The organism is Aminobacterium sp. UBA4908 (assembly GCF_002398115.1).
Taxonomy (GTDB): Bacteria; Synergistota; Synergistia; order Synergistales; family Aminobacteriaceae; genus Aminobacterium; species Aminobacterium mobile.
Window position 1 is genome coordinate 1 of the sequence record NZ_DHCG01000005.1, and the last position, 57,671, is coordinate 57,671.

The 57,671-nt window shown below is 44.3% G+C and carries 50 protein-coding genes (1 of these 50 running past the window's edge); 33 read left to right on the plus strand and 17 right to left on the minus strand.

Annotation, left to right across the window (positions count from 1 at the left end):
* The first annotated feature begins 88 nt into the window (after positions 1–88).
* The 9 genes from B4J50_RS06015 (at position 89) to B4J50_RS06055 (ending at position 11,460) form a co-directional block, all read left to right on the plus strand.
* Entirely contained in the window at positions 89–1,558 is a 1,470-nt protein-coding gene (locus tag B4J50_RS06015; protein ID WP_286953997.1) for a pyridoxal-phosphate dependent enzyme, read from the plus strand.
* A gap of 199 nt (positions 1,559–1,757) precedes the next feature.
* Entirely contained in the window at positions 1,758–2,846 is a 1,089-nt protein-coding gene (locus B4J50_RS06020; RefSeq protein WP_034327069.1) for a TRAP transporter substrate-binding protein, read from the plus strand.
* Between the two features lie 118 nt (positions 2,847–2,964).
* Positions 2,965–3,489 carry a TRAP transporter small permease gene (locus B4J50_RS06025; protein ID WP_024822865.1) on the plus strand — a complete coding sequence of 175 codons (525 nt, stop codon included), beginning with the start codon at positions 2,965–2,967 and terminating at the stop codon, positions 3,487–3,489.
* Entirely contained in the window at positions 3,490–4,824 is a 1,335-nt protein-coding gene (locus tag B4J50_RS06030; protein ID WP_286846211.1) for a TRAP transporter large permease, read from the plus strand.
* A gap of 55 nt (positions 4,825–4,879) precedes the next feature.
* A complete protein-coding gene (locus B4J50_RS06035) occupies positions 4,880–6,466 on the plus strand; it encodes an N-acyl-D-amino-acid deacylase family protein (protein WP_286846209.1) in 1,587 nt (528 codons plus the stop codon).
* A 79-nt stretch (positions 6,467–6,545) separates the two neighbouring features.
* Positions 6,546–7,727, plus strand: coding sequence for a YgeY family selenium metabolism-linked hydrolase (locus B4J50_RS06040; RefSeq protein WP_286846208.1), 1,182 nt, complete (start codon positions 6,546–6,548; stop codon positions 7,725–7,727).
* A gap of 8 nt (positions 7,728–7,735) precedes the next feature.
* Positions 7,736–8,989 (plus strand): threonine synthase, encoded by a 1,254-nt coding sequence (locus B4J50_RS06045; protein WP_286846207.1) that lies wholly within the window; start codon positions 7,736–7,738, stop codon positions 8,987–8,989.
* 141 nt (positions 8,990–9,130) lie between these two features.
* On the plus strand, positions 9,131–10,087 hold the full coding sequence (gene arcC, locus B4J50_RS06050) for a carbamate kinase (RefSeq protein ID WP_286846206.1): 957 nt from the start codon (positions 9,131–9,133) through the stop codon (positions 10,085–10,087).
* Between the two features lie 89 nt (positions 10,088–10,176).
* Positions 10,177–11,460: an MFS transporter gene (locus B4J50_RS06055; RefSeq protein ID WP_286846204.1), complete on the plus strand. Its 1,284-nt coding sequence runs from the start codon at positions 10,177–10,179 to the stop codon at positions 11,458–11,460.
* On the opposite strand, the gene B4J50_RS06060 is transcribed toward B4J50_RS06055, so the two are convergent.
* The 4 genes from B4J50_RS06060 to B4J50_RS06075 form a co-directional block, all read right to left on the minus strand.
* Entirely contained in the window at positions 11,431–13,176 is a 1,746-nt protein-coding gene (locus B4J50_RS06060) for a ferrous iron transporter B (protein WP_286846202.1), read from the minus strand. The two genes, B4J50_RS06055 and B4J50_RS06060, sit on opposite strands and share 30 nt — an antisense overlap.
* Positions 13,173–13,478, minus strand: coding sequence for a FeoA family protein (locus B4J50_RS06065; RefSeq protein ID WP_286953999.1), 306 nt, complete (start codon positions 13,476–13,478; stop codon positions 13,173–13,175). Before B4J50_RS06065 ends, B4J50_RS06060 begins: the two co-directional genes overlap by 4 nt.
* Positions 13,435–14,478, minus strand: coding sequence for a 23S rRNA (adenine(2503)-C(2))-methyltransferase RlmN (gene rlmN / locus B4J50_RS06070; protein ID WP_286846200.1), 1,044 nt, complete (start codon positions 14,476–14,478; stop codon positions 13,435–13,437). The genes B4J50_RS06065 and rlmN overlap by 44 nt, the downstream gene beginning before the upstream one ends.
* 255 nt (positions 14,479–14,733) lie before the next feature.
* On the minus strand, positions 14,734–15,060 hold the full coding sequence (locus B4J50_RS06075; RefSeq protein ID WP_286846199.1) for a (2Fe-2S) ferredoxin domain-containing protein: 327 nt from the start codon (positions 15,058–15,060) through the stop codon (positions 14,734–14,736).
* 123 nt (positions 15,061–15,183) lie between these two features.
* On the opposite strand from B4J50_RS06075, the gene B4J50_RS06080 reads away from it, so the two are divergent.
* The 7 genes from B4J50_RS06080 (at position 15,184) to B4J50_RS06110 (ending at position 21,109) form a co-directional block, all read left to right on the plus strand.
* Positions 15,184–15,996, plus strand: coding sequence for a ZIP family metal transporter (locus B4J50_RS06080; protein ID WP_286846198.1), 813 nt, complete (start codon positions 15,184–15,186; stop codon positions 15,994–15,996).
* Between the two features lie 61 nt (positions 15,997–16,057).
* Positions 16,058–16,612, plus strand: coding sequence for a manganese efflux pump MntP family protein (locus tag B4J50_RS06085; RefSeq protein WP_286846197.1), 555 nt, complete (start codon positions 16,058–16,060; stop codon positions 16,610–16,612).
* 39 nt (positions 16,613–16,651) lie between these two features.
* The gene (locus B4J50_RS06090) at positions 16,652–17,680 is read left to right on the plus strand and encodes a Mur ligase family protein (RefSeq protein ID WP_286846196.1); all 1,029 of its coding nucleotides are present in this window, start codon (positions 16,652–16,654) and stop codon (positions 17,678–17,680) included.
* On the plus strand, positions 17,673–18,116 hold the full coding sequence (locus B4J50_RS06095; protein WP_286846216.1) for a poly-gamma-glutamate biosynthesis protein PgsC/CapC: 444 nt from the start codon (positions 17,673–17,675) through the stop codon (positions 18,114–18,116). The genes B4J50_RS06090 and B4J50_RS06095 overlap by 8 nt, the downstream gene beginning before the upstream one ends.
* A 1-nt stretch (position 18,117) precedes the next feature.
* Positions 18,118–19,206, plus strand: a complete 1,089-nt coding sequence (pgsW, locus tag B4J50_RS06100) for a poly-gamma-glutamate system protein (RefSeq protein ID WP_286846195.1) — start codon at positions 18,118–18,120, stop codon at positions 19,204–19,206.
* Positions 19,203–19,832, plus strand: a complete 630-nt coding sequence (locus B4J50_RS06105) for a response regulator (RefSeq protein ID WP_024822881.1) — start codon at positions 19,203–19,205, stop codon at positions 19,830–19,832. Before pgsW ends, B4J50_RS06105 begins: the two co-directional genes overlap by 4 nt.
* A 5-nt stretch (positions 19,833–19,837) precedes the next feature.
* Positions 19,838–21,109 (plus strand): lactate racemase domain-containing protein, encoded by a 1,272-nt coding sequence (locus tag B4J50_RS06110; protein WP_286846193.1) that lies wholly within the window; start codon positions 19,838–19,840, stop codon positions 21,107–21,109.
* 49 nt (positions 21,110–21,158) lie between these two features.
* Here the strand turns inward: B4J50_RS06110 and B4J50_RS06115 are convergent, their stop codons facing one another.
* Positions 21,159–21,914 (minus strand): transporter substrate-binding domain-containing protein, encoded by a 756-nt coding sequence (locus B4J50_RS06115; protein ID WP_286846192.1) that lies wholly within the window; start codon positions 21,912–21,914, stop codon positions 21,159–21,161.
* Positions 21,915–22,043: 129 nt separating this feature from the next.
* Between B4J50_RS06115 and B4J50_RS06120 the strand changes: the two genes are divergently transcribed.
* The 8 genes from B4J50_RS06120 (at position 22,044) to B4J50_RS06155 (ending at position 33,194) form a co-directional block, all read left to right on the plus strand.
* Positions 22,044–23,240 (plus strand): PLP-dependent aminotransferase family protein, encoded by a 1,197-nt coding sequence (locus tag B4J50_RS06120; protein WP_286846191.1) that lies wholly within the window; start codon positions 22,044–22,046, stop codon positions 23,238–23,240.
* Between the two features lie 34 nt (positions 23,241–23,274).
* Positions 23,275–23,508, plus strand: coding sequence for a hypothetical protein (locus B4J50_RS06125; protein ID WP_286846190.1), 234 nt, complete (start codon positions 23,275–23,277; stop codon positions 23,506–23,508).
* Between the two features lie 84 nt (positions 23,509–23,592).
* Entirely contained in the window at positions 23,593–24,891 is a 1,299-nt protein-coding gene (gene lysA / locus B4J50_RS06130; protein ID WP_286846189.1) for a diaminopimelate decarboxylase, read from the plus strand.
* 41 nt (positions 24,892–24,932) lie between these two features.
* A complete protein-coding gene (locus B4J50_RS06135) occupies positions 24,933–26,372 on the plus strand; it encodes a YfcC family protein (RefSeq protein ID WP_286954001.1) in 1,440 nt (479 codons plus the stop codon).
* 49 nt (positions 26,373–26,421) lie between these two features.
* Positions 26,422–28,077 carry a Na+/H+ antiporter NhaC family protein gene (locus B4J50_RS06140; protein WP_286846187.1) on the plus strand — a complete coding sequence of 552 codons (1,656 nt, stop codon included), beginning with the start codon at positions 26,422–26,424 and terminating at the stop codon, positions 28,075–28,077.
* An 84-nt stretch (positions 28,078–28,161) separates the two neighbouring features.
* Positions 28,162–29,001, plus strand: coding sequence for a diaminopimelate epimerase (gene dapF / locus B4J50_RS06145; protein ID WP_286846186.1), 840 nt, complete (start codon positions 28,162–28,164; stop codon positions 28,999–29,001).
* A gap of 41 nt (positions 29,002–29,042) precedes the next feature.
* Positions 29,043–32,426, plus strand: a complete 3,384-nt coding sequence (locus B4J50_RS06150) for a hypothetical protein (RefSeq protein ID WP_286846185.1) — start codon at positions 29,043–29,045, stop codon at positions 32,424–32,426.
* Between the two features lie 27 nt (positions 32,427–32,453).
* Positions 32,454–33,194: a flavodoxin family protein gene (locus tag B4J50_RS06155; protein WP_286846183.1), complete on the plus strand. Its 741-nt coding sequence runs from the start codon at positions 32,454–32,456 to the stop codon at positions 33,192–33,194.
* Between the two features lie 5 nt (positions 33,195–33,199).
* On the opposite strand, the gene B4J50_RS06160 is transcribed toward B4J50_RS06155, so the two are convergent.
* The 3 genes from B4J50_RS06160 to malQ are packed head-to-tail and all read right to left on the minus strand — an operon-like array spanning position 33,200 to position 37,930.
* Positions 33,200–34,657, minus strand: a complete 1,458-nt coding sequence (locus tag B4J50_RS06160; protein ID WP_024822892.1) for a glycogen synthase — start codon at positions 34,655–34,657, stop codon at positions 33,200–33,202.
* 22 nt (positions 34,658–34,679) lie between these two features.
* Positions 34,680–36,413 carry an alpha-glucan family phosphorylase gene (gene glgP / locus B4J50_RS06165; RefSeq protein ID WP_286846181.1) on the minus strand — a complete coding sequence of 578 codons (1,734 nt, stop codon included), beginning with the start codon at positions 36,411–36,413 and terminating at the stop codon, positions 34,680–34,682.
* A gap of 20 nt (positions 36,414–36,433) precedes the next feature.
* Entirely contained in the window at positions 36,434–37,930 is a 1,497-nt protein-coding gene (malQ, locus tag B4J50_RS06170; protein ID WP_286846180.1) for a 4-alpha-glucanotransferase, read from the minus strand.
* Between the two features lie 111 nt (positions 37,931–38,041).
* Here malQ and glgB point away from each other — a divergent pair, with 111 nt between their 5' ends.
* The 7 genes from glgB to B4J50_RS06205 all read left to right on the plus strand — a co-directional run bounded on the left by glgB (position 38,042) and on the right by B4J50_RS06205 (position 47,839).
* The gene (glgB, locus tag B4J50_RS06175; protein ID WP_286846178.1) at positions 38,042–39,946 is read left to right on the plus strand and encodes a 1,4-alpha-glucan branching protein GlgB; all 1,905 of its coding nucleotides are present in this window, start codon (positions 38,042–38,044) and stop codon (positions 39,944–39,946) included.
* Position 39,947: 1 nt separating this feature from the next.
* A complete protein-coding gene (locus B4J50_RS06180; protein WP_286846177.1) occupies positions 39,948–42,326 on the plus strand; it encodes a DUF3536 domain-containing protein in 2,379 nt (792 codons plus the stop codon).
* A gap of 223 nt (positions 42,327–42,549) precedes the next feature.
* Positions 42,550–43,674 carry a glutamate 5-kinase gene (proB, locus tag B4J50_RS06185; protein WP_286846175.1) on the plus strand — a complete coding sequence of 375 codons (1,125 nt, stop codon included), beginning with the start codon at positions 42,550–42,552 and terminating at the stop codon, positions 43,672–43,674.
* 12 nt (positions 43,675–43,686) lie between these two features.
* Positions 43,687–44,943: a glutamate-5-semialdehyde dehydrogenase gene (locus B4J50_RS06190; protein ID WP_286846174.1), complete on the plus strand. Its 1,257-nt coding sequence runs from the start codon at positions 43,687–43,689 to the stop codon at positions 44,941–44,943.
* Between the two features lie 50 nt (positions 44,944–44,993).
* The gene (gene dctP, locus B4J50_RS06195; RefSeq protein ID WP_286846173.1) at positions 44,994–46,028 is read left to right on the plus strand and encodes a TRAP transporter substrate-binding protein DctP; all 1,035 of its coding nucleotides are present in this window, start codon (positions 44,994–44,996) and stop codon (positions 46,026–46,028) included.
* A gap of 21 nt (positions 46,029–46,049) precedes the next feature.
* Positions 46,050–46,547, plus strand: a complete 498-nt coding sequence (locus B4J50_RS06200; protein WP_286846172.1) for a TRAP transporter small permease — start codon at positions 46,050–46,052, stop codon at positions 46,545–46,547.
* Positions 46,548–46,558: 11 nt separating this feature from the next.
* On the plus strand, positions 46,559–47,839 hold the full coding sequence (locus B4J50_RS06205; protein ID WP_286954003.1) for a TRAP transporter large permease: 1,281 nt from the start codon (positions 46,559–46,561) through the stop codon (positions 47,837–47,839).
* 122 nt (positions 47,840–47,961) lie between these two features.
* Here B4J50_RS06205 and B4J50_RS06210 read toward each other — a convergent pair whose 3' ends face one another.
* The 5 genes from B4J50_RS06210 to B4J50_RS06230 form a co-directional block, all read right to left on the minus strand.
* Complete coding sequence (locus B4J50_RS06210; RefSeq protein ID WP_286846169.1) at positions 47,962–48,669, minus strand: DUF554 domain-containing protein; 708 nt, start codon at positions 48,667–48,669, stop codon at positions 47,962–47,964.
* A gap of 6 nt (positions 48,670–48,675) precedes the next feature.
* Entirely contained in the window at positions 48,676–49,605 is a 930-nt protein-coding gene (locus tag B4J50_RS06215; RefSeq protein ID WP_286846168.1) for an ABC transporter permease, read from the minus strand.
* Position 49,606: 1 nt separating this feature from the next.
* Complete coding sequence (locus tag B4J50_RS06220) at positions 49,607–50,677, minus strand: ABC transporter permease (protein WP_024822904.1); 1,071 nt, start codon at positions 50,675–50,677, stop codon at positions 49,607–49,609.
* A 4-nt stretch (positions 50,678–50,681) separates the two neighbouring features.
* Positions 50,682–52,229, minus strand: a complete 1,548-nt coding sequence (locus tag B4J50_RS06225; RefSeq protein WP_286954006.1) for an ABC transporter ATP-binding protein — start codon at positions 52,227–52,229, stop codon at positions 50,682–50,684.
* A gap of 68 nt (positions 52,230–52,297) precedes the next feature.
* Positions 52,298–53,380 carry a BMP family ABC transporter substrate-binding protein gene (locus tag B4J50_RS06230; protein WP_286846164.1) on the minus strand — a complete coding sequence of 361 codons (1,083 nt, stop codon included), beginning with the start codon at positions 53,378–53,380 and terminating at the stop codon, positions 52,298–52,300.
* A gap of 191 nt (positions 53,381–53,571) precedes the next feature.
* Between B4J50_RS06230 and gpt the strand changes: the two genes are divergently transcribed.
* Complete coding sequence (gpt, locus tag B4J50_RS06235) at positions 53,572–54,066, plus strand: xanthine phosphoribosyltransferase (protein ID WP_024822907.1); 495 nt, start codon at positions 53,572–53,574, stop codon at positions 54,064–54,066.
* A 61-nt stretch (positions 54,067–54,127) separates the two neighbouring features.
* On the opposite strand, the gene B4J50_RS06240 is transcribed toward gpt, so the two are convergent.
* Positions 54,128–54,298: a hypothetical protein gene (locus B4J50_RS06240; protein WP_286846162.1), complete on the minus strand. Its 171-nt coding sequence runs from the start codon at positions 54,296–54,298 to the stop codon at positions 54,128–54,130.
* Between the two features lie 104 nt (positions 54,299–54,402).
* On the opposite strand from B4J50_RS06240, the gene B4J50_RS06245 reads away from it, so the two are divergent.
* Positions 54,403–54,873: a hypothetical protein gene (locus tag B4J50_RS06245; RefSeq protein WP_286846161.1), complete on the plus strand. Its 471-nt coding sequence runs from the start codon at positions 54,403–54,405 to the stop codon at positions 54,871–54,873.
* Between the two features lie 161 nt (positions 54,874–55,034).
* Here B4J50_RS06245 and B4J50_RS06250 read toward each other — a convergent pair whose 3' ends face one another.
* The 3 genes in view from B4J50_RS06250 to B4J50_RS06260 are tightly spaced (at most 48 nt apart) and all read right to left on the minus strand, a layout consistent with a single transcriptional unit that may run on beyond the window.
* Complete coding sequence (locus B4J50_RS06250; RefSeq protein ID WP_286846160.1) at positions 55,035–55,862, minus strand: serine hydrolase; 828 nt, start codon at positions 55,860–55,862, stop codon at positions 55,035–55,037.
* A gap of 1 nt (position 55,863) precedes the next feature.
* The gene (locus B4J50_RS06255; protein WP_286846159.1) at positions 55,864–57,168 is read right to left on the minus strand and encodes a Na+/H+ antiporter NhaC family protein; all 1,305 of its coding nucleotides are present in this window, start codon (positions 57,166–57,168) and stop codon (positions 55,864–55,866) included.
* A 48-nt stretch (positions 57,169–57,216) separates the two neighbouring features.
* Positions 57,217–57,671, minus strand: partial view of a mandelate racemase/muconate lactonizing enzyme family protein gene (locus B4J50_RS06260; RefSeq protein WP_286846158.1) — the final stretch only. Its footprint extends 634 nt past the window's final position; only the last 455 of its 1,089 coding nucleotides appear in the window; the start codon falls outside the window, past its right edge — the gene reads right to left on this strand; its stop codon occupies positions 57,217–57,219.

Below are 57,671 nucleotides of genomic sequence, written 5' to 3' on the forward strand. Positions count from 1 at the left end.
TATCCTCTTTACGCAGGGTTTTAAGAGCGAAAATATTGGCTAGAAGAGAACAGACAGTGAGAATATATAAGAACGGGAGTGAGCAAGAATGATCGATTTGACCATTCACAAAGAGGGGCTCAAAAAAGCGGTGGAGCAGGCAAAAAAACGAAATATTGTTATCCCCACCTTTAAGCAGATGAAAGATCCGGATCGTTATACCCCGGAAAAAATTAAAGAGCGCCTAAAGAAGACGGGTCTTTGGGATGTAGATTCAGTCAATTTGTTCCGCATAACCTGGAAAAATGAGCCGAAAAAGCAGGGTGGATTGTTCGGCAACGTGAATTATGTAGAGATTCCTAGAGAAATTACAGGCGTAAAGGCAAAAATAGTGGCTCTTGTGGGGAAATGGTTTCCTACAGGGGCTCACAAGGTGGGAGCGAGCTTCGGATGTTTGGCACCCCGTCTTGTCACTGGCCAGTTTGATCCTACATCACAAAAAGCAGTGTGGCCTTCAACGGGAAACTATTGTCGTGGAGGAGCCTATAACGCTCAGCTGCTGGGATGTGATTCTATTGCCATTCTCCCAGAAGGAATGAGTTCTGAGCGCTTCGAGTGGCTGAAAACTGTAGCAGGGGAAGTTATTGGTACACCTGGAACGGAAAGCAACGTAAAGGAAATTTACGATAAGGTTTGGGAACTGCGTAAAACTCGAGACAACATAATGGTATTCAATCAGTTTGAAGAGTTTGGAAACCATCTGTGGCATTACGAGGTAACTGGTCACGCTATGGAAGAAGTCCTTCAGCAGGTATGTGGTGAGGATGGACGATATTTTGGAGTGGTGTTGACTTCCGGATCAGGTGGAACACTTGCAAGCGGAGATTATCTGAAGGGAAAGTATCCTGGGAGCAAGATTGGAGTGGGAGAAGCTCTTCAGTGTCCCACACTTCTGTGGAACGGCTTTGGTGCTCACCGCCTTGAGGGGATAGGAGATAAACACGTTCCATGGATTCACAATGTGAAGAACACCGACATGATTATTGACATAGATGATGCTGACAGTATGGCTATGATACGCCTTTTCAACGAACCAGCAGGCCAGGAATTCCTGCGCAAGAGTGGCATATCAGAGACATTCATGGAAAGCCTGCCACTTATAGGAATTTCGGGAGCGGCTAATATCCTTATGGCCATAAAGATGGCGAAGTACTACGAGCTGAGTGAACAGGATGTCATAATGACTGTTCTGACTGATTCCATGGAAATGTACGGCTCAAGGGTCAAAGAAATGGAAGAGGAAATGGGCCCCTATACGGAGATGGATGCTGCCATCGATCTTCACCAGCATGTTTTTGGAGTCGGAGTCGATTATATGCAGGAACTTTCATATTACGATCGGAAGCGAATCCACAATCTCAAATATTATACATGGGTTGAGCAACAGGGGAAGACTTCAGAGGAACTGAATGATCAGTGGTACGACTACGATGCGTATTGGGGTTCTATTCATAAAATGGCCGATGCTATTGACGAAAGAATTGATGAATTTAATAGGCTTACAGGACTTCTTGTTTAATATGATGTAGCGGGCTAAAGATGTGAGGTTGCGTTGTCGCAACCTCTTCTTCGTCAGTAAGGCCGAGGGGAGGGCGAACGGCGGAGAAACGTTATCCTGTTCTTGGGGAGTATTAATTCGCGAGGGGAAAGTCGTTGCGTTTTTAGGGCTCTTGAACTGCACTTCCGGAAGGATCTGCGCATGAAAAAGGAGGCGTTACATGATGTCTAAAGTTGGGTTCTGGAGAAAGAGTTTAGTCGTCGTATTGGTTGTTCTGTCTTTAGGTTTTGCCATTGTTGCGGGAGCAGCTGAACCGGAGTATAAGTGGCGTTTTGGGCAGACCTCAGTTCGAGCATCTCAAGGGGAGTCCTACAAGCTTTTCTGTGAGTTGATCTCGAAATATAGTGATGGTCGAATCCAAGTCGAGTTTTTCCCTGATAACCAGCTGGGCACTCTTGATGAAATTTTCCATGCCGTTCAGGATGGCGAAGTGGAAATATGTGGAGTGGCACCTTATGTAAACCTCGTCCCAGGTGGAATGTTTAACTGGATGCCTTGGACTGTTGAGACATGGGAAGAGTGTAAGATGGCTTTTAAGCGTCCAGATGGATGCTTGTATGCACCAATGGAAAAGGCTATGAACGAAGTCGGAATGCATATCCTTTTCACCGTGTCTCAAGGATCTTATGGTGTTGGAAACAATACACGGCCCATTAAGACCCCTGAAGATTTCAAGAACCTGAAAATGCGAGTTTCTTCTTCTCTTGGCTGTGTAAGAGGACTTCAGAATATGGCTGAAGGAACAGGCATGACTGTGGAAACCGTACCTTGGGGCGAGCTCTATAATGCTCTGTCTCGTGGAGTTGTCGATGGTTGTTGGTCAATGTGGCCTTCTCTTGTGGAGGAGCGCCATTACGAGGTTATAAAGTATTACACCTCCCTTGATTGGTGCTGGGATGCAAACCAGGTTGTCATCAACAAAGATCTTTGGGAAGAGCTTCCTGATGATCTCAAAGCTGCTATAGAGAAAGCTGCCCTAGAGGCAGAGGCTCATCAGTATGCAATTCAGGAGCGTATGGCAGAAGAATTCCAGGCGTTCTTGAAAGATCAGAAGAATTTCGAGATTTATTATCCTACCGACGAAGAGCGAGCCGCATTCCGTGAAAAAGCAAATGTCTTGAGCATTTGGAACGAACTGTGCAAGCCTTGGCTCGATAAGCATTATCCTGGTCAGAATATGACCGAAAAGATTCTTGCTGAGCTTGAGGCGAATCGGAAACTGGTTTTATCCGAAAAAGCGGCGAAGTAGATGAAATCTAAGGAGGCAGTCCTTTGGCTGCCTCCTTATTTCTTCCCTTACTGTAGATTAACCTATTCCCTATTTTGAGATAGAGGGGATTGCACTTCAGAGAGAAGGAAGTGTTACAATGAAAAAATTTTTCTTGTATTTGGAAAAAGTGGAATTTTTCCTAGCCTCCGTAGGGCTTTTATCAGCAATTATTCTCACGTTCTGCCAGGTTGTTAATCGGTATTGGTTGCATTTTGAGATTATGTGGATCAGTGATTTTATGTTGTACATATTTATTTTCACAATCTATATTGCTATTTCGTATGGGGCATCCCAGAAAACTCATATTGCTGTAGATATTCTTCCAGATTGTTTGTGTGGGAATGACAAGGCAAAGAGAGCAATGTTCGATATTGTTAAAAGTGTTGTTACCATTTTCATGATAATTTCTATGAGTGGGTCTACATGGAAAGTATTAAAAAGGGCTTTTAAATACCCTGAATACGCGACCCTTGTTCGCTGGTTCAATATGAGCTGGCTCACATATGCGATGGGAGCTATGGTTGTTTTTGCTATTCTTCACTATGGATGGCATGTGGCTTGCGATATTTACGAGCTGAAGCAACTTCGTTGGATTTCAGCAAATGAAGGGGAGGCAGAATAGATGATAGACATCGGAACAGTAACCACACTAATTAGTTTTCTTGTGGGGATCGTTCTGGGTTTCCCCATAGGGTGGCTCTTTATAGGTTCAACGGCTTTGGGCCTTTTGGTTATGGGTGGCTCTACAGCCTTTATGGCGAATACATTTTTCCACGCATTAGATTCGTCGACGGTTATGGCTATAGCTTTTTTTGTCTTCTCTGGAGCTTTGATTTCAGAGGCAGGATTAGCCGATCGCATTGTCAATTTTTCATACTCTCTCGTAGGGCGGCTCAAGGGAGGGCTTACGGCTGTAGGAATAGTAGCTACCCTTTTTTTAGGGGCTTTAACGGGATCGTCTGTCCCTTGTATCGCCGCTCTGATCCCCTTACTGGTGCCGCGTCTGGAGAAATTTGGCTATAAGAGAGTTTATACAACAGCTCTGCTTTGTTCTTCAAGCTATCTGGGATATTTGATTCCTCCCAGTGTGCCGGCGATGATCTATTGTCTCCTTTCGGGACAGTCAGTGGCGGCTCTCTTTCTTGCCACAGTTTTCCCGGGATTTGTGCTTGCGATTGGTTACGGGCTTTTAAATTACTTTATGGTAGATCGTTATACATTTGAAAGCAGCGAGAAGCCTGAGCTTCCAACAACTTTCAAAGAGTCTTTTAGAGACGTACTTCACACTGGCCGGGTTGCTATTCCGGCGTTGGGATGTCCAGTATTGATTCTGGTCGGCATTTATGGTGGTATTTTTACCCCTAACGAAGCCGGCGGAATCGCCTCAGTATACTGCCTCCTCGTAGGATGGTTTGCCTATCGTGAGCTAACGAATGCAAAGTTGAAGAAAGCTTTGTCGGGCACAATTGGCACCTTTGGAATGACTACTCTGCTTCTTGCCGGAGGAACGATATTGACTCGTTTCCTTACGCGCCAAGGAGTTGCGCAGGAAGTAGCAACGTTCATGTTGACATTATTTGAAAACAAGTACCTTATCCTTCTTATGTTGAATATTTTCCTCCTGTTTTTGGGAATGTTTTTGGATGGTATTCCCATTTTGATCCTCGTTGTTCCTCTCGTGCTTCCTCTTATGCAGGAACTTGACGTAAATTTGGTTCACCTGGGAGCCATGATGGTTGTCAACGTAGGAATTGGTGTTATGACACCTCCTTTTGCCATGTCAATATTCGTTGGTTCTCGATTAGCGCAGGTACCAGCCGCTGAATTAACGAAAACGATGATGCCATTTTTGTTTCTGGTCTCTTTGCCAGTGTTGCTCCTGACTACTTATGTGCCAGCATTGTCATGTTGGCTCCCGGAGGTTCTTTTGGGAGCGTCTGTAGTAGGACCGTGGTGATTTTTGAAAAATATTGGGGACATAGGAGAAGAAGATTGAGGGGAGGGATTTTATTTTGTTCGATATCTTAATAAAGAATGGAACCTGTTACGCTGGAGATGGGAAAGCTGGTTTTGTTTCTGATATCGCTGTTGAAGGTGGCGTTATAGCGGCTATAGGAAATTTAGAGAATGCTGAAGCCAAACGAGTGATTGATGCCAGAAATTTAGCAGTGACTCCGGGGTTTATCGATACTCATAGCCATTCTGATCTTGTAGCTCTTGTGGAGCCAGAGATTGCGAATAAAACGACACAAGGTGTGACGACGGATATTATAGGGCAAGACGGCATGTCTCTTGCTCCAGTTCGAACTGAGTATATTGATGTTTGGAAGAAAGTTATGGCAGGATTGGAGGGGCAATATGAGGTGGAATGGGATTGGCACAGTTCCGCTGAATATCTTGCCCGGTTGGAAGCTCAACCCTTAGGTCCGAACTTAGCGTACCTTGCTCCCTACGGAAATATTCGAATGTGTGTTGTGGGGCTTGAAAATCGTCCTGCCACAAAAGATGAAGTAAAAAAAATGCAAGACCTTTTGGAAGAAGCTATATTACATGGAGCTGTGGGGTTGTCTACTGGTTTAATATATCCCCCTTGTAATTACGCTTCAGAAGACGAGATAGCTGAGCTTACGAAGGTCCTTACAAAGTATGGCCTCCCCTTAGTGATTCACCAGAGAAGCGAGGCTGATGATATTTTAAACTCGATGGACGAGGTTGTTCGTATTAGCCGGAAGTCTGGTTGCCCCATTCACTTCTCCCATTTTAAAGTTTGTGGCAAGAAAAATGCCCATCTCTTTGATGCTGTAATGGAAAAGCTGGAATCTGCATCAAAAGAAATTGCAGTTTCCTTTGATCAATACCCCTATACGGCTGGAAGCACGACATTCAGTGTTATTCTTCCTCCATGGGTTCATGACGGCGGAGCTGATAAGGCTTTAGCTCGTTTAGCCGATCCTGTAGCGCGAGAACGGATGAAACGGGATATTCGAGATGGTATCCATGGGTGGGATAACTTTATCGACTTTGCCGGAATGGAGAATATCTCTGTTACATTCGTTAAAACAGCAAAAAATGCTGATGTAGTGGGGAAAAACATGATCGAGATAGGCAAGCTGAGAGGGAAAGATCCTCTCGATGCGGCTTTCGATGTTCTTCTTGAGGAAGAGATGGTGGTAGGCCTCGTAGATTTTTATGGGTACGAAGAGCATGTTGAGAAAATTTTAGCTCACCCTCTTCAGAACCCTTGCACAGATGGAATTCTAGGGGCTCATCCTCATCCCAGAGTATATGGTTCGTTCCCTCGCATATTGGGGCACTATGTGAGAGAACGTAAAATCTTAGATCTTCCTACGGCTATCCATAAAATGACAGGACGCCCGGCTTCTATCTTCAAGATGAGAAATAGAGGGCTTCTCAAAAAAGGATACGTGGCAGACATTTCTATTTTCGACCCTGAGACGGTAATCGATACTGCTACTTACGAAAATCCGAAACAGTTTGCTAATGGCATTCCTTACGTCATAGTCTGTGGACGGCTTGTAGTTGATGATGGGGCTGTTATGAAAGAGAAAGCTGGTCAAGTCGTACGGTTCGAGAAATAGAGGCCAGGGTTCTTTGCCTTATATCGCTGTTATTTTTATATCCGTCGCTGTTTTATCTTAGTGAGGAGGTAATGTTTTTATGAGTATGGATTGGCGAGAGCCTCTCGTCTCCTTGTGTAGAGAAATGATCCGCCGCCCCAGCCTCTCAGGGCAGGAGAAAGAGATGGCTGATTTTGTAGAACGCAGCATGCAGGAACTTGGCTTTGACTCCGTAGAACGTGACCATTACGGAAACGTGTCTGGGCGGATTGTTCTCGGTAGTGGCGGCCGTCGTATTCTCTTTGAAGGACATATGGACCATGTGGAAATAGTAGATCCCTCGAAATGGACCCATGACCCCTTCGGCGCAGAAATTGTTGATGGACGTATATATGGGCGGGCAACATCAGATATGAAGGGGAACTTGGCAGCTTCCATTATGGCAGCATCTTTGATAAAAAAAGAAAGAGCCGACCTTAATGGAGAAATTATTGTTGCAGGATCCGTTCATGAAGAATGTTTTGAAGGAGTTGCATCTGAGGCGATAGGGAAACGCTGGAATCCCGATTGCGTCGTTATTGGAGAGGCTTCCTCTTTAAACCTTAAGCGGGGACAGAGAGGCCGAGCAGAAGTTGTTTTAGAAACGTACGGCAAATCAGCTCACTCATCAAATCCTGATGTAGGTTTGAACGCCGTTAAAACAATGGTACCTCTCCTTGCTGCCATAGAGCGCGAGTTTCAGCCTAAAGAGCAACCCGTTCTCGGCAAGGGAATCTTGGAATTAACCGACATTATTTCCTCTCCCTATCCTGGAGCGAGTGTGGTTCCAGAACGTTGCCGCGTAACATATGACCGAAGACTTCTTGTAGGAGAAACTGATGCCGAAGTTTTAGATCAGATCCAAAAGATTATTGATGAAGAGAAGAAGCGCAATTCTAAACTCGATGCGAAGGTAGCTCTCGCTGTGGGAAGCGAAATGTGTTATACCGGTGCCCCTATAGAGGCAACACGTTACGCGCCCGGCTGGCTATTCCCTGAAGATAACTGGTTTGTAGCCGCAGCTTTACGTGGGTTGCGCCAGGCTGGGTTGAACCCTGAACTTTCTCATTACGCTTTCTGTACTAACGGGAGCTATTATGCTGGGAAAGCGGGAATTCCGACGATTGGTTTTGGAGGGTCTTTAGAGTCGTTAGCTCACGTAGTTGACGAATATATTGAGATTGACCAGCTTGAAAAGGCCTGTCTCGGTTATATGGGTATTATTCGTTCGGTACTCGGGTAGGCCTTGCTATGTCTAAAGTAGTTGCTTTGAAGTGCGCTCTCTGTGGGCGTACGTTTGCACAGGAAGCAGGGGTAAAGACTTGCCCTCATTGCGGCGTTGATGGAACGATGCATGTTTTTTACGATTATGAAGAAGTTGCCAAGACGTTCACTCGTCGTTCCCTGGCTGCCGATTCTCGGCACTCCCTTTGGCGTTATGATGCACTTTTGCCAGTAGAGGAAGGTTCCGTTCGCCCTAACCTCCAGGTTGGGTGGACTCCGCTGTACGACGAACCGAAGCTGGCTCAGCGCTATGGAGTTGCTTCGGTGAAAGTGAAAGATGATGGTCGTAACCCAACTGCATCTTTGAAAGATCGAGCTAGCGCAATTGCTGTAACAATGGCTCTAGAGCAGGGACAATCTACAGTGGCTTGCGCGTCTACAGGAAATGCGGCAAGTTCTTTGTCGGGGTTTGCTGCAGTAACGGGATTAAACAGCGTTATTTTTGTTCCCGAAACAGCCCCAATAGCAAAAGTAACTCAGCTTTTAGTTTATGGAGCGAAAGTTTTTCTTGTGCGTGGAGATTATGCTCAAACAGTGGAACTGGCAATGAAAGCCATTGAACATCATGGTTGGTACGATCGTAATTGCGCAATCAACCCTTATTTAGTGGAAGGGAAGAAGACCTGCGCCATGGAGATTGCGGAGCAGTGTAATTGGGATCTTCCAGACATTGTTTTTGTATCTGTGGGGGATGGTTGCATCGTCAGTTCGATGTATAAAGGCTTTTACGATCTTAAACAAGTAGGGCTAATTGAGACCATCCCTGCTATTGTTGGCGTTCAGGCCGAGGGGGCATGTCCGATTCACCGCGCTATCCAAGCTGGCTCTAATAGAGTAGAGTTCGGTGCGGCCAATACTATTGCTGACAGCATTTCTGTTGGCGCTCCTCGTAACTGGGCCAAGGCGTTAAATGCTATACGTAGCAGCGGAGGAACAACTGTTGCTGTTTCAGACAGCGAAATTCTTGAGTCCTTATGTGAATTGCCTCGCTTGACAGGTGTTTTTGCTGAGCCTGCCGGAGTGGCAGCATACGCAGGTTTCCGACATATGGCTTTAGAGGGACGCCTGAAAGCCGATGAGCGTGTAGTGCTGGTCGTTACAGGAAATGGGCTTAAAGATGTAGCGTCTGCCCAAAAAGCTGTACAATCTGCAATGACTGTGGATACTGGTTCAGAGGGGTTGGAACAAATAGAAGCGTTTCTACAGCGAGAAGAGAGATAAAAGCAAATCCATGGCCTCCTTGTAGCATTTTTTCAAGGAGGCCATTTTACAAAGCAGAATGGCTATGACCGTTTCATTCTCGACGAGATAGGGTTATATTATTTGTATTTGTAACTTATTCAATGATAGGAGAGTGAAGTCGTGAGCTCGAGAGTTTTAGTGGCCTTAGGAGGGAATGCCATTCTGCAGCCGGGCCAGAAGGGAACAGCTGTAGAACAGCTGGCTAATATAACTCACACCGTAGAACAGCTATTAGATATTGTAGAAAAAGGATATGAACTGGTTCTAACTCATGGAAACGGTCCTCAGGTTGGTGCCATTCTTATTCAAAATGAGATGTCTAGGGAGCAGGTTCCGGCTATGGGGTTGGATTTTTGTGGAGCAGAGAGTCAAGGATTTATTGGCTATATGTTGTGCCAGGTTCTCCATAATGAGTGTATGGCGCGAGGATTGAAAAAAGATGCGGTTTGCGTTGTGACTCAGGTAGAAGTAAATCCTGACGATAAGGCTTTTAGCGCTCCTACAAAACCTGTAGGGCCTTTTTATTCCCAAGCAGAAGCTGAGCTTCGCATGGCACAGAAGGGCGAACGATGGATAGAAGATGCCGGACGAGGCTGGCGAAAGGTCGTCCCTTCCCCTGAACCTAAAAACGTCATAGAAAAAGAGGTTATTCGAGAGCTTGTCGATAGAGGATTTATAGTTGTAGCGTCTGGTGGGGGTGGCATTCCTGTTTGTCGAGATGCGCAGGGCCGTCTTTATGGTGTGGAAGCTGTGATCGATAAAGATTTGGCAGGGGAACGATTGGCCCAAGACGTGCATGCTGATACTTTTGTTATTCTAACAGATGTCCCCAACGCTATTCTTAATTACAATACACCCCATCAGATGCCTTTAGGAAAAGTTACGATAGAAGAGATGGAAAAGTATGTGGGAGAGGGACATTTTCGAGCGGGATCCATGGGACCTAAAGTTCAAGCAGCCCTTCGTTTTGTTAAAGATGGAGGAGATCGAGCTATTATAGCTCGCCTTGATCAAGTTCTTGCAGCCTTGAAAGGAGAAGCTGGAACGCAGATAGTTTCAGAAACAGATCAGGAATAGATACGTTCTTAGAATATATTGAACCTTAAATATATTGAGTGCCCTCCCTTTATGAAGGGCACTCTTTTTATAAGGAGTGATTATGCATCATGAGGCAAGAGCAGGAGCATAGAAGGAAAGCGTACCTTATTTTCGTCGTGTTGTTGTTTTCTTATTTCATGTCATATTTCTTTCGCATCGCCCCTTCCGTGGTAATGCCTCTTTACTCAGCTCGTTTAAACCTTAGCGCGACGATGACTGGGTTTATAGCGAGCTTGTTCTTTTACGCCTATGGAGCTATGCAGCCTGTGTGCGGAGTACTGCTCGACAGGTTCGGTCCGATGAGAGTTGCTTCTATAGGATTGTTTTTTACAGCTTTAGGTGGCTTTATGATGATTTTTGAGCCGACAGTTATGACTCTTTCTTTGTGGAGGCTTTTTATGGGGTTAGGTTTTTCTCCTTTATTTATGGGAGCTTTGGTTTTTCAGGCTGCCGCTTTCCCCATTGCACTTTACGCGTTCTACTCTGGAATTACATTGGCGTGCGGCAACATGGGAACAGTGATAGGAGTGGCTCCTTTAGGTGCGGCTATTGATAGATGGGGCATGAGCAACGTGTCTCTGGCTCTTGCCCTTTTTTGTCTCTTGTTATCTACTTTCCTTTTTTGGGTGAGACATGAAGATCCTGTGTATATTAAAAATAGTTCCTCATCTTCAGGATTGCTTCATAATTTGAAAGAAGCTTTCCTTTTTGTAACAGGTTCGCCTGTTGCCCGTTCCGTGACGCTTCTTTGGAGTCTTTCCATGGCGTCTATCCTTTCTTTACAAGCGTTATGGGCTGTTTCCTGGTTTTCTGCTGTTTACGGTCGATCTGTTGCTGATTGTCGGGGATGGGCTTCGCTTATGGGAGTTGGGGTGGTAGTCGGCACTCTTCTTTCAGGTTTTTGGGGGCGCTCGAAAAGGAACAGAGATATTCTTCTCTTCGTGTTCTCAACGTTTTTTTCGCTCTCTTTGGCTCTTATTACAGGGTTTCTTTATTTTCGTTTTCCTATATATGTAGCAGCAGGGGCAGGATTTCTTTTGGGAGCGAGTACTGGCGGAGGGGCAGTTTGTTACGCGGCAAAAATTAATGATGTGGCCCGTCCCCATCTTCGGGGAGCTGTTATGGGAATTGTCAACGCTTTTATTTATATGACGGTCATTATTTATCAATGGGGGACAGGTGCCATTCTCGATTTCTTCCCAGGCAGTGCACTGGGACACTATGCTAAAGAAGGGTACTCTGTAGCATATGTGGTCGTGTTTTGCGCGAGTACCCTTTCTTTTTGGGCCCTTCGAACTTTATATAAAAAGGAGAAAGAACCTTTAAAAGCTCAAGCTGAGAGCGATTCGTAAAAGAGTTCCAGCCGTTAAGGCTGATATGATCATAATAGCGAGGCTTCCTGCCATCTTTTTCCCGCCGAGTTCTTTCCAAAGGACAATGAATGTGGCGATACAGGGGAAGGTCATAGCGAGAGTTACGGTAGCCACTACAAGCTGAGAAGGGGAGAGGTTTAGTGTGGCCAGCATTCCTACGGCGACGTCTTTTCGAAGCAGTCCCATAATAATAGGTGCTGCGGCTTCGGCAGGGAGGCCAAGCAGGTTGGTAAATATGGGCTTGAGTATGCCTGTAATAACAGTGATAGCTCCTGTCATATAAAGGGCGTTAATGAGGAGTACGCCGACCATGACTAGAGGAATAGCTTCTTTAAAAAAACCTTTTAAACGGAACCAGAGTTTAAAAAAGAGATCTCTCACAGAGGGTATTCTATACGGCGGAATCTCCACGATCAGTTCAGGACTATATCCTGGCATGGTCATATGGAGAATTCGGCCGATGATAACCCAAGCTAAAAAAAGGACTCCGTAGGTAATAAAGACGTAACGAATTCCAAGATGTCCTATAACCCCCACAATCATGGCTTGAAGTCCGGCGCATGGGATGGCAACAGAGATGAGCGTAGCTGCTATGAAGCGTTCGCGCTCCGATTCCAAAACTCGTGTAGCAAGAATGCCAGGGACGTTACACCCCAACCCTAACAGAGCGGGTACCACTGCGTAGCCATGGAGTCCTAATCTGTGAAAGAGCGCATCGAAGAGAACGGCGAAACGAGGCAGATATCCTACATCTTCAAGGAAACTTAATGCCAGATAAAAAGAAAAAACGTAAGGTAATACCATGACGATAGGAACATAAAGTCCTGTAGAGAGAAGCCCGAAACTTTGTTCCATGTTGATTGAACCATCAATAAGGCTCCCCACAAGCAGATGCTGTGCGAGGGGGCACCTTTCCAATGCTTCCGATAACTTTATTAAAAGAGGAATCCAGAATTTTGCTACAAGGGGGTCCAGAACATGATCGATAAGGCCTTCTCCTATAAGACGAATGACATAAAAACTTACAGTTATAACTAAAATTCCAATGAGACCCCCCCAAAGAGGATGAACAGATAGATCTTCAAGAGTATCTCGAAGAGTATGGTGTCGATGAACAACTTTTTGAACCTGTCCAATAATGTTCCCTATTTTTTGCCATCTTTCTTCACTGGAAAGGGGAGCGACATGTCCTGTCCTAGCTTCGGGAATTCGCTCTATGAGCTTGCTGATTCCTACGCCGCTTAAAGCAACAGTAGGAATTACAGGAACTCCGAGAAGGCTTTCTAGTTTCCCTACATCTATAGTGATGCCTCGATGGCGGGCCTCGTCAACCATATTAAGCGCAATAATAGTTGGTAGCCCTCGTTCCATGGTCTGGAAGGCGAGATAGAGATTCCTCTCCAAGGCGGTGGCATCAAGAACTATAACTGCTAAATCGGCGCCTTCATCTATCATGCGTCTGGCGACTTGCTCTGCCTCATTAGTGGGATCAAGGGTATATGCTCCTGGTACATCAATAATACGGTAGGCCTCAGACTTATAGCGCAGACATCCCTCCATAAATCCCACAGTTGTGCCCGGATAGTTGGAAGAGAGGGCGCGAACTCCCGTTAATCTGGTGAAAATAACGCTTTTCCCTACGTTTGGATTTCCAACTAAAAGTAATGTCTTGCTTGTTTTCTTTTCTATGCTCATGGTTCTTCCTTCTCTAGAGAATCGTAATGTAAATCATTTTCCAGAAGGGGTTCCACCTCTACACGAGACGATATTCTCCAGCCTATGGCAATTTGTCGCCCGTCGACAATAATAGTAACAGGACCATGGAAAGGCATTCCAGAAACTTTTTCTACCAGTTTGCCTTCCCGAAGTCCCAAGGCTTCTAAACGCCGCCTGCTCTCTCCTGAGGGAAGGGTCACTATCCGCGCCTTCCTGCCGTTTTCCAGGTCTTTTAGACTAGTTTTTTGCGTCTTTCCCATCTCGTCTTCGCAACTGGCCACATGCAGCATTGATATCAGATCCCTTTTCTCGTCGAATTTCAAATTCTATGTTCATTTCGGAAAGCACCGCGCTAAAAGCTTTAATGCGGCCAGCGGAGGAACGCTTGAATCTTCCTTCTACAGGGTTATAGGGGATAAGGTTGACGTAGACAGAAAGGCCATTTAAAAGAGTGGCTAGTTCGTAAGCCTGCTCGACAAGGTCATTTACTTTATCGATCATAACGTACTCTATGGTTATGCGATCTCCTGTGGCAGTTTGATATTCCCGAAGGGCATCCACAAGAGCCCCCAATGGATACTGCCTGTTTACCGGCATTAACTTATTTCGAAGCTCATCGTTTGTTGCATGGAGAGAGACAGAAAGCTTTACGGGCATTTGAAGTTTTATCAGAGCCTGTATTCCAGGAACTATCCCTGACGTGGATATTGTCATATGACGAGCGCCGAGTCCTCGCATCTTAGGGTCGTTAAAAATCCTGATGCTTTTGAAAAGAGCTTCCTGATTTAAAAAGGGTTCCCCCATTCCCATGAAAACAATATTGTTAATGTCCATGCCGGCGATCTTTTCCATGGCAAGAAATTGACCTACTATTTCACCAGCGGAAAGGTCGCGTACAAATCCTCCCTGTCCTGTAGCACAGAAAGAACAAGCTAGCGGACAACCCACTTGGCTCGATAGACAGGCGGTCATATGGTTCCCGTGAGATAAAAGTACCGATTCAATTCTTTCCCCATCTCGTAATTGCCAAAGAAATTTTCTTGTGCCGTCTTTCGATATTTCCTGACGCACAAGCATGGGGGGCAAAATTAAAAGTTTGTATACTAATTCTTCTCTCAATTCTTTGCTCAGATTTGTCATGTCAGCAATATTAAAAACCTTTTTCTGATAAATCCACTGGCAGATCTGATCCGTTCTATACCTTTGGAGCCCGAATTTCTCTGTGCAGAGATCGAGCCATTGGTTGTACTCAAGTTCGAGAGCGATAATGGGCTCTTCCATAGCATTTCCTCCTGACTGAAGATACTTCATCTATTTTTCTCATAAACAATTGATGATCCCACAACTTTGTGGGGACTGTCAATGATAATATATTTCCCTTTTTATAACTAACTATAAATATAATAACAGGGTGTCTGAAAAAATTCCTGAATAAGTGAAAAGCAAGAGATAAAAATATTGCGACATTTTGGCTGATATAGTCTCTAGATTATTTTATGAAAAGAAAAATCGATTCTCAGTTTTTTACGGTTGAAATCAAATAAATTCTTCTTTTTTGTGATTTTCATCTAAATGAGGGAACGTATCGTTTAACAGGTTTTTTAGTTTGTCTTTAGTCATAAATCCGTAAATGTTTCCCCTAAATTCTATGACCGGAGAGGCTCCGCATTCACCGAGGCATGTAGTTAATTGAACTGTTACTTTTTCTGCAAGTCCAAGCTCTCGTATAGTCTCCTCTGCTACAGGCAGGAAGGCCCTACTGCAAGGTCCGCAGACAGCAAGAATTTCTGGTGCAGACCATGCAGGCAAAGGTGCTGTAGAAAAAGCCAGTATGATTATAAAGAGAGAGATTATTTTTTTCACCCGACTCACCTTCTTCATATGTATAGTAATATAAATATAATAAAGTTTGTGTATAAATAGAGCTGCATTTTTGCTGATCTAAAGCTACATAACATTACGGATAGAAATGGAGTGAAATAGAGAATGATAGACTTCCTTGTTGGCGCAAGTCCTGTGATGCAGGCTTTAATGGGGACTCTCTTTACTTGGGGGCTTACATCTCTTGGTGCGGCTGTTGTGTTTCTGCGAAAAAACCCGAGCCAGAAATTGCTCGATATTATGCTAGGTTTTGCTGCAGGAGTGATGATTGCGGCGAGTTATTGGTCTTTATTGGCTCCAGCTATTGATATGGCGACGGAAATGGGGAAGTTGCCTTGGCTTTCTCCAGCGGCGGGTTTCATGCTTGGCGGAGTTTCTCTTCGTATTATCGATCGTTTTTTGCCTCACCTTCATTTAGGCCTGCCTCGAAACGAGGCGGAGGGTGTTTCTACAACGTGGAAAAGGACGACTCTTCTTGTATTGGCCATTACGCTTCATAATATTCCTGAAGGCATGGCGGTAGGCGTTGCTTTTGGAGCTGTAGCATCTGGTATCCCATCTGCTTCCTTAGCAGGAGCTGCTGCTTTGGCGTTGGGTATCGGCATTCAGAATTTCCCTGAAGGGATGGCTGTTTCCATGCCATTGCGTCGGGAAGGAATGGCACCAAGTAAGAGCTTCTGGTATGGTCAGCTTTCTGGAATTGTAGAGCCTTTTTTTGGTGTTATAGGCGCTTTGGCAGTAACTGTGGCGCGCCCTATTCTACCTTATGCCTTGGCATTTGCCGCTGGTGCCATGATCTTTGTAGTTGTGGAAGAGGTTATTCCAGAATCTCAGCAAGGGGGACATGGAGATCAGGCCACTATGGGGGTCCTTATTGGTTTCACTGTAATGATGATATTAGATGTAGCTTTAGGGTAAAATAATTATTAGAGGGTCATAAGTGTTATGTTTACACTGTTTTGAAAAAGAAGGGTAGATTATGTCAAATTTAGAAATATTGCTTACGGCAGCTGCTCTTTCTATGGATGCTTTTGCAGTCTCCATAGGCGTAGGAGCTTGTCTGTCCGCGCCTTCCATCGCCCCTGCTTTTCGAATGGGAGCCGCTTGTGGCGGTTTTCAGTTTGCCATGCCTTTGATAGGGTGGTGTTTAGGAGTTCAGTTGCTTGGCTTTATTGAAGCTTACGACCACTGGGTGGCCTTTGTCATCTTGTTTTTTCTCGGAGTGAATATGATCCGGGAATCTCAGGAAGAAAAAAGTTGTAATGGACAAGATCATACTCATGGAGCCATGTTGTTATCTCTTGCATTAGCTACTTCTATTGATGCTCTTGCAGCGGGGATAGGTGTTGCAGCCCTGAAGGGATCAGTTCTTCTATTGGCAGTTCCTGCCGGAATAATTACTGGCGGCTTATCGGCTTTTGGGGTCTTTTTGGGATTCCAAGCAGGGCGCATTTTGGGGAAGTACGTAGAGATAGCAGGCGGGTTGGTCTTATGTGGCATAGGGTTAAGAATTTTGTTGGTTTCGATTTTATGACGCGTAGGATGTTTCTTCTTCCGTGATACAATCCTTCCTATGAGAATCTTGAAGCGTATTGATGTAAAACATGAAGAGGCCGTACAAATAGTGGTAACAGGGAGTCGGGGGAAAAGCAGCGTTGTCCGTTTTCTCTTCGCTGCTCTTTCTGCTTGTGGCCTCAGAACGTGGGCCAGAATTACCGGTGTCATTCCAAGGGAGCTCTCTCCTTCTGGAGAAAGAGCCATATTGAGAAGTTCTGGGGGGCATGTAGAAGAGATGCGGTGGTGGCTCTCTTCGATTCCTTCTGAAGCAGAAGCCATCGTTATGGAAAATAGTGCAGTGGCCCCAGATTTACAGCGTCTTGCTGCGCAGTGGATGGGGAAGGATGCTCTTCTTGTCCTCACTAATGTCCGTCCTGACCATCAAGATGCGTGGGGAGCTGGCGAGATAGGGGCCGTTCGAGCCTTATCAGGAGGTATCCCCAAAGGAGCTACTGTTTTTATTCCTGAGAATACGGCCAGGTCTCTCTCTTTGCTTACAGCTTTAGAAGAGAAGGGGTGTCATATTCATATAGCACCTCCGGTTTTTTCTTCCTCCTCTCCTGAATGGGTAAATGAAAATTTGTCTATAGTTCTTGCAATTCTCTCTTGCCTAGGTTTAAACGAGAAGAAGGGTGAAGAAGCAGTGAGGTCTCTTCCGCCAGATATGGCAGATTTTAAGGTTCTGTCGTTTGATGGAAGCCAGCTTGCTGTTGCTTTCTCTGCTAACGATATTGAGACTACGATCAGGCTTTTCAATACCCTTCAGTGGTCTATGGAGGGAACCACAGTGCTTTTTAATAATCGACGAGACCGTCCAGAACGGCTTAAAGCCTTTCTCCCTTGGTTACAAAAAAAACAATGGAAGAGGTCGTTTCTTATGGGAGATCGCCCTTTTAAATCACACCTTCTTTATAGAGAGGTCCTCTCTGTTGATGCTTTGAAACGTCTTATAAAAGAAGAAGGGCGTGTATTTGGATGCGGCAATGTAGCGGGGGTGCCTCTTCAACTTCTTATTGAAGGGAAACAAGGTGAAGACCATGCATGATGTTCAGCTTATAACCATTGGCCTTGGAATTGTCCTTGGCATGATTTTCTATCATAGAACAGGTCGTTCTTGCGGCGGCATTATTACCCCCGGAATCCTTGCGTTGCAGATTCATGATCCTCATGGGGTGGCCTGGGCTGTGGGGACGGCTATTCTTCTTTCCTTGATTTTGGAAGGAGTGGTACGATATACAGGCATATATGGGCGGCAGAGGATAGCTACTGCCATGATTATGGCTTTAGGAGCCAAGCTTTTTTTAGACCATCTTTTCCCCGCCTCATCTCTCTGGTTGGGATGGGTTATCCCGGGGCTTATGGCCGCAGATATGCAGAGGCAGGGGATTGGGGATACGTTGATAGGTACCGTTATCGTTACTATCGTTACGGCGATGACTCTTGAGAGTGTGGTCTTTCTAGGCCAGATATTAGGTGCTTAAAATGGGATATTCACAATACGACGACATTAAGGATTATCAGCAGCGCTATCATCGTTTTATATGGAAGAACCGTCTGCTTCTCTCCTTTCTTGCAATTGTCCTACTGTTTCTATGGTTTTTCCCTCGGCAACAGGGGCTTTCCATTGAAGAGAAGAAAGTATGGGAGCGCGTTCGTCAGGCTGAGCTGCATTTATGGCGGTGGCGCGAAGATCTTCATATAGGAGCAGGAGGAGCTGATCCGTGGCAGCTCGGTCTTATTGGCTTGGAATGGAGTCCCTTAACGACGACCCTCGGAAGCTTAGAGGCGAAACGAACAGCGTGCCAACCAAGTTGGTCTGCTATCTTTCTCAGGGAATTTCATCGGTTAGGCCTCAAGAAAGGAGATAGGATTGCTATCTTTTCTTCCTCCTCTTTTCCAGGCTTGTTGCTTAATGTTTTAGAGGCTGCAGAACATGGCGGTTTCCAGATCGCTCTCGTAGTATCGCTGGGAGCCTCTACATGGGGGGCGAATGTGCCGGAAGCTCCTTGGCCTGTAATGGCTTCAGAGCTTCGAAGGGTAGGCCTTTTGCATAGCAAGGCTCAATATTATACCCTTGGTGGCAATGATGAAAATGGCGGTGGTATAGCGCCTGAAGGAATAGCCATTATGGAGAGGGCTGCGGCAGAAGAAGGCGTTCCCATTCTTCGTGGAAAAGATCTGCAGGAAATGATAGATCAAAAGATAAGGCTTGTGCGAAATTTTTCTCCTAAACTTGTTGTGAGCATTGGGGGATCCCATGCCAATATGGGAGAGGATGAAGAAATTCTTTCTTTACCTGGAGGGCTTCATCTTCCAACATCCTCTAATCATGGCGGGGATGGGCTTATAGGGAAAGCTCTGAGAGAGGGGTATCCTGTCCTTCATCTTTTAAATTTAAAAGATCTCAGCTTGAAGTATGGCATTCCTTATAACGTACAACCTTCACAACAGCTTTCATCAAGCATCGGTTGGAAGTTTTCTTTATTGGGCATAATCCTATTTATGGGTGTTCTAGCGGTTTATAAACGGTGGCAAATAAGCGACGACAGTGTGGGAGGAGTAAAGGATTGACGACTCTTCATATAGGCGTTATAGATGATGATCGAAATGTTCTTTACCAGCTGGAAAAAATGGCGGAGGAAGAAGATTGGCGTTTCTTTTCTACTGTGGAACCTGAGGAAGCATTAGGTTGGGTGAAGGATGATGAAGTAGATCTTCTGTTGATGGATGTTTGGTTGCCGGTGGCCAGTGGCTTGCAGCTTATTCGAAAAGCCAGGGGATTGTCAGAAAAAGTAGTTCTTATTGGCCTTTCAGAAATGGATAAGGAAAACGTGGCTTCTCGCCTCCTCTTGGCGGGGGCCGATGATTTTATTTTGAAACCCCTTAGGATGCCAGACTTTCGTGCGCGCCTTCGGCTCCACGAAAAGTTGGTAAATTACAGGGATCAACTGAATTGGGATATTCGTAAAAAAGGTATTAGCATAGATACGATGCGAGAAATTATCTATTGCGTTAAAAGGCATAAGGGGCCTATGGATTGCGATGCGGTTGCGGCTGCAAGCGGACTTGCGTATGTAACAGCTCATCGATATCTTGACTTCCTGGCGGATCGAGGAATGGTTGTACGATTAACAGCTTCTCCAGATGGCCGTCCAGGGCGCCCTAAAACTTTTTATGAATGGAAGGGGGGGCTTTAAAACATATGAAGTCCAACATATCCTTAGCTTTAGGTCGAAGGAAAATAAAAATTTCTTTAGATAGAGCAGTATTGAGCGGAGTACAAAGTAAAAACAAGCCCCTTCCTAACTCTCCTGAAAATGCGTTGAGCTCTCCTTATGAAAGCCCTTCTTTGCGAGAGATGCTTCGTTATGTAAAAGACATAACGGTTGTTGTTCCCGACGCTACTCGATCGTGGGAACAAGTCCCCCTTATGGCCCAAGCTATACGACGAGAAATTAGATCTGGTGGACGTTTTCCCGTGACATGGGTTATAGGTGGAGGTCAGCATCGTTTGCCCACAAGGGAAGAGACGGAAATGCTTCTTGAAGATATTCCTCTTGCTGGCGATGTGGTTTCGCCCCATGATAGTTTAAAGGGTATCGATACAGGAGAAAAAACCAGTCGCGGTACGCCGGTTATTCTTCATGAGGCTGTGGCTCAAGCAGATAGTCTTATCCTTCTGGGAGGAATAGTACATCATGATCTCGCAGGTTTTAGTGGGGGACGAAAGTCTCTCTTGCCAGGTGTATCTGACGGCATCTCTATTCAACATAACCATAGCCTGTGTCTGGAAGGGGAGACTTTTGCTTCGGGTGTAGAATGTGGGCGATTGGAAGGTAACCCTGTGGCAGAAGATATGGCTGAATATGAAGAACTTGTTCTTCGGACGCGGAAAGGTTTTCTGCTCAATGTTATCCCAGATAGTTCTGGTTCCCCTTATTGTTACATAGCAGGACATCCGATTCGTGCCTGGCGCTACGGAACGGAGATAGCCTCATTGCTTCAAACGTTGTGGATTCAGGAATCAGTTCCATTAGTACTCGTTTCCTGTGGAGGATATCCTTACGATATTGATCTTTATCAGGCGACAAAATCTATTTCTGCTGTATTGCAAGCCCTTGCCCCGGGAGGTGGAATTCTTCTTTGTGCAGGTTTGGAAGATGGGGCTGGTCCTGGTACTTTCGCTCAGTCTCTTGCCCTTGCTATGGAAGCTCCGGAATTGGCCATGTCCGAACTGTCAAAAAATTTTACTATACCGGCTTTTATCGCGTCAAAGGTTGTTTTTGATCTGAAAGGCCATCCAGCAGCTCTCATGACTGAAAAGCCGGGACTTCCCTTCCTTGGGGAAACTTTCTTGAATTCAGCCGAGGCCATATCATGGCTTAATAAATATATTCCTAAAGGCCCAGCTTTATGTGTTGAGGCAGGTAATTGTGTAGTTGTAAAAAAGAATATAAAGGGGGACGGACTATAGATAGGTCCTCCCCCGTTAATGATTTTGTTTAATTCTAGAGATGGAATTTTTAGTTATTAAACCATTTATTTTGTAGGTCTTGAAGTTCTCCAGAATCTATTATTTCCTGTAGTGCCTTGTTAACAGCATTGAGAAAATCTTTTTCTTCTAAATGAATAGCCATAGCCTTGCCTGCGCCAGTAATTTCTTGCTTGAATGCGACGGCTATTTCTCCTTCAAAATCCCTTTGCTCCAAAAATTTTTTCGCAACAGGAATGTCCATGAGAGAAGCGTCTGCCCTGCCGAGTATTACTTCTCGCACGCAGTCGTCAAACTTCTGAAAGGTCTTTACCGCCGCTCCTTCTATAGATCGGGAGAAAGATTCCTGAACTGTCCCCAGCTGTACCGCAATAGTTTTCCCCTTCATGTCGTTGAGTTCTTTCATCGAATTGTTCTTAGCCTGTACAATAAAGGCACTCATGGAGATTTCATAAGGAGTAGAGAAAGCGACTCGCTTAGCCCGTTCAGGTGTAGCGCTCATCCCTGCGGCAACAATATGAATTTTCTTTGCCAAAAGAGAGGGGATAAGGCTGTCAAAAGGCATGTCTACCCATTCAAGCTTTTTCCCGAGCTTTCTGGCGATAGTCTCCATAAGTTCAATATCGAAACCTTGCAGGTTATTTTTTTCATCGCGAAACTCGTAAGGGGGATAAGTACTCTCTGTCCCTACTATAATTGTATTGCTACCCAATACTGCAGCAGAGGCAAGAAAAGGAAAACACAAAAACAGAAGAGTTACAGCGAGAAATACGGAAATTTGTTTCATTATATACGCACCTCCATGGTAAACAATTGTTTATTTATGATATAGAATATGCCTTAAAGTTTATAATAAAATGCTAACAGAATTATTTTTCATGTCAAGAGTAAGATATTATTACAATGAGGTGATGACATGTATTGGGAGTCTCTTTTTAACCACCGAGCATTGCGGCTACAACCATCTATCATCCAGGAAATGATGGCGTTTGCTTCTCGTCCAGGTGTCATTTCTTTTGCGGCAGGACAACCTTCTGAAGATTTGTACCCTACAGAGGCCATTGCTGAAGGGCTGAAGTTTTCATTATCGGAACCTTCTGTTCTAGCTTATCCGAATACAGCAGGGGATACTTCTTTGCGAGAGTGGATTTCAGTATGGATGGCGAAAGAGGGTCTGTACTCAGGGGAAAAAGGGGCGGAAAACATTCTCCTTACAACTGGTTCACAGCAGGGGCTTAATATCCTTTCCCAACTTTTTTTGCAAGAAGGGGATGGAGTTATAGTCGAAAATCCGTCATATCCTGAGGCAATGTTGACATTTGCCAAGGAAGGCGCAAGATTTTTCCCGGTCTCTCTCGATGAAGAAGGACCAATCCCAGAAGAATTAGAGACTCTCTTATCTCAAGAAAAAATTCGTTTCTTCTACACGATCCCTACTTTCCAAAATCCATCAGGGCGCAGCACCTCTGCAGCGAGGAAAAAAATAATTCTTGAGGTGTTGAAGAGACATAATGTTTTTGTTGTAGAAGATGACCCCTATCGTCAATTATGGTTTGATGAGGAACCTGCGTGTACATATTTAAGTATGGCTGAAAAAGAGAATCATGTTGTGTATTTAGGTAGCTTTTCAAAAATTATTGCTCCTGGTCTTCGATGTGGCTGGATGGTGCTTCCCCCTGAAGTTATGGAAAAAGCCGTGTATTTACGATTGACCTTAGAACTAGGAGTGTCCTCTCTTTTGCAGAAAACCGTATTATATGTTGTGTCGCAAGAAAAATTTTTACATCATATGCGCAGAATTAGAGCTGTATATGCTCAGCGCCGTCATGCTATGGCTTCAGCGGTGGAAGAATATTTGAATCCTCTAGGCTTTAAAAGTGTCGTTCCCAAGGGTGGTTTTTTCTTTTGGGGTGAGCTCCATGGGGTGAATGGCGTGGATCTTTCATATTTGGCAGCGGCTAAACATAAAGTGGCTGTTATTCCTGGGGAAATATTTTTCTCCAAACCTGAAGAGGGACGTTTCTGGATGCGTCTCTCTTTTGCCAAGGTGGGAGAGGAGAAAATTATAGACGGAGTGAAACGTTTGTCTTGTGCAATTCAGGAATTTATATGAAAATTTAGTTTTTATTATGTTGACGGAGTAATGGGTGTTCGTTATAATACCTCCAAATATTTTAAGCAATGGCGATGAAGCAGGGCGCAGAATCGATGTAAAAGTGATACCAGGGATGAACATTCAGAGACTGAGAGATGTTCTTATCACGGTCGGGAAGCTCAAAACCTGCAGAGCTGAAGCGGAAAGAGAAAGCGAAAATAAAAACTTGGAGTACGCTTCCGGGTTGTCTCCGTTATCAGACGAGAGAGGGGTATTCGTTGTTTGAGAATATCCAAGCAGGGTGGTATCGCGAGCATAAGCAGCTCGTCCCTTCGGGGACGGGCTGCTTTTTTTATGAGGAGGAACAGAGATGTTTGCTGAGGAGAAACATTTTGTTTTTGATGGGTGCGATACGGTGGAGCTTGCAGACACTTTCGGAACGCCGCTTTATGTCGTATCAGAAACGGCGATTCGAGAGCGATGCTGTGAAATTAAAAGAGATTTTCTCGATAAATATCCTGGGACGAGGGCCGTTTACGCGAGCAAGGCCTTTTTAACTCTTGCGATGGCCAGAATTATTGCCAGTGAAGGGTTAGGTCTTGATGTGGTTTCCGGCGGAGAAATATATACAGCTTATAAAGCAGGGTTCCCTATGGAGAAAACAATATTTCATGGGAACAACAAAACTCAGGAAGAGCTTGTACTAGCCATGCAGACAGGGGTAGGTAGAATAGTTGTGGATAGTGAATCAGAACTTGAGCTTGTTGAAAAAACTGCAAGAACCATAGACGTACGACCAGCTCTTCTTTTTAGAATAGCTCCAGGCGTAGATGCTGAAACCCATCAATATATAGCTACAGGGCATTCTACGTCTAAATTTGGCTTCTCTTTAAATGACTCCTCTTTGGAACAACTTGTTCGGCGTGTAATGGATTCAGACCATATGGTTCTGAAAGGGTTCCATTTTCATGTGGGGTCACAACTTCAAAGCAATCGGTCACACCTCTTGGCGGTAGATGTCTTGGTCCATTGGATGGGGGCCCTTTCTCGAAATATAGGGTTTGTTACAGAGGAGTTGAACATAGGGGGAGGTTTTGGCGTTCCACAGCAACCTGATGAGGGAAGAAAGCCCCTTGCCTATTTTACAGATTCCATAATGACCAGAATTCGAGAGGAATCAGAAAAAGAGGGTATTTCTCTCCCCTCCGTGCTTATTGAGCCCGGGCGATGGGTTGTATCGGAAGCTGGAATTACTCTTTATCGCGTAGGGAGCATAAAAGAGATCCCGGGAGCTATGACATACGTAGGAATTGACGGTGGTATGACGGATAATCCAAGACCAGAACTGTATGGAGCTCAGTATTGGGGAGTTTTGGCAAATAAAATGGGAGAACCGGCAGTAAAGCAGGTAACCGTAGTGGGTAAATGCTGTGAGTCCGGCGATGTGCTGATGCGAGACGTTATGGTACCTGACTCTATCAGGAGAGGAGATGTTCTGGCAGTCTTTAATACAGGTGCTTATACCTTCTCTATGGCGAGTAACTATAATCGTTTGCCTCGTCCAGCAGTGGTCCTTGTTCATGAAGGAGAAGCTCATGCTATTGTAAAGCGTCAAAGCTACGACGATCTTCTTCGAGGGGAAGAAATTCCTGAACACTTGCGCTCTTAGTTTCTACATATTTCACTTTGGACAGAGAAAGGATGGACATAATGAGTTATAAGGAAGAAGTTTCGACGAGCTCAACATTGCCCGGAGAAAAAAAGAAATTCAAATTGCCCCATGTTTTTGTGCTGCTCTTTTTAATGATTTGTTTTGCTGCTTTTCTTACCCATATTTTGCCAGCTGGGCAGTTTGATCGCCAAGCTCTCGAAATTGGACTTAACCAGGTGAGGCAGGTTCTTGTCCCTGGAAGTTATCATACAGTGGAGCCTTCTCCTGTCGGACCTTTTGAAACCATGATTTCCATTTATAAAGGCATGGTCGCTGCGGCAGATATTATCTTTTTAGTGTTCCTCCCGTATGCTTCTTTTTGCATTGTAGTAAAAACCGGGGCCATGAATAGTTTTGTTAGCTGGCTTCTACATATTACTAAGGGGAAAGACGTTCTTCTCATTCCTCTATTTTCCATTGTTTTTAGTTTAGGCGCCTCATTATTTGGCATGTTTTCCGAATTTTACGGTTTTATACCTCTTTTTGTAGGCCTTGCTATTGCGCTTGGTTATGATGCGATGGTTGGTTTGGCTATTGTTGGGCTATCTACAGGTATTGGTTTTGCTGCTTCTATGACAAACCCGTATACCGTTGGTATTGCTCAAAAAGTTTCAGAGGTTCCCCTTTTCTCGGGATTAGGGTTCCGTTTCTTTCACTGGGCTCTTTTTACAGCTATTGCTATTTGGTGGACCTTGCGATATGCCAGGAAAGTAAAAAGAGACCCTTCGACTAGTTTGGTGAACGGCACAAACTATGACCATGTCGCTATGAAACAGGAGGATATAGAAAATAACTCTACATCGTGGAGAGATAGGGGCGTTTTGTCCATAGTGGCTGTGACTATGGTACTTCTTGTCTACGGGACATTAAAAAGGGGATGGGGGTTCAATGAGCTGTGTGGACTTTTCCTATCTATGGGTATATTGAGCGGACTCACTGCTGGTTGGTCGCCTAATAGAATCGCTAAAGAGTATTCAAGCGCATGTAGTGATGTTGTAGGTGGTGCTTTTGTTGTAGGGTTGGCTAGGGGTGTCCTTGTTGTTTTAGCAGATGGGAACGTAATAGATACTGTTATTTACGGGTTATCTCTTCCTCTTTCAGGGCTTCCTCGTTTTATTTCTGCCCAGGGTATGCTTTTTACCCAGACGCTGATCAATTTCTTTATTCCATCAGGGTCAGGACAAGCTGCTACAACGATGCCTATTATGGCACCTTTAGCTGATATTTTAGGAGTAACACGCCAGACGGCTATCTTAGCCTTTCAGTATGGTGATGGTTTCTCTAATTTGCTTTTCCCTACGTCGGCTAATATTGTAATTATGTGTGGCATTGCCCATGTTACGTTGGAGCAGTGGTGGAAATTCTTTATTCCTCTTTTTGGACTTTCCTACCTTGTACAGATGGGCCTCCTTGTTTTGGCGCAGTTGACTGGATATTAGTAAGTTTAGGAGGTATTGGGGGAGTTTATTTTAAAAGGGAGTGATGATGGTGAAGAGATTGAGACGATGGAAAGTTCCAATGGAATTTGGTCTAGTAATAGTAACGCTGCTGTTTTTTGCCAGTATAGCTTTTGCAGCAGAGGGGGAGGCCAAACCTGATTTCGGAATTCTTTCTCTTTTGCCACCATTCATTGCTATTAGTCTCTGTATTATTTCTAAAGAGGTAATTCCTTCTCTTTTTATTGGAGCTTGGTTTGCTGGTACTATGGTGGCAGGGTGGAATCCCATTGTAGGTTTTGGGAAAGCAGTAGAGCTCCTGTGGGATAATTTGGGAGATCCCTGGGGGGCTCGAATAGTTCTTACAAGCCTTACAATGGGTGGGCTCGTGGGGATTATGCAAATTGGGGGAGGCATAGAGGCAATAGTTCGCTGGATTACGAAAAAGGTTGAAACAGCGAGGGGAGCCATGTTCATTGCTGAACTTTCAGGTTTCATCATTTTCTTCGAAGACTATGTAAATGCCCTCGTTGTTGGGACGACAATGAGCCCCATTACAGATGAATATCGAGTTTCGAAAGAAAAACTTTCATATATAGTAGACTCTACTTCGGCACCTATTGCTTGTATTGCCGGCATATCCTCATGGGTGGCATATATGGTGGGGCAGATCGGGAATCAGTTCAACAACCTTGGAATTACGTATTCTCCTTACATTGCCTATCTTCGCTCCATTCCCTTTGTTTTTTATAACATTATCGCTTTGATTCTTCTAACATATGTTATTTATTCCGAGCGAGATATGGGATCTATGCTTCAGGCAGAGCGTCGAGCCCGAACTACTGGACACGTGTTGCGAGAAGGTGCTAAGCCTCTTATTAACACGAAGCAGGCTGACTTGCAACCAGAAGAGGGTATCCCGAAGCGCATTATAAATTTTCTTATTCCTCTTGGTTTTATGGTGGGGCTCATCCTTTTAATGCTTCTTATAACTGGGGGATGGCCGGAAGTCTCTATGCCAGTTGCCATGGGAGAAGGGGACAGTTCGAAGGCTTTAGTATGGGGAGCTTCGGGAGCAGTGCTTCTCACTCTTATTTTCTTTAAAATTCAGGGGCTCGCTACATGGGAACGGCTCTTCTATGGTTTTCTGCAGGGCATGAGCTCTATCTTTTTCGGCACCCTTATTCTTATTTTTGCCTGGGCTATTAGTTCTGCCATTAAGGAAGTAGGGACAGCCCAGTACATTGTAAGAGTGGCTGGAAGTGCTCTATCTCCTGCATGGATTCCTCTCCTCACTTTTTTTGTGGGAGCGGTTATCTCTTATTGTACAGGTACTTCTTATGGCACAATGGGAGTGCTTATGCCTATAGTTGTTCCCCTTGTCTATTCTGTAGCCCAAAATCACGGAGCTGAGCTTGTAGATATACTGCTTCCTTCTATTGGCGCTGTTTTTGCAGGGGCGGTGTGGGGAGACCATTGTAGTCCTATTTCTGATACCACTATTATGAGTTCCATGTTTAGTGGAGCAGATCATATGGATCACGTAAATACTCAAATGCCTTATGCTTTTGTTGCGGCTTTCGGGGCTGTTGTGGGATATGCTCTTCTGGCCTTGGGAATATCTGTTTACGTTGGTTTGGCGATAGGAGCCCTTGCATCATGTGCCTTGTTCTATTTTATTTCTAAACCTATAGAGCAAAAAGCCTGAGGAAAATACGGAAGCCTTCTTATAAAAGGTACGGTACAATAATGGCAGAGGAAAACCTCTGCCATTTTTAATGAATAATACGAGGTGTTTACTTTGTTGGAATTTGTTAAAATCCAAGGGAATGGCAATGATTTTGTGGTTATAGATAATCGGGGTAAGAAATTATCTGACAGAGAGCTATCTGCTCTTGCTCAAAAGGTATGTGAGCGCCGTCAATCTTTAGGCGGCGACGGGCTTTTGGTCGTAGAGGTATCGAAGACGTATGATTTTAAAATGCGGCTTTTCAATAGCGACGGTTCAGAAGCGGAAATGTGTGGAAATGGAGCTCGATGTATTGCCAGGTATGCTCAAAAAAAGATGCTGGCAGGGGAGCAAATGGTATTTGAGACATTAGCTGGTGCGATTCGTGCTACAGTTCAAGGAGCTTATGTAGAACTTGATATGGGAGAGATACATCTTTCAGAAGGTTTTTGGGGGGAGAATCTTACAGTGGAAGGAATGACTTTCCCCTTCGTATACCTTGTAGTTGGAGTCCCTCATTGTGTGCTATTTGTGGAGGATCTCCATGGTTTTTCGAGAGATGAGCTGGTTTTTATAGGACGGGCAATTCGGCATGATACGCAACGTTTTCCCAAGGGAACAAACGTTAATTTTGTAGAGAAAACAGGCCAGTCTACGTTACAGAGTATCACTTATGAAAGAGGAGTAGAAGATCTGACTCTTTCCTGCGGGACAGGTTCCGTAGCTTCAGCTATTGCCTCGGCTATAGTTTTCGATATGTCCTCACCAGTGGAGGTACATAATCCTGGAGGAATAAATTGGGTATCTCTGCAATTTAACGAGTCGAAGAGTCAATGCCATGCTTACTTGAAAGGGAAAACAGTAATAGTTGCGGAAGGACGGTTTTGTGAGGAGCAACAATAGGTAAAAGGAGAAGACGGGAAGACGCCGAGGAGGTGCAATGGATGAAACGAAGTAGAAAAATGACCCTCGCTCTTTTTGTAGCTGTAGGGATAGTAGGCTTACTTCTCATTGTGGGAAGTTTGAATATTGGCGGAGACTTGGTAAAACGAGAGGCTAGTCAGGCCGCAGCTACCATCATGGGGGCAGATCTTGCTATCGATAGTGTCATGGGCAATCCTTTGCGGGGATATAAGCTCTATGGTCTTCACTTAAGAAAGGGAGAGAACGTTCTCTTCTCGGCGGAGTCGATTGGGGTAAAAATAAACCTTATGTCAGTTCTGTCGAAAAATCCTCGTCTCTCTCAGGTGACAATCGAAGGTATTATGGCAGATGCGGATTTATTAGCTAAAGAGATTGCTTCTATGAAAGTGGAAGCTGGTGGTGGAGAAATTCCAGTAGAAGAGGTAGCTCTAAAGGGAGGAGCCGTCCGCTCTCCGTGGGGGGAGACTTCTATCACAAAAGCTTCAATTTCTCTTGGTCGGGAAAGTATAAAAACATTTCTAGATATAGCCATGAATAGTGTCCCGGTTAAAGGGGATATTGCTTTGAAGCGGACTGAAAAGGGACTGGACCTGAAAGATCTCGATCTACGTGTGGGCGATGGGAAAGTAAAGGTCAATGGAAGTGTCATGCCTACCCTTTCGTTGAAAGGGGATCTCAATAAATTGAATGTAGCTCAAATTGTACACCTTTGGCCAGTTCTTCCTATGGATAGTTACGATGGAACTCTTTCTGTTCGTTTCTCTGCTAATGGAACGTGGGATAATCCCCAACTTCAAGGTCATCTTTCTTTTGCGGGTGCGTCTCTAGCAGGGTATCCAGTACAGGAGGTCGAGAGCGACCTGAAATATGAGAATTTCCGCTTAGATCTCGATAACCTGAAGGGGGCAGTGTTTGCATTGCCTCTTCAAGGACGAGCGACAGCGGCATTTGCTCCTGGAAAAGTGCCATCCCTGGATCTTGCCCTTAGAGGTGAGAAGGCGTCTCTTGCCAATCTTCGAGATAAATTTCCTGCCCTGACTTCTGTTAAGGGAACCGTGGATTCTTTTTCAGTTTCCCTAAAGGGTTCTGTAACGGCACTTTCAGGGAACATAGATTTAAAAGCTTCACAAATCGAAGTCTATGGGCAGGATCTTCGAAATAATATGTTGACCGTTGTTTTTAAGGATTCTACTGCCACTGTAAATGGAACGTCTATGCTAGACAAAGGGGCTCTCTCATTGAAAGGCACGGTAGCTCAAATTCAAAAGGATCCCCTTCTTAATATCAATGTTGCGGCACGAAGTCTCGATATTGGTAAAATCGCAGCTTCTTTTCCTAAACCTCCCAAGGTGAAACCTATAGGAGATGTAAGTGGTGATGTAACTGTGAAAGGACGTATGGCTCAGCCTCGATTAGAAGGATCGGTATGGTCTAATCATATAGCTGTAGGGGAAGAAGCTATGGATGATCTAGCTTTAGCTTTTATTTTTCAAAATGACACGCTATCAGTTTCTACGGCGAAAGGTCGATGGCGTGGAATTCCTCTTGTGGGGAGGGGAGCCGTAGCTCATATTTCCCAGCCGTCTCCTTCTCTGGATCTTGTTTTTGAAGTTCCCAATGTAGAGCCTCAAGTTCTGGAATCTTTCGTCCCTGTTTTAAAGGAGTATGAACTTCGTGGTTCAGTAACAGGAACGGCACATGTATCTGGCACTCTTTCTACTCCTGGTGTGCAGATGTCTCTTCGTTCAACACGTCTTGGATTTATGGGGCAGGGATATGTTGCGAATATGGACATGGGAACGGCGTTTACTTTCAAAGATGGGGTGCCTAAAGAGGTGGGACTTAACCTTTCTGCTGGTGCTATGGGCTTTGCGGGTATAGGTGCGGAGAAAATATCAGCTCGTATTGATGTTTCTCAGGAACGGATATCTCTAACCCAGGCTCGTGCCACTCTTGGGGCGGGTGAAGTTTCCGGGTCGGGAACGGTTAAAATAAAGCCTAAAGAGCCAGCTGATGTAGATCTTTCTTTCGCAGTAAAAAATGGGGATCTCGGTGTTTTAGCTCGTGCAGGAAAATTATCCTATCCCATGTCGGGGACCCTCGATGGCTCCATTACGTTGAAAGGTCGATCTGATAATCCTTCTATTTCGGTGGATATGAACTCTCCGCGAATTGCCTTCTCCGGATTGTCTTTCACAAATATGACGGGGAGTCTTGTAGGCAATGTTGAAAAACTGACTTTAAAGAATTTTAACGCAGCTGTTGGCGGTGGTTCGCTTACTGCTTCCGGTGCTTTCTACCTTAAAAAAGAAACTCCTGCTGCTGAGATTGTCCTCGATGGCAAAGGACTTGACATAGCTTCTCTTTCATCGGGATTCCCAGAGGCTGTTGCATATAAACCGACAGGATCTTTTAGTGTAAAATTTGATGGAACTATTTCAGGGAGTACCAGTAGCGGGAAGGGGACCCTTTCTTCCCCGGCATGTTCCATAGCTGGAATAAAATTCGATGATATCTCATACCCCTTTATCCTCAAGGGGATGACTCTCTTTTTCCCAGAAGGTCGGGTTCGCCTTTATGGTGGTGCAGCCACTGGGAAAGGAGAGGTAGATTTTAGCAAGGGATTTTTCAGTAAAACGGTAAGCATGGAAAATGTAGACGTGGATCCTCTTTTACAAGACGCTACAGGAGGGCTGAAAGGTCATATTCAAGGAAAAGTGAAAGGGTCAGCTGCTATTTCTGGAACCTTCGGCAAAAAGTTTTCGTTGAATGGAAAAGGCGAAATGCGTATGGGAGAAGGGGCTATTACAGATTTCAAAGCGGTAAAGGTAGGGGCAGCTCTTTATGGCCTTTCGTCTATACGATTTGTTTCAGTAGTAGCTCCATTTAAGTTGGAAACGCATCGCATTCTTCTCGATAATGCCAAGGCGACGGCTGTGGAGGGAGATCCGATCTATCGCTTCATTAAGGCCTCCGGTCCAATTGGATTTGATACTTCCTTAGGGCTTCAGTGTAGTGGAAACGCAAATATACAGGTATTAAATGCTCTTTTTGGAGGAGTAGCGGGTGTTCTTGGCGCGGGTTCAGGAAAATCTTTGGAAGATGTGGTGAGAGGGGCCCTATCGGGGGCTAAAACAGGATTGGAAAAGCCTGATTTCAGAGATGTATCTTTTTATGTAGGAGGAACTATTGCTGATCCCAGCTTTTCCAGTGTTAAAATAGCCCCCGCCCCTCAGGGAGCGCAGCAGCAGGTTCCTCAGAAAGCACCTGTAGAGCAGACAGCTCCAACTCCATCTCAGGAAGAGCCTACTGAACAGCAGCCTGCCGAAAAAGAACAGAAACCAGAGAAACTTCTGGAAGAGGCTATTCAGGAAGGGCTCAAAAACATTTTAAAATTGAACTGATTTTTCATTTCGAAGCAGGTGAGATTGGTGAGGCTATGGGCTTTTAACGGGAGCCCCCGCGGTTCGCGAGGGGCAACGGCTATGATGATAAACACGTTTTTAAAAGGGGCAAGGAGAGGAGGCGCAGAAACCCACGCAATTTCTCTCAGTGAGAAGGTTATCCATCCGTGTCTTGGTTCTTTATATTGTTGGACGAAAACTCCTGGTCGGTGCCTTCTTCAAGACGATATGCGTCTGCTGCTGAAATGTTTTGTAGAGGCTGATGTGGTGATACTTGCGACCCCGCTCCATTTTTTAGGGGTTACTGCTATTATGAAGGCCTTTATTGACAGGCTTCTCCCATGTTTTCGTCCAGAGACATCCCCTGACAATCCTCGAGTGAAGCTTTGTTTTCGAGATAGAAAGGAGCCGCTTCCCATTGTTGTGATGGGAAGTGGCAGTTTTTCTGAAGAAAAGTCTTTCCATTCTTTGAGCAGCTATATGCATGTTTTAGCGGAAAACATAGAAGGAGGACATGTAGCTCTGGAAATATATCGATCACAGTCCGACTTCCTTCATCAAAGGAGCGTAGAGGCAGCGGACAGTGTTAATAGATATCTCGATGCTCTTGAAGAGGCTGGAAATAGCTTTGCCCTTTCAGGTAAAATAGAAACTGATCTCAAGGAAAGACTCTCTATGCCATTAGCAGATGGGCAAACGTATTCCAGTTATTTTTATGATTATTGGACATCTATTTTTCAAACGAATGGAGTTAACGGAGGACGGTAGAATCTTTACCGTCCTTTCTTTTTATTCATGAGAGCGCTTTCGTAAATTTTTTTGTAGTGGAGTGATGATGCATTCCATGAAAAATCCTGCCCCATGCCACGCTTTACTATCTCTTCCCAACGTTTTCTGTCACGAAAGGCATTAAATGCTCTTTGAGCTGTTTCAAAAAGAGAGGAGGCGGTGTAGGTTTCAAAGGTAAATCCATATCCTTCCTTGTCATGATCGGCATCTTTTATAGTGTCTGCCAACCCGCCTATTTCTCTTACTATGGGGACAGTTCCATAGCGTAAGGCTATCAGTTGAGCTAAGCCGCAAGGTTCGTAGAGAGAAGGCATGAGAAGCATATCAGAACCAGCATAGGCAGTATGAGAAAACTCTTCATGAAACCCATTGAAAAAAACAACGTGGTCTGGATAATCTTTTGCTGTTTTGTGGAGATGCATTTCAAAATCAGGATTACCGGAACCGATAAAAATACACCGAAACCCTAGTTTCAATAATTCTGGGAGAGCTGGAAGTAAAATGTCATATCCTTTTTGTAGTGTAATTCGGCTTATAGATAGAAGCAATGGACTGTGTTCCTCTCTCCATCCAATCTGGTTAAGCAAGGCACTACGGCACTCTTTCTTCCCTTCTAAATTTTCAGACGAGTATAAAGACGGGATAATGTGGTCGCAAGTAGGAGACCACTGCTCGTCTATGCCGTTAAGTACGCCATGGAGCTTAAAGTGATTTTCGCGCAACACTCCGTCTAATCCATACCCCATGGCTCGTGTCTGTATCTCTTCTGCATATCGAGGGCTTACTGTTGTTACGAGATCTGAGGTTATAATAGCTCCTTTTAACAGATTAACGTGACCAAAATATTCTAGCCCGTAAATAGTAAAAGCTTCATCCCCAATTCCCCACTCGTCTAGAACATGAAACGGCAATATTCCTTGATGCGCTACATTATGGATAGTGAAGAGTGTAGCTGGTTGAAGTGTTTTGTTACGATAATATTTATGCCACGAGAGCGCTATGGGTACTAAGGCTGAAGGCCAATCATGACAATGGATAATATCTGGAATCCAACGGGTCCGTTTTTCTAGCTCAAGGGCGGCAAAAGAAAGAAAGGCGAAGGGAAGCACGCTATCTGACGTCATTTCGTGGGGATATATGGGAATTCCTTCAAATAAATTAGGATTCTCGAGGATAAAAACAGGAACCCCATCAATTACCGCTTTCCATATTTTCCCGCTATAGACCTGCCATTTAAGGGCAGCGTGAAGTTGCGCAGGCAAACGAGTCAGCTTCTCTCCTTTCTTATTGGCTCTTTCAAGAACTCCAGGCCAGGCGGGAGTGATAACACGTACGTCTATATTCAGTTTTTTCAGGGCTTTGGGAAGCGAGCCTACCACATCTCCCAATCCTCCTGCTTTCGAAAGAGGGGCCATTTCAGTAGCGACATGAAGAACTTTCAACGTACGTCACCTTCCTCTCTCATTACATACCTCGAAAGGCTATGCCATATGCTTTTTCACAATACTCCTTTACCACTCTGTGTGTATGAAAGTAGCAGCTGTTGATTGCTATTGTATTTTTCATCATATTTATCCACTTGTTCCTATCATCGTAATAAGTGGGGATGATTTTTTTCTCAAGCTTATCGAAAAGGTCCAAAGCATCCTGTGACTCGTTATAGACATGAAGATCTGAGCTGCTAGGTTCAGGTCCGATAGACCAACCTGTTATGTCTTCTATCCATCCCTCAATCCACCACCCGTCCAAGACAGAAAAATTCATAACTCCATTTAATGCACACTTCATTCCACTCGTTCCCGAAGCTTCTCTTGGCCGAAGCGGTGTGTTGAGCCACAGGTCTACACCTTGCGTCATGAGTCGTCCTAAATCCATAGTGTAATTGGGGAGGTAAATAATGGGGATAAAGAGATTGACCTTATTTGATATATTTAAAATTTCTTGTATAAGGGCTTTCCCGCCCTCGTCTTTGGGATGGGCTTTACCTGAAAAAATCAGTTGCAGCTTCCCGTGCCCTATTTGCGTGAGTCTTTTTATATCGGAAAATATAAGGTCAGCTCGTTTGTATGTGGCGGCTCTTCGTGCGAAACCTATAGTGAGAATGTCAGATTTTAAATCCCATCCGGTTTCTTCAAGAACGTATGTCAAAAGGCGCATCTTAGAGGCCTGGTGAACCTTCCAAAGCTCATCTGACGGTAGGGCTAGAGCTTGAATAAGACGGCCAGGTTCGTTCTCCCATCCTGGAATGTGTCGAGAAAGGAGGTTTTTTATCCCAGGGCTGATCCAAGTCATGGGGTGTATCCCATTTGTGACGTTTTGGATATTAGGCACATTAAAAAGCTTGCGACTTACTTCTGCGTGTTTTTTTGACACCCCGTTTACGAAATGACTGTATCGGAATCCCAGCTCTGTCATCGAAACTCCTTCTGAAGGCATCATGTGTTTTAAGGTGGCGAGAGCATCTTCCGACATAGTTTTTTCTATCAGGTCATATTTGAAATAATCATGTCCTGCTGCAACAGGTGTATGTGTTGTAAATACTACCTGTTCTCGAACCTTTTGAGGGTCGTAATAACCCATTTCCCGCATAAGTTCGAGAGTTAAAAAGCCTGCATGTCCCTCGTTAAGATGAAAAGTTTCTATGTTGTTGTAACCTAAATCCCTTAAGATCCTAAGACCTCCTACTCCCAAGATAATTTCCTGACATAGACGACAAAGAATATCTCCGCCATAGAGAGACCATGTAAATTGACGATCTTCAGGTTGGTTCAGTTCAAAGTCTGTATCGAGAAAATAAATAGGAACGGTATATCCTGTAAGACCGGATATCTCATAACTCCAAGCTCTAATTCGAACATCACGACCTTGTATAGACACTGATATCTGATTAGGCAGCAAAGTAAGTTCTGCAGCTGGATCCCAAGTTGAAGGTTTTTCTATTTGCCAGTTTTCTTTAGTGAACGCCTGTTCAAAGTATCCCTTGCGATATAGGAGGGTAACGCCTACCATAGGGACCCCAAGGTCAGCGGCGCTTTTTAACATATCTCCAGCAAGAAGACCAAGGCCGCCTGCATACGTAGGGATAGAAGATTTAATTCCTATTTCCATTGAAAAATAGGCTACTGTGCGGAACGAAGGGTCCTGTCCCGTAAAATCTTGAATAGCCCGTCCCAAAGTTGCCCGAGAATAGGAAGACATTACGACTCACCTTCTTTTTGTTAGGTTCTCCCATATGTTTGTGAAAGAAGGAACAGAGAAGAAGAAAGTTGTTCTGTAAAGGCTGTATTGGGAACTCTCCATTCCCAATTTCCTTTCGATAGCGAAGGAGTGTTTATGCGACTGGAACTTCCAAGGTTAAGAATATCTTGCATTGGAATTATGGCCACAGAGGCTACAGACATGAGAGCCATTCGAATGAAGACTGAAGCTACATTAAATGAGGTAACTTCCTGACCGGTATAAGTTATAAGTCGCTTTTTCTCTTCTAATAGAGCCTCTTCTTCAAACCACCCGCGAGCTGTATTATTGTCATGTGTTCCCGTATATACGATATTCTCGGGGCGGTGATTATGGAGAATATAGGGGTTCTGTGGCATAGAACTGTCGAAAGCAAACAGGAGAACAAGCATCCCCGGGAGCTCGTATTTTTTCATCATTGCTGTCACGTCAGGTGTAATAATCCCTAGATTTTCTGCTACGAAAGGCATAGAGGGAAAGTTTTTTTTAAGGCACGATAAAAAACTCTCCCCTTCCCCTTGTTCCCAATGGCCATGTACAGCGGTTTTTTCATGAGAGGGAATAGACCAATATGCGATAAGTCCTCGAAAATGATCGATTCTTAAAATATGGAAAAAATTCAGGGCGTAGGAAATGCGTTTCATCCACCATTGAAAGTTATCTTCTTTTAATAAAATCCACTTATAGAGAGGATTCCCCCATCGTTGCCCTGTAGAACTGAAGTAGTCTGGGGGAACTCCAGCAATAAACTCGGGCTTAAGTTGAGAATCAAGTTGAAAAAATTCAGGGTGGCTCCATACATCGGCGCTGTCATAACTTACATAAATAGGGAGATCACCAATGAGGCAGATATTATGTTTCTGACAATAATTTTTTAACCTATTCATTTGGGAATAGGCGATAAATTGAATGAAGATGGTTAGGAAAATTTCCTCTTCATATTCATTCCAAATCTTTTTTAGAGCTTGAGGGGATCGGAAACGAAAAGGTTCAGGCCAGCAATTCCAAGAAAGATTGTTATGGAGACGGCGAAGGGTGACAAAGAGAGCGAAGTCTTTGAGCCATATTTCCTGTTCTTCCAGAAAGTAGAGAAGAGGATCAGAGCCTTTCTGCCTTAAAAAAGAATAAAAAGCTCTTTTGAGAAGAGGTAGTTTTTCCTCTTGGGCTTGCTCATAATTCACAGAAAGCTGAGAATGCGAAATAGGAGGGGATAGGTCTTTTCCCTCTAGAAATCTTTCATTAGCAAGATCATCCAGAGAGATGAGGAGCGGAGAACAAGCGAAAGTAGAGATACTGCTATAGGGAGAATTTCCGAGCCCCACTTCAGTAGGTGTTAAAGGCAAAATTTGCCAATAAGATTGTCCAGCTTGTGCCAACCAATCTACAAAATTCCTGGCACTTCCCCCAAAATCTCCTATAGCCCAACGAGATGGTAGAGAAAAGATTGGCAATAGAATTCCAGCTCCCCTGTGGCTCATGCTCTCACCTCCAAATGTAACATGGGAGCACGATCATTTTACACCAACAACTTGGAAGATTGGTATAATTTAAAAAATTATATTTTGTTTCGGAAGTGAGGGGCACGGCGAATGGAAAAACAGGAAAAATTCTCTCTCTTCTCGGAATTTGACGTTTATCTATTTAAGGAAGGAACTCATTATGCTCTTTATGAGAAAATGGGAGCTCATCCCTTATCCGTTGAGGGCGTAGAAGGAACATATTTTGCTCTCTGGGCTCCTAGCGCACGCCACGTATCCATCATTGGCGATTTTAACGGGTGGAATCCATCCCTTCATTTTTTGAATCAACGAGCGGATGGAAGTGGCATATGGGAGGGATTTATTCCTAGGGCTCAACTAGGGGATCGATACAAGTTCCACGTAGAGACTCTTTTCGGAGAGTTTTTTGATAAGGGAGATCCGTTTGCTTTCTTATGGGAAGAGCCTCCTAAAACAGCTTCAGTTATTACGACTCTGGATTATTTGTGGGGAGATAACGAGTGGCTTGACAAAAGAAAAAGCATAGATTGGGCACAATATCCTCTTACTTTTTATGAAGTGCATCTTGGATCGTGGATGAGGTCTTCCGATGAAAGATGGTTGAATTATAAAGAGATAGCTTCGCATTTAGTTGCTTATGTAAAAGAAATGGGGTTCTCCGCTGTAGAGATTATGCCTGTTATGGAGCATCCTTTCTATGGATCTTGGGGATACCAAGTGACAGGCTTTTTCGCTCCAACACGACGATACGGTATCCCTCAGGATTTTATGTTTCTTATCGATGCTCTTCATCAGGCAGGAATTGCTGTTTTTCTCGATTGGGTTCCTTCTCATTTCCCTTCTGATAGTCATGGCTTAGCCTCTTTTGATGGAACGGCTCTGTATGAACATCTGGATATGAAGCAACGGATCCATCCAGAATGGAAGAGCTATCTTTTCAATTATGGAAGAACAGAAGTGGCAGAGATCTTAATAAACAGCGCATTGTTTTGGCTTGATTATTATCATGCAGATGGGCTTCGTGTCGATGGCGTGGCTTCGATGCTCTATTTAGATTATGGAAGGAAAGATGGAGAATGGGTTCCTAACAAGTATGGTGGCAGGGAAAACTTGCAGGCAGTTTCCTTTCTCCAGAAGCTGAATCAGGCTATTTTTTATCGCTTCCCTTCCGTTCAGACTATTGCTGAAGAGTCCACAGCATGGCCTCTTGTTACGAAGCCTCCTTATGATGGGGGGTTGGGCTTTAGCCTTAAATGGAATATGGGATGGATGCACGATATCTTAGACTATATGTCTCTTGATCCATTCTACAGGCAATTCCACCAGAATGATTTGACGTTCAGCTTTATGTATGCATTTTCGGAAAATTTTGTGCTCCCCTTTTCTCACGATGAGGTTGTTTATGGGAAACGATCTCTTCTTTGGAAGATGCCAGGTGATCTGAACCAAAAATTTGCTCAATTACGACTCTTATTTGGATATATGTATGCCCATCCAGGAAAGAAATTAATTTTTATGGGAGGAGAATTTGGGCAATGCAGGGAATGGGACCATCAAAGGGCTGTAGATTGGTGGTTACTCGGTGAAAAGGTTCATAAAAACTTACAGCGGTGGGTGCAAGATTTGAATCGCTTCTATACAGAGGAACAGTCTCTTCATGGATGGGATTTTATCCGGGGAGGGTTTGAGTGGATAGGGTGTTCCGACAGTTCTGCCAGTGTTCTGGGTTTTTTACGAAGGGCAAAGGGGATTCCTCCTATTTTAGCTCTTTTCAATTTTACCCCAGTCCCAAGGTTTCAATATGATGTGGAGGTTTCAGAGGGAGGGTATTGGTTAGAACTTCTGAACAGTGATGGAGAGGTCTATGGAGGAGATGGAGTGGGCAATTTAGGTGGGCAGAGAGCTTTGGATCGGCCGGGGAATTCTATGCGCTACTCCCTTTCTCTGACCCTTCCTCCTTTTGGCGCTCTTTTCTTCAGAAAAGAGGGAGAATGAAATGAAATACATTTGTATTCATGGACATTTTTACCAGCCACCTCGGGAAAATCCTTGGCTAGGAGATGTGGAAATTCAGGAGTCAGCGTTGCCTTGGCACGATTGGAATGAACGAGTAGCAGCCGAATGTTATGCTCCTAACAGGGCTGCTAGGATTTTAGGTGACGGTGGGAAAATAGTAAAAATTATGTCGAACTACGAGCGAATGAGTTTTAATTTTGGTCCGACACTTCTCTCTTGGATGGAGCGCCATGACCCTGAAACATATCAAGCCATTTTGGATGCAGATCGACGAGGACAGGTTCGCTATGCAGGGCACGGTCCAGCTATAGCACAGGTTTACAATCACATGATTATGCCTTTAGCTTCGAAGCGAGACAAAATTACGCAGGTACTCTGGGGAATTCAAGATTTCACCCGTCGTTTTGGTCGCTTCCCTGAGGGCATGTGGCTTCCTGAAACGGCGGTAGATATAGAAACTCTTGAAGTCATGGCAGGGGAAGGGATTCTTTTCACCATATTAGCTCCCCATCAGGTTCAGGCCTGGAGACGTATAGGAGCTATGTGGGAGTATCCCCTTGAAAAAACTCTGGATACGTCTCGCGTCTATAAATGCGAGCTTCCTTCTGGACGGTCTATCGCATTATTTTTTTACAATGGAAGCCTAGCACATGAAATAGCTTTTGGCACATTGTTGTCTAACGGAGAGGCATTTGCTCAAAAACTTGTTAATTCTATTGCTAGTAGAGGGGAAGGGGCGTTAGCTCATATAGCCACAGACGGCGAGACTTTTGGGCATCATCATAAATATGGAGATATGGCTCTCGCTTGGTGTCTTCACCGTTTCGAAAAAAATGATGAAGTCCGCTTAACAGTTTATGGTGAATATCTGAAAAAATTCCCTCCTCAATGGGAAGTAAAAATTCAAGAGAATACTTCGTGGAGTTGCGTGCATGGAGTTGAGAGATGGAGAAGGGATTGTGGGTGCAAAAGCGGTGCAAATCCGGATTGGCATCAGCAGTGGAGACAACCTCTACGGCAATCTTTGGATTGGCTCCGAAAGGAGATCGATGCTTACTTTGAAAGGGAGGGAGCTCGTTTTTTTAAAGATCCCTGGAAGATTCGAGAGCTTTGTGGCGATTTTTTCTCATCGGCAAATACTCCAAAAAGGGAGGAACTTTTAAAATCCTTTGCTTGGCGGGAACTTACGAGGGAAGAAAAAGTGAGGGCGGTAAAGCTTTTAGAAATGGAGCGAAGCGCTCTTTTTATGTACACTAGTTGCGGTTGGTTTTTTGATGATATCTCTGGTATCGAATCTTTGCAGGTACTTCTTTATGCGTATCATGCTCTTTCTTTATATCAGGACCTTTCTGGGGAAGAAATTTCGGAGCCCTTTCTTTCTCGTCTGGAGGGAGCCTTAAGCAATATTCGTGAGTTTAGAAATGGTCGTAAGGTCTTTGAAATTTTTGTTTTTCCCCTTTATGTTGACTTTTTACGGGTTGGAGCCCATTATGCTGTGCAAGCGCTCTTTGAGCCCATTCGAAAACGTTCTCTAGCTGTAACGCTCTACGATTACAGGATATTTCCGGGCACACTCTTTTCTCTTGAAAAGGGGGAGGAATCTCTTTGTATGGGGCAAGCCTCCTTAACATACGTTATAACGGACGAAAAGCAAGACATATTTTTTGCGTCCTACTATAAAGGAGGTCACAAAGTTTTATGCGGGGTAAGAAATTTTATAAACGAAGATATGAACAGACAATGGATGGCTGAGATTCAAAGGGGGTTCCCTGAGGAGGCAGATAAAGTTTTTGTAGAGCTCTTTGGGCATAGGACCTACTCTTTGCGCCATCTTTTTCGGGACGGACAGAGAAGAATCATTCACCAGATTATAGAGAGAGACGTAGCTAATATTGAAACATATCTTGCCTCTGTGGTTCGAAATTACGAGGGGTTGTTGGATTTTATGGGGCTTATTAGGATGTCTCCTCCGGAAGCATTGCTTAGAGCAGCAGAAGTTGTCCTTAATGGAGAACTCAGACGATCTATAAAGAAAGAGGAGCCAGATATAGATCGTATAGCAGATTATCTTGATCAGGCCCAAACGTGGGGAGTCGTGTTAGACTTTAACAGTTTCCTGCACCATATTCGGGACAGGCTAGAGCGAGAAATGTTGCAATTTGTAGAAGGAGGAGACGGCGAGAAGCAAGTATCCCTTCGCCGGATGACCAAAATGCTTGGATTTGTTCGAAGTCGAAGGTGGGATATAAACTTATGGAAAGTACAAAATTTTTATGTCGCTATAGCGGAACAACAAAAAATCGAGAGCTCTGAGTATAGACAGTTAGGTGATTTTTTAAATATAAGGGTTAGAGAATGATGAAGGATTGTGATACATATTGTCATATTTTCGTGAGTTTCCCCTTATATTATTATTTTTATCTAGAATCCTACCTCCAGAGGCTTCTTTCCCTCCTGATATTTGTGTTGGTTTTGGCCTAGGGAATTTCCGATCGAGAGATGTATTATGAGAGGCGTTCTTTTTAAAAGAACTGTTACTATTAAATTGTTAAAGGAAAAGTTTTAGTGTGGGGTGAAGAGAAATGATACAGCGAGAGAAACTTCGAAATTGCCATCGAGTTGTAATAAAAGTAGGCACAAGCTCGGTGACTCATGATTCGGGAAAACTTAACCTCCTCAGGTTGGAGAATCTGGCGAGGGAGGTGTCTGACCTTCACAGCGACGACAGGAATGTCAGCCTTATAAGTTCAGGGGCTGTAGGCGCTGGGGTAGGGAAGATACATTTCCCTGATCGTCCTAAAACAATACCGGAAAAACAGGCTTTGGCTGCTATTGGGCAGGGTCGATTGATGCATATGTATGAGAAGTTTTTTTCTGAATATGGGAAAACTGTAGCTCAGGTGTTGCTCACGAGAGATGTTTTTGCTAACCGGCTTCGTTATCTTAATGCCAGACATACCCTTCTGACCCTTCTTGATTTTGGTGTAATCCCTATTATTAACGAGAACGATACGGTAGCGGTCGATGAAATAAAGTTTGGGGATAACGATACTCTTTCGGCTTTAGTAGCTTGCCTTATCGACGCAGATCTCTTAATTATTCTATCTGACATAGACGGGCTTTATAGTGATGATCCTCGAACGAACCCTGATGCTCAGCTTCTTCCAGTAGTATCGGAAATTACCAATAACATGATAGCTCATTCCCGATCTCGTGGGAGCAAACTTTCCAGCGGGGGGATGTTTACGAAGCTTACTGCGGCAAAAATTGCCATGACGTCTGGCATCCCCATGGTTATTGCAAACAATAAAGAACAAAATGTGCTTCGCCGTATTGTTGCAGGAGAATCTCTTGGAACTCTTTTTGTCCCTTCAAGAGAGCCAGTTCAGGGGAGAAAACAGTGGATTGCTTTTGGTAGCTCGCCACATGGTTCTATTGTCATTGACCAAGGGGCTGTAGAGGCTATCCTTAAAAGAGGGAAAAGCTTGCTTCCTTCGGGAGTGGTGGAGGTAGAAGGGGGTTTTTCCCGAGGGGATGTGGTTTCTATTATCAGTCCCGAAGGTTCGGAAATAGCAAGGGGAATGGTGAATTTTTCTGCCGATGAAATCTCCATTTTAGCGGGACATCATACAGATGAGATAGGTGAACTTCTTGGAAGCATTGATTATGATGAAGTGGTTCATCGCAATAATCTAGCCCTTATTTAAGGAGGGAGACGAATGGAAATAAAAGATACGTTGTTAGAAATGGGACGAGCAGCTCGATGTGCAGCTCGTTTTCTGGCGACAGCTACAGGGGATCAGAAAAATCGGGCTTTATTTTTAATGGCTCAGGCTCTTCGAGATCATAAGAAAGAAATACTCCTGGCCAATCATAAAGATATAGAGGCAGGGCGAGAAGCAGGACTTACGTCAGCTCTTATCGAGCGCCTTACATTGAACGAGAAACGCGTAGAGGCGATGGCCTTGGGATTGGAGGAGATTGCTGCCCTTCGTGATCCGGTTGGAGAAGTTTTAGGAATGTGGACGGCGGAAAAAGGCCTCCGGGTGGGGAGGGTACGAGTTCCATTAGGGGTTATAGGCATTATTTATGAGTCTCGCCCTAACGTTACAGCTGATGCGGCAGGACTTTGTTTGAAAGCGGGTAATGCCGTCATTCTAAGGGGAGGTAAAGAAGCATTGCATTCTAATATTGCTATTGCTTCCATACTTTCCCAAGCAGCCTTTTCTGCCGGCATTCCCCAAGGGGCGATTTCTCTTATTGAAAGTCCTGATCGCCAGGCTACCACTATGCTCATGAAGATGAACGAATATGTAGATGTCCTCATTCCCCGGGGAGGGAAGGGGCTGAAACTGGCCGTGTTGGAAAATGCCACGGTTCCTTTTATTATGACGGGCATGGGGAATTGTCATATTTTTGTTGACGAAACGGCAAATATAGAGAAGGCAATTCCCATTGTGGTGAACGCTAAGGTGCAGCGTCCTTCAGTTTGTAATGCTATGGAAACTATGTTGGTCCATAAAAATATTGCCCCTCTTTTTATCCCTCAAGCATTGACGGCTCTTAGAGAGCAAGGGGTGGAAATACGAGGAGACAAAGCGGTTTGTCGCTTATATTCTCAAGCCGTATCGGCTACGGAGAAGGATTGGAGCACTGAATATTTAGATCTCATTCTCGCGGTAAAGATCGTAGACAATATAGAAGAAGCTATGAATCATATCGCGAATTATGGTACAGGACATAGCGAGGCTATCCTTACAGAGAGCTATACAAATGCTCAAGCATTTCTTAACGGAATTGATGCTGCTGCAGTATATGTTAATGCCTCTACTCGTTTTACAGATGGTGGAGTTTTTGGGTTCGGAGCAGAGATGGGGATTAGCACGCAAAAACTTCACGCGCGAGGGCCCATGGGAGTGGAACAGCTTACATCAACGAAGTTCATTATCTATGGGAACGGGCAGGTCAGAGAGTGATCGTTTCGTTATAAAGAATATAGGAAGGAGTGTCAGGCATGTACCATGGAATGAAAGGTCTGTTGCGAGGTGTGGCTGTATGCGTGTTTCTCTTTTCTCTGACAGCTACGGCAGCAGCTCAAAATATAAAACTATCTTATAACGGGCCGGCAGATGAAGAAAACAATGCGGTCCATCTTTTTGCAGTTCATTTTAAATCTATGGTGGAAGAGGAGAGCAAGGGAACTCTGTCGATACAGTTATACCCCGATAGTCAGCTTGGGAACGAGGAAGAGCGCATGGAGCTTCTGACCCGAGATGGAATGAATCAACCTATTATGAATATCGCATCTTTTGGTGGAGTTGCTCCTCTTTTCCCAGAAATTTATGCTACGGCGGTACCTTTTATGTTTAATAGTTATCAGGCGGCACACTCTTTTTTTGACAAAGGGTTATTTTGGGACAAGGCTCGCAAAGAGTTTCAAAATCGTACAGGAGCTATATTGCTGGAAGTAGTGGAGGAAGGGGGGTTTCTCGCCTTCACAAACTCGAAAAAAGCACTTCAATCGCCGAAAGATTTTGAGGGCCTTAAATTTAGAGGCATGGATGAAGGCCAGATTACTCTCTATAAATCTTTTAGCGCCAGCGGTACCCCGATACCATGGACAGAGCTCTACATGGCATTAAAGACAGGTGTAGTAGATGGTCAGATGAACCCGGCCATGTATATTAAAATGGGGAGTTTATACGAAGTACAAAAATACCTGACTTTAGCCAATATTCAATATTCAGATCAGTTTCTCGTTATAAATGGGGATCTTTTTGAGTCGCTTAGTGAAGAGCAGCGGTCTATTATTCAGGAAGCCTCTCGTCAAGCTAATATGATGAATAGAGAAGCAGTGGAAGCTCAAGATTTTAAGGATATTCAGTTTCTTCAAGAGCGAGGGATGGAAGTCTATACTCCTACAGAAGATGAGATGGAAGTTTTTAGAGATAAGGCTATCCCGGCATATCTGGAATGGCTTAAAACAAAGCTCTCTAGAGAATGGTTAGATCTGGCTCTTGAAAGTGCTAGAAATGCGAATACTGAAGCTGCAGGACATTAGAGAGATAGGGTTGCTGCTGTTATGACTGCTGATATTCATACGTTCTCTGAAAAATGGATCTTTCGATTAGAGCGTTTTAGCGCTTGGAGTGCGGGGGCTCTTCTTGTTATAAACGTGGGAGATGTTCTCTTAGGTATCTTCATGCGATATATCATGAAAAGCTCTGCTATATGGACTGAAGAGGTTGCCCGCTTTTCCCTAGTATGGCTTGTGATGGTGGGAGCTACAGGAGCTCTTTGTCATGGCGATCATATGGTTGTTGATTTTGTCACTCCCCGGTTACCTCAAAAATTTCAGCGAATTATAAAGTTCTTTCAAGGGATCATCACTCTTTTAGTGCTAGGTGCCATGGTCTATCTTGGCAGCATTAATGCTATTAAAATATGGGGAATGCGGACTATGGCTCTTAATATCCCTAAAACTGTCCCTCTCCTCTCTGTTCCAGTAGGTTGTGCTCTTCTGTTGGCAGAGACATCGCTTTTTCTCTTCCGATCTATAAGGAATGGTGGTCAGAACTAATGGTCCTTTTTATGCTCTGCGCTTTTTTCATCATGATGGTGATAGGGTTCCCTCTCTATCTTTCGTTGTTGGGGGCGGCCTTTCTGGGCGTCGTTGTTTTAGGGGATTGGTCTCTTTGCCGTGTTATTGCTCAGCAATTCTATGGCGGTATGGATGTCTTTTCCCTCATGGCCATCCCGTTCTTTATTTGGACAGGAATTCTTATGAACCGCTCTGGTCTCACTGACCGTCTTCTTGATTTAAGTCGACTTTTGGTAGGGTCAGTACGGGGAGGACTTGGCTACGTGAACGTGGTGGGTGGCATTATTCTCGCAGGTGTTAATGGTTCTGCTGCTGCAGATGCTTCGGCACTAGGATCCATACTTATTCCAGCCATGATTAAAGATGGTTTTTCCCCTGCTTATTCGGCTGGTCTGACAGCGAGTAGTTCTTTAATAGGTCCTATTATTCCCCCGAGTATTTTTATGGTTATTTACGCCACCATGACAAATACATCTATTGGAGGACTTTTTGCTGCCGGCATTCTCCCGGGGATCGTACTCGGTGGTGCCTTTATGATTATGAACTATTTTTATTCCATAAAACATGGAATGCCTGTTTCTGATTTTAGAGAGATTCGTTCTCAAGGAAAAGAGATTTTACGGCGTTCCTGTATTGGTTTGGTGGCTCCCCTCATTATTATTGGCGGTATTGTAACAGGAATTGTAACACCCACAGAGTCTGGAGCCTTAGGAGTGGCTTATTGCATAGTGGCTGGTTCCCTTTACACTCGAAAATTGACATGGAGAGACATAGGGGAATCTATTTATGAAACGGTCCGTATGACGAGCTCCATCTTTTTGATTATGGGGGCGGCGACGGTGATTGGCTGGATATTGAAGTGGGAGCAGGTTCCCCAACGTTTTGCGGGTATGGTGATACAATCGGGTCTCATAGAAAACCCTTGGCTCCTTATGATGGTCCTCTCTGCTATTATTTTCCCTATTGGCATGTTTATGGAAGAGGTCTCGACGTTGACGCTTCTCACCCCTATCTTTGCACCTCTTGCTGCAAAGGCCGGCATTGATCCCCTCCATTTTGGCGTGGTAATGACATTGAATGTAACCATTGCCCTTATCACTCCTCCTATGGGGGCGTGTAATTATATAGTGGCTGCTGTTGGTGGAGTTGAATTGGGAGATGTCTTCAAATATATATGGCCCTTTATAGGGGTGGCATTGCTTGTGCTGTTGCTCATCATTACGTTCCCTTCTATAACGACCCTTATCCCGCGTCTTCTCGAACTGTCATGAAAAATAAAAATCCGTCGTGCCCATTTTAGAGGAATGCGACGGATTTTATATTCTTATGAATATCGAAATTTATTTCGGAATGATACTAACGATATTTCCCCTTTAATGTTCCCATACAGATGCTACTTGCAAAATACAGAGGCAAGTACTCCTGCTACCAAGAGAGCAGGCAACATATTGGCCACTCTGAAACGACGAATGTCCAGAATGGAAATGCCGAGAGCTATGAGCATGAGTCCCCCAGCTGCCGTTACTTCGTTAATAATTGCTTCTGATAGATAGGGCTGAAGATGCCCGGCAAGAAGAGTTATTCCCCCTTGATAGAGAAGGACAGGAATAGATGCTATAAGGACTCCGCTTCCCAAAGATGCAGAAAGAGCGATAGAAGATATGCCATCCATAAAAGATTTAGTGATAAGCAAGTTGGGGTAGTGTCCTAACCCTTCTTCTATTGCCCCCAGAATCGCCATGGATCCCATGCAAAAGAGCAGACTCGCCGTGAGAAAACCTTGAGCGACACTCTCGCCACTTGTTCGGAATTTCTCGCTGATCCTCTCTGAAAATCGGCTAAATGCCTTGTCCAGATTGATTGCCTCTCCAATCAAGGCGCCTCCGACCATGCTAAAAATAAGGATCAGAAAGTTCGATGTCTTCTGGGCCATAAAGAAACCGAGGAAAAGGGTGAAGAGACCCAGAACCTGGAAAGCCATTTCAATATAACGCTTAGGCAGGCGAGAGCGAAGTAAAAGCCCGGCAATACTTCCTGCTATAACGGCTACGCTATTAATAATGCTTCCTGCAGCTGGTATGTTGCCCCAAAATAGGCTCAAAATAAATTAATCCCTTTCTTCTCTAAAGAATGGTTGCCCCAGAGAGGAAGGTGCTCCAAACAGAATCCCCTTCCCTTGACTTACAGAGATAAAAAATAATACCACAATTGTCAATATATAAGGAAGCATCATGAGCAACGGAGTAGGGATACTGGTTCCGGCAGCTTGAAGGCGAAGCTGGAAGGCTTCTACTCCTCCGAAGAGATATGCTCCCAAAGCTGCCCTCATAGGGTTCCAGATAGCAAAAATAACAAGAGCCACAGCGATCCATCCGCGACCGGCAGTCATAAGCTCTGCCCACATTTTTGTGTATGCTATAGACATATAGGCTCCACCTACTGCGACAATACCGCCACCAATAAGGGTGTAGAGGTACCGCGTTTTATCTACGCTAATGCCCATGGCATCAGCTGCCTGCGGGTTATCTCCTACCGCTCTTAGATTTAATCCGTTGCGAGTACGAAGAAAAAACCAATAAAGAAAAAACACTAATATGAAAGAACCATAAATAAGGGCATCGTTGTTAAAGAGAACGGGCCCAATAATAGGTATTTGGGATAGGCCGGGCAAGGGAATTTTATTAAGCCCTTCAATAGTGAATCCTATATATGAGCGACCAAGAAGGGAGCTTGCACCAGTTCCAAACATAGTAAGAGCCAGACCGCTTACGACCTGATTCCCCTTCATTGTAATAGAAATGAAGGCATGGATGAGAGATAACAATGCGCCTACGACAAAAGCCATGACCACTCCAAGCCAAGGGCTGCCCAAATGGTATGTGACAGCAAAGCCCGTATAAGCACCTACGAGCATAATGCCTTCTAACCCTAGATTAAGAATTCCTGCCTTTTCTGTAACAATTTCTCCCAGAGTGGCATAGAGAATAGGCGTACCACTTCGCACGGCTGCGGTAAGAATAGGAATAAGAATCTCCATATTAATTGTCTCCCCTCGAAACAAGACGCACTCGATATTTTCTGAAAAATTCCCCGCCGAGAACAAAGAAAAGAAGTAACCCCTGTAAAACGAGTATGCTCGACAGAGGGAGCCTCATCACTATTTGAAGGGTTTCTCCCCCTACAAGCATAGCTCCTATCAGGAAAGAAACGAGTAAAACCGCTAAGGGATTCAATCTTGATAGCCACGCTACGATAATGGCAGTATACCCAAATCCAGCAGAGAAACCATGTTGAAGCCTCCCTTGGAGCCCAGCTATTTCACACATGCCTGCCAACCCGGCCAGGGCACCAGATATGAACATAATAATTAATACGTTCTGAAGATAATTGATTCCAGCAAAACTGGCTGCTCTGGGATTTTCTCCAATAACGCGAATCTCATATCCCCATCGAGTCCATTTCAGAATAGCCCAGAAGAGCATGGCAAAAACAATCGCTATTAAGAAGCCGAGATGTACTCGGGTATTCCCATAAAGGGGCAAACGAGCAGCATCTGGGAAAGGGGCTGTCATGGGAAAACCGAGGCTGGCTGGATCTCGCCAGGGACCATACACAAAGAAATCTACCAAATGGATGGCGATGTAGTTGAGCATAAGAGTTGTAATGATCTCATTGACATTCCAACGAGCCTTGAGATATCCGGCAAATGCAGCCCATATTCCACCAGCACAAGCTGCTGCCGCAAACATAATCCAAAACATGATAAAAGGCTGATCTACAAAGGCGTAGCGTACTGCTGCTGCTGTGGCAAGAGCCCCCATGAAAATCTGGCCTTCCGCCCCAATATTCCAAATAAGCATTTTAAAAGAGAGAGTTACAGCCACTCCTGCTATGGAAAGGGGGATAGCCTTCACTATGGTTTCCGTAAAGCCGTATGCATCTCCTAATGAAGCCTTGAACATGGAGGAATAGGCTTGTAGTGGAGATACTCCAAGAAAATAAAGGAAAATACCCCCAGAGAGAAGGGCAAGAGATATTGCCAACAGAGGGATAGCGACAGCAAACCAACCGGGGGTGGAAAGTCTCTTTTCTACTCTAAAATATTTCATGGAACTAAACCTCTTTCAAAAGGAATTGAAGAGGGGTCCCAGCCATCATGAGTCCTATCTTTTCGGGAGTCGCCTCTCCTGGATTATCGAAAATGCCCATGATTTCACCTTTAAAGATTACTGCTAATCTATCACTGAGAGAGAGAAGTTCTTCAAGATCTTCTGATACAAGGAGAATAGCAGTTCCTCGATCGCGTTCGTGTAAAATCTGTTGTCTGACAAAATGTGTTGCAGCCACGTCGAGACCCCATGTAGGATGAACGGCAACCAGCGCTTTGGGCGCATCGCTTAGTTCCCTTCCCAACATGAGTTTTTGCAAATTTCCACCAGATAAATTTTTCACCGGTGTCTCTACAGATGGAGTACTGACACTGTATTTTTTTACAAGATCTATTGCTTGCTTAAAAACCACTTTCCAATTGATCAAAAGACCTCGTGCGACAGGTTTTTTCCAATATTTTTTGAGAATAGAATTCTCTTTAATATCCATATTGGGGACGAGTCCTGTGCCTTTGCGGTCGGCAGGTATATAGCGCATCCCACTGGAAATAAAAGATTTTGGAGTTTGATTCTCCAGCTCCTTATTATTCATTATAATGTGCCCTGACTCAACAGGACGGAGCCCTACCAGTGCTTCGCAAAGTTCATGTTGTCCATTTCCGGCGATGCCAGCAAGGCCTAAAATCTCCCGTTCTCGAATAGAAAGTGAAAGATTGCGGACAGCAGTAATTCCTCGATCGTTTAGAATAGAGATTTTTTCGGCTTTTAGCACGGATTCCCCAGGAGCCTGACTTCTTTTATTTATAGTAAATGCTATTTTTCGCCCCATCATGAACTCTGCGAGCTCTTCCTTAGATGTATGAGATGTTTGTACAGTTCCAGTTTTTTCTCCTTTACGGAGAACTGTAATTCTGTCAGAGAGAGAGAGGACTTCGTCGAGTTTGTGGGATATAAAAACGATACCATGACCTTCCGCTGTCATCTGTTGAATAGTTTTAAAAAGATTGAGAGATTCTTGTGGCGTCAATACAGCTGTAGGTTCGTCAAGAATCAAAACCTTTGCTTTTCGGAAAAGCATTTGTAATATGGCAACTCGTTGCTGTTCCCCGATTGAAAGTTGCCATATTTTAGCGTCAGGATCTACTTCCAAGCCATATTGAGACGAGATGTTCCGAATTTTTTCACGGATTTCATTTCGAGGAAGAATATATGGAAGATCCTCCAAACCGAGAATCATATTCTCCCAAACAGTCTGGCTTGGGACAAGCATAAAGTGTTGATGAACCATCCCAATACCGGCTGCGATAGCATCTTTGGGAGACATAAAAGTGTAAGGGGTCCCTTTAATGAAAATATGTCCAGCATCAGGCCGATAGAGCCCATAAAGTATATTCATCAATGTAGACTTCCCGGCCCCATTTTCTCCAAGGAGGGCATGGACTTCCCCTGACAATACATCAAAATCAATCTCTCGGTTGGCGGTTACCCCTGCAAAGGCTTTGGTAATACCTTGCATTTCTACGAGTGGAGGAACAGCCTTTTCTTTGTTCATAGCTCCCTTTCCTTTCTTTCAAAAAAAAGAGGGCGCCACAAAAGCGCCCTCCCTAATCTTTGAAGTGTTTATTTAGGAATATCTCCCTTTACACCTTCAACGAACCAGCTCATGGAGAGCTTGTCTGCATCAGAAATCGATTGCCCAGCTTCAACTTTTATTGTACCGCTCTGATCTTTAATAGGACCATCAAAAACATCCCATGTGCCAGAAATTATTTTCTCTTTCTCTGCTTCTACAACGGCCTTAACCTCTTCTGGAACATCTTTCCCATAGGGAGCAAGCTTGACCATGCCTTCTTTTAATCCCCACCAAATGTCCTCAGATTCCCATGTGCCGGTAGTGACCTGCTCCATCACGTGCTTATACACAATTCCCCAATCCCAAATAGGAGCTGTAAGGTGTTTTGTGGGGGCATATTGGCTCATGTCATTGTTGTATCCTACCACATAAACCCCGGCCTCTTCCGCTGTTTGAGGAGCGGCTCCGCTATCTGCATGCATCCCAATAACATCGGCCCCAGAGTCGATAAGAGCCTTCGTGGCTTCCTTTTCTTTACCGGGGTCAAACCAAGAGAACAGCCAAACTACTTTTACCACAGCTTCAGGATTCACTTTCCGAACGCCAAGAGTAAAAGCATTAATGGCACGAATTACTTCCGGAATAGGATGAGCAGCAACAAAGCCTACAACGTTACTCTTTGTCATTTTTCCTGCCACCAAACCAGAAAGATATCGAGCTTGATACATTCTACCAAAATAAATACCTACATTATCAGCTCTTTTATACCCGGAGCAATGCATAAAGACAACATCAGGATGTTTTTTCGCTACTTCTTGTACAAAATCCATATATCCAAAGGAAGTGGCAAAGATAACTTTTGATCCATTTCTTATAAAGGTTTCCATAACTCTGGCAGAATCAGGGCCTTCTGGTACTGACTCGACAAAACTGGATTTTACTCCAGGAAAGGCTCCTTCCATTTCTTTTCGTCCCTGATCATGCATATACGTCCATCCGCCATCACCTACAGGACCAATATAGACAAAACCAGGGTTTGTTTTTTCCGCGGGGATAGCCTCCATAGCAAATGCCGTTCCGCAGAGGACCATGCTGAGCGCCAGTAATGCTACCACAAACTTTCTTCTCATTTAGATGCCCTCTCTTTCCATAATTTTTATAATAGAAATACTAGTTTAAAAAGACTTTGACCCTTACAATTATACTGTTTTAAGAATAAAAGGAAAGGGTTTAAAAAGAAGAGACGAAAGAATGGGTATCCATTTTGGAATAAAAACGTGTAATATATCTATGATTTCTTAGTGTCGGGGAGGCATCTGTTATGGGTAGTGAAGATCGGTATCATAAAACATTTCCCGTTTCGTGGGATCAGCTTCACCGCGATTGTAAGGCTCTTGCGTGGAGGCTTTTGTCAAGAAAATGGGACAAAATCATAGGTATAGCTCGAGGCGGCCTTATTCCTGCAGCTATTATTGCGAGAGAGCTTAATATTCGTGTTGTAGATACAGTTTGTATATCAAGCTATACCCTTCGGACTCAAGGGGAGGCCCATATCCTGAAGAAGATCGAGGGTGATGGAGAAAATTGTCTTATTATCGATGATCTTGTGGATACGGGGAAAACCGCTCAGGTTGTGCGGAAAATGCTTCCGAAAGCGTACTTTGCTACGGTATATGCGAAACCGGAAGGGTGTTCTTATGTAGATACCTATATTACTCAGGTAAGCCAAGATACATGGATCCTCTTTCCATGGGATGCGGAGACGGCGTATTCCACCCCTCTTGTGGACAGAAGTTCGGAAGAGTCCTCCTTATAGAAAAAAATAGGGATAGGGCTCTTTGGAAACACCAAAGAGCCGGGGAGGCGGGAATATTCCTTTAGGCTTTCACATTCAGGTTTTGACCGAGGCCCATGCTCTCAAAGAGCTGGGCCATCATTTTCTCCTGAAGCTCCGCTACGTTTTTAAGCGTGTAGGTTTGGGTAGCCATAAGTATGTTTTGACAAACTTCTTGGGCTTTTACACTTTGTACTGCGTTGACTATATCCATCTATATTCACCTCCCAAGGAAATCCCGCCTTTTTATATATCGGAGATTCCCTTGAATAGATGTAGAATACATGTAGGCTTTTTATTAGAGGGGGTGGAGTGTAGGTGCTCTATATGAAGTTTGCCGTACCTTTTGTTCTTTGGGCTTGGGTTTTATCCAGTACGTATGCTCGTTATGTTGTTCCCCAAGTGGCGAATCTCTATGCCTCCCTTGAGAGATTAGAAGAGGGAAGGGGGAACTCTGCTCTTTTTCCAAAGGTTATTGTTTTTTCCATTAAGATTGTTCTTACCTTCGTCCAAATGTATGTGCTCTCTACATGGTCTGCTTATTCGGTATTGAGAACTCTTCGCTTTGTACAATCACCAGATATTAAAAAATGGATCTGTTATCTTTTGGCCTTTCTTATTTGTGAAGGAGCTTTAGGTGTGGTTGCCAGAAGAGAGGAATATCGAGGCTTCCTATCTATTGTTCACTCTGCTATGGCTATGGGGCTTTTTGTTATTTTTGCTTTCAACCCTTCTTTGATGAAAGACACATACCCATGGCTTATTCGAGCCATGGGGGTGGATTTCTGATAAGAACATGGTTGAGTCTTAGCCAAGGGAGCTACTGTGAATATAAAAATCCAGCGAGAAGCGTTTCGAGACAGTCCTCTCGCTGGATTTTTTGTGTAGTTACTTTAGTGAATCTATTGATATATTCAATATTTTTCGTGGAAAAATGTCTGAACTACGCTTTATTGTACGTATGAGAAGGTACCATTCCCTTTCCCGAAATGCTCGAAAATAATAAGTCCTATTTTGGAGCATAACTCTACCCCCATCATTCGGCTGGAGAGATCTTTAGTGAGGATCGTTACGATGACAGGTGTTTCTGTTCCATGGAAAAAAATTCCTGCATCATGCTCAGATCCAGGAAGCTCTCCTGTTTTATGAGCAAGGAAACCTTCAATGTCGTCCACATCGTTGAAGGGAATTAATGAAGGAAGCTTGGAGTTCAATTTCTGAAGGGTCATGAGTTCAAGCATTCTTTCCCTCAATGACGCTGGAAGTTTTGGGGATGTCAGCATTATTTCCAAGAGAGAAGCCATGTCTTCTGGGGTTGTGTAGTTGTCTTTCCCTTCCTTTTTCGCTTCAAAATCAAGCATTTTTCTGCCTAAGATCGTTTTATGCAGACCGAGGTCTTTTATCTCATTGTTGATCCTGTCTTTTCCCAGTCGGTCAATCACAAGATTTGCAGCAGTGTTGTCGCTCACAGATATCATTAAGAGAGCGAGGTCTTCAAGTCGCAACAGAGCTCCTTCTCTATATTTATGGAGTATCCCCCCATCGACTTTATCTTCGTTTTTAAGCATAAGTGTGTCGTCAAGAGATAACTTTCCGGAATGAGCCGCCATAAAAAGGGTCCAGAGCACAGGTAACTTGATGAGACTCGCTGAAGGGAATACCTCGCCTCCATTTACAGACATTTTAACTTTGCCCTGCACGTCTTTTATTACAACTCCGGCAGTTCCCTTGAAGGATTCGGGCGCAAGTGTTTTCTGTACTTTCTCTTGCCAGGTCATTTTACATCGCCACGATAATGGCTCGAATAACGACATAAATAACGGTACAAAGAACGATGAGCCATCCATTGCAAAGCACGGATTTAAGATCATCGGATCTGGCAAGGCCCATCTGCCCCTGCATATCTCCTTCCGGCACTGCAAAAGATGTCATTTGCGAGCCGACGAGAAGGACTACTACCCACAATGTCATGGGGATATTCAACGATTGAACTAAGGGAGCAAACATTTTGTTGATAACCTCAGCCTGAGCCACAGCCGCGCCAGGAACGCCAAATATGCCTACGAGTGTTGACAACGTTATAAAACCGACAGTGCCGCTTCGATTGACCAAAGGTTCCAACATGGTTGCAAGAGCTTGGAAGGCGCCAGTGTCTGAAATAAAAGTGATAAAGGGGTCCAAAAGAACAAAGAAGAAGAAAAGCCAAATGAGGCCCCTGGCCCCTTCGCATACAGATTCTATAATTTCTGTTATTTTGAGACGGCCAGCAATGCCTGTTAAAAGAGAAGCGAGGATCATGACAGCCACTACAAAAGTAGACCCTCCTTCTATATAAATTCCATATCCTACTGTACAGAGCATTGTAACGAGGAAGGCGACAGTTGCCTGCTTTACATGAGAATTTGATCCTAAATCATGAGAGGAAGTTTTTTCCATGTCTTCCTCTGTGTATCGAACCTTCCCGAAGGTCTTTTTTTGAACTTTCGATGCCCAAAAGAACGTAACAATCCACATGATAATGGAAATTGGCAAGCCTGCATTTACGAGAACCTGGGGGTAAGAAAGCCCGGTAAACTCCATGAGAGCTACCATCGGTGGAGTGAAAGGTCCAAGAAAAAGCCCGGAAGCGCCTGCTCCATGAAGCAAAACAGCCATAGCGCTAGGTGTAACTCCAACAGAAGCTGCGATAGGAATAAGGATAGGGGCTAAAATAGCGTTTCCGCCTGCGAGAGTTCCAAGAAGGCTGACAATAAAAACGGAACAGACCATGGTGACTAAAAAGGCTTTTCGGGGGGAGTTGACATTCATCCTTCGCGTAACCATATGTACAAGTTCTTTCACAACCCCCGTTCTTTTTAGAACATGCCCCAATCCGCCGCCAAGTAAAATTATGAGTCCAATATACCCTAGGAAGGAACCGAGTCCGCCTCGAATCCCTTGCGCAATGTCCATAATCCCATGATGTCCTATTATCGCTGCTACAATAATACCAGCCGAAACGGCAAATATCTGACCAAAAGGACTGAAACACAATACGATATATACAAGAAGAGGAATAAGACCTAAAAGACTTCCATTTCCCATTATGATAACCTCCTTTTAATCCAACGAGTGAAAACAATACGTTCCTGATTAATTCCACGCAATGTCAGGAATGATAGTGACTCCTATCCCAAACCCTTCGCCAGGTGTAATTACAGGCCCTACAAAGTGTGCTCCGCCAAGATTCAGTAAAGAAGAACATAAAAGTGGACCGTCTATATCTATACGAGTTACATTTGATTTTGAAAGGGCGAGATGAACTGCGGCACTTGCGCTAACCTGGCCTTCTAGCATACTGCCCAGCATAACTTCGGCACCAAATATTTCCGAAATAGCGATAATTTTCATAGCATTGGCGAGTCCGCCGCATTTCATCAGCTTAATATTAACCATATCAGCAGCCTTGCTTCTGAATATTTCTAAAGCGTCTTTGGGAGACCAAATACTTTCATCAGCTACGACAGGAATGCACGTATTCGCTGTTACATGAGCCATCCCCTCCAGATCTTCTGCTTTTACAGGTTGTTCCACAAGTTCGATGTCAA

Coding starts and splice junctions, on each gene's coding strand:
- B4J50_RS06015 (WP_286953997.1), top strand. CDS start 89: ATGATCGATTTGACCATTCACAAAGAGGGGCTCAAAAAAGCGGTGGAG.
- B4J50_RS06020 (WP_034327069.1), top strand. CDS start 1,758: ATGATGTCTAAAGTTGGGTTCTGGAGAAAGAGTTTAGTCGTCGTATTG.
- B4J50_RS06025 (WP_024822865.1), top strand. CDS start 2,965: ATGAAAAAATTTTTCTTGTATTTGGAAAAAGTGGAATTTTTCCTAGCC.
- B4J50_RS06030 (WP_286846211.1), top strand. CDS start 3,490: ATGATAGACATCGGAACAGTAACCACACTAATTAGTTTTCTTGTGGGG.
- B4J50_RS06040 (WP_286846208.1), top strand. CDS start 6,546: ATGAGTATGGATTGGCGAGAGCCTCTCGTCTCCTTGTGTAGAGAAATG.
- B4J50_RS06045 (WP_286846207.1), top strand. CDS start 7,736: ATGTCTAAAGTAGTTGCTTTGAAGTGCGCTCTCTGTGGGCGTACGTTT.
- B4J50_RS06055 (WP_286846204.1), top strand. CDS start 10,177: ATGAGGCAAGAGCAGGAGCATAGAAGGAAAGCGTACCTTATTTTCGTC.
- B4J50_RS06060 (WP_286846202.1), bottom strand. CDS start 13,176: ATGAGCATAGAAAAGAAAACAAGCAAGACATTACTTTTAGTTGGAAAT.
- rlmN (WP_286846200.1), bottom strand. CDS start 14,478: ATGGAAGAGCCCATTATCGCTCTCGAACTTGAGTACAACCAATGGCTC.
- B4J50_RS06080 (WP_286846198.1), top strand. CDS start 15,184: ATGATAGACTTCCTTGTTGGCGCAAGTCCTGTGATGCAGGCTTTAATG.
- B4J50_RS06085 (WP_286846197.1), top strand. CDS start 16,058: ATGTCAAATTTAGAAATATTGCTTACGGCAGCTGCTCTTTCTATGGAT.
- B4J50_RS06090 (WP_286846196.1), top strand. CDS start 16,652: ATGAGAATCTTGAAGCGTATTGATGTAAAACATGAAGAGGCCGTACAA.
- B4J50_RS06095 (WP_286846216.1), top strand. CDS start 17,673: ATGCATGATGTTCAGCTTATAACCATTGGCCTTGGAATTGTCCTTGGC.
- pgsW (WP_286846195.1), top strand. CDS start 18,118: ATGGGATATTCACAATACGACGACATTAAGGATTATCAGCAGCGCTAT.
- B4J50_RS06110 (WP_286846193.1), top strand. CDS start 19,838: ATGAAGTCCAACATATCCTTAGCTTTAGGTCGAAGGAAAATAAAAATT.
- B4J50_RS06115 (WP_286846192.1), bottom strand. CDS start 21,914: ATGAAACAAATTTCCGTATTTCTCGCTGTAACTCTTCTGTTTTTGTGT.
- B4J50_RS06120 (WP_286846191.1), top strand. CDS start 22,044: ATGTATTGGGAGTCTCTTTTTAACCACCGAGCATTGCGGCTACAACCA.
- lysA (WP_286846189.1), top strand. CDS start 23,593: ATGTTTGCTGAGGAGAAACATTTTGTTTTTGATGGGTGCGATACGGTG.
- B4J50_RS06135 (WP_286954001.1), top strand. CDS start 24,933: ATGAGTTATAAGGAAGAAGTTTCGACGAGCTCAACATTGCCCGGAGAA.
- B4J50_RS06150 (WP_286846185.1), top strand. CDS start 29,043: ATGAAACGAAGTAGAAAAATGACCCTCGCTCTTTTTGTAGCTGTAGGG.
- glgP (WP_286846181.1), bottom strand. CDS start 36,413: ATGTCTTCCTATTCTCGGGCAACTTTGGGACGGGCTATTCAAGATTTT.
- malQ (WP_286846180.1), bottom strand. CDS start 37,930: ATGAGCCACAGGGGAGCTGGAATTCTATTGCCAATCTTTTCTCTACCA.
- glgB (WP_286846178.1), top strand. CDS start 38,042: ATGGAAAAACAGGAAAAATTCTCTCTCTTCTCGGAATTTGACGTTTAT.
- B4J50_RS06180 (WP_286846177.1), top strand. CDS start 39,948: ATGAAATACATTTGTATTCATGGACATTTTTACCAGCCACCTCGGGAA.
- proB (WP_286846175.1), top strand. CDS start 42,550: ATGATACAGCGAGAGAAACTTCGAAATTGCCATCGAGTTGTAATAAAA.
- B4J50_RS06190 (WP_286846174.1), top strand. CDS start 43,687: ATGGAAATAAAAGATACGTTGTTAGAAATGGGACGAGCAGCTCGATGT.
- dctP (WP_286846173.1), top strand. CDS start 44,994: ATGAAAGGTCTGTTGCGAGGTGTGGCTGTATGCGTGTTTCTCTTTTCT.
- B4J50_RS06200 (WP_286846172.1), top strand. CDS start 46,050: ATGACTGCTGATATTCATACGTTCTCTGAAAAATGGATCTTTCGATTA.
- B4J50_RS06205 (WP_286954003.1), top strand. CDS start 46,559: ATGCTCTGCGCTTTTTTCATCATGATGGTGATAGGGTTCCCTCTCTAT.
- B4J50_RS06215 (WP_286846168.1), bottom strand. CDS start 49,605: ATGGAGATTCTTATTCCTATTCTTACCGCAGCCGTGCGAAGTGGTACG.
- B4J50_RS06220 (WP_024822904.1), bottom strand. CDS start 50,677: ATGAAATATTTTAGAGTAGAAAAGAGACTTTCCACCCCCGGTTGGTTT.
- B4J50_RS06225 (WP_286954006.1), bottom strand. CDS start 52,229: ATGAACAAAGAAAAGGCTGTTCCTCCACTCGTAGAAATGCAAGGTATT.
- B4J50_RS06230 (WP_286846164.1), bottom strand. CDS start 53,380: ATGAGAAGAAAGTTTGTGGTAGCATTACTGGCGCTCAGCATGGTCCTC.
- gpt (WP_024822907.1), top strand. CDS start 53,572: ATGGGTAGTGAAGATCGGTATCATAAAACATTTCCCGTTTCGTGGGAT.
- B4J50_RS06240 (WP_286846162.1), bottom strand. CDS start 54,298: ATGGATATAGTCAACGCAGTACAAAGTGTAAAAGCCCAAGAAGTTTGT.
- B4J50_RS06250 (WP_286846160.1), bottom strand. CDS start 55,862: ATGACCTGGCAAGAGAAAGTACAGAAAACACTTGCGCCCGAATCCTTC.
- B4J50_RS06255 (WP_286846159.1), bottom strand. CDS start 57,168: ATGGGAAATGGAAGTCTTTTAGGTCTTATTCCTCTTCTTGTATATATC.